A 50,705-nucleotide genomic window follows, 5' to 3' on the forward strand; every position below is an offset into this window, starting at 1 on the left:
CAGCTCGCTGCCCGGCTCGCCGGCCGCGCCGCGCTGGCCGGGCGCACCGGGGCCGCCAGCGCCGGCGGCCCCGTCGCCCATCAGGCCGGCGGCGGCCAGCGTGCTGGCGAAGCCATGGCCGGCGGCAGCGGCGCCCGGCGCATGGCCCGGCGCGGCGGCGCCGTCCGCGGCGCCGTGCCCACGCGACGCGCCCGCCTTGTCGGCCCGGGCGGCACCCGGGCGGCCCGTGCGTGCGCTGCGCGCCGGCGTGTCGTCGTCGCTCGGGGCCCCGTCCGGCGAGGCCTCCGCCCGGCGCTCGGCCCGCGGCTCGGGCGGGGGGGCCGCCGGCGGCGGGACGGCCGCCTCGGACGCCGCGGTGCCGGCCGGCGCGCGCTCGTCCTCGGGCCGCTCGTCGGGGCGCGCCGGGGCGGCCTCCGGCTCGCGCTCCACGGCGCCGCGCAGCAGGTCGGCGAAGCCGCCGCTGGCGCCTGTCCCGGGCGGCTGGCCCGCCAGGCCGGGCTGGCCGGCCTGGGCCGACGAGGCCGGGCGCGCGGGGCGCACGGACGACACGGGCGCGGTGGCGTGGGGGGCGGAGATGGCGGTGCTGCTCATGGTGGTGGGCAGAAGGCGAAAGGACGAAGAACGAGGGGACGGGGCGAAGACAGCTCGGCGGGGCGTCAGGCCGCCGCGGCCATGGCCGACGCGCGCGCCCAGCCCAGGCGCTGCGCGGCCTCGTCGGTGGTCTTCTGGTCGCGACGGTGCTCGCGCAGCTGCGCGGCCTGCAGGCGGCGCTCGATCAGGCGCTGCACGGTGGCCACCTTGGTCTCGCGGTGGCGCAGGCGGTCGCGCGCGGCGTCGGCGCGGCCCGCGGCCTGGGCCACCACGCCCTGCTGCATCTGGATCGCCTGCTCCAGGCGCTCCACGAAGCCCTGGTAGCAGCGCAGCACCTCGATGGTGGCGCTGCGCGAGAACTGTGCCCGCCAGCGGGCCTGGTACTCGGCACGGTAGGCCACCAGGCCGTCGGCCTGCTGGCGGGCCGCCTCGGCCTGGGCACACGCCGCCCGCCACTCGGCCAGCGCGGCGTCGCGCTTGTCCTTCTCGCGCTGGAGGAGCGTCTGCAGCAGGTCGATGCGTTCCATGGGGTGGTCGGGGTCCGTTCAGGCCGTGACGGGGTCAGGCCGGGTTCAGCGCGAGCAGCTGGCGGCGGCTGCCGTCGAGCGTGGCGCTCTCGTGCATGCCCTGCTGGAGCAGGGCGATGAGCTTGGGGTGCACCTTCACCGCGGCGTCGAGCTCGGGGTCGGCGCCGGGTGTGTAGGCGCCCAGCTGGATGAGGTCGCGCGCCTTGTTGTAGCGCGCCAGCCACTGGCGGGCGCGGCGGGCGCCGTCCAGGTGGTCGCGCGGGGCCACGCTGGTCATCACGCGGGAGATCGACTTCTCCACGTCGATGGCCGGGAAGTGGCCGCTCTCGGCCAGCTCGCGCGACAGCACGATGTGGCCGTCGAGGATGCCTCGGGCGGCGTCGGCGATGGGGTCCTGCGGGTCGTCGCCCTCGGTGAGCACGGTGTAGAAGGCGGTGATGGAGCCCACGCCGTTCAGGCCGTTGCCGCTGCGCTCCACCAGCTGCGGCAGCTTGGCGAAGCAGCTCGGCGGGTAGCCCTTGGTGGCCGGCGGCTCGCCGATGGCCAGCGCGATCTCGCGCTGCGCCATGGCGTAGCGGGTGAGCGAGTCCATGAGCAGCAGCACGTGCTGGCCCTTGTCGCGGAAGTGCTCGGCGATGGCCGTGGCGTAGCTGGCGCCCTGCATGCGCACCAGCGGCGGCGCATCGGCCGGCGCGGCCACCACCACGGCGCGGGCCAGGCCCTCGTCGCCCAGGATGTCCTCGATGAACTCCTTGACCTCGCGGCCCCGCTCACCGATGAGTCCCACCACGATCACGTCGGCCTTGGTGTAGCGGGCCATCATGCCCAGCAGCACCGACTTGCCCACGCCGGTGCCGGCGAACAGGCCGATGCGCTGGCCGCGGCCCACGGTGAGCATGGCGTTGATCGCGCGCACCCCCGTGTCCAGCGGCTGGCGCACGGGGTCGCGGTCCATCGCGTTGATGGGGCGGCGCACCATGGGCTCGTTGTGCACGGCGCCGATGGGGCCGCCGCGGTCCATGGGATGGCCGTGCGCGTCCACCACGCGGCCGAGCAGGCCCTCGCCCATGGGCAGGTGCAGGCCGCGGTCCTCGCTGCGGCGGAAGGGGTGGTTCTCCACGCCGAAGCGCGGCGGGATCTGCGGCACGGGCAGCGGCACCACGCGGGCGCCGCTGGCCAGGCCGTGCAGCTCGCCGGTGGGCATGAGGTAGGCGCGGTCGCCGTTGAAGCCCACGACCTCGGCGGTCACCGGCTGCTCGCCCGGCGAGCCCACGGCGCACACGGCGCCCACCGGGGCGCGCACGCCGGCCGCCTCCAGCACCAGGCCGGTCACCCGCACCAGCGAGCCCTGCATCTCCAGCGGCTGCGGCAGCGAGGCGTAGTTGCGCATGTCCGAGAGAAAGCGCTCCCACCGCTGTTCACGCTGGGCCGTGTTCATGCGGGCTGCTCCTCGGCCGGCGCGGCGTCGTCGGCCCGCTCGGGGCTGTCGAGCGGCGTGTCCTGGCCCAGCACGGCGGCGGCCTGGGCCCAGCGCGCCTCGATGCGGGCGTCCACCTGGCCGAGGTCGGATTCGACGACGCAGCCGCCGGGCTGCAGGGTGGCGTCGGCCTGCAGCACGACGCCGCGGGCCTTCAGCAGGTCGGCGCAGCCCTGCTCGACCAGGGGCAGGTCGGCCGGGTGCAGGCGCAGCCGCAGGTGCCGGGCCGACAGGATGACCGCGCCGACGGCGTCCTGGGCCACCTGCACGATGAGTTCCGGGCGCTGCGCGATCTCGCTGCGCACCACCTGGCGCGCCAGCATCACCGCCGTCTGCACCAGCGTGTCGGCCAGGCGGGCGTCGAGCGCGGCGGTCTGCGCGTCGAAGGCGGCCACCACCTGCGCCATCTGGGCGCTCACCTGCTGGGCGAACTGGCGCTTGGCGGCGTCCAGCGCCTCCAGGCCGTCGCGGTAGCCTTGGCTGTAGCCCTGGGCGCGGGCCTCCTCGATGCGGGCGGCCCACTGTTCGGCCGTGGGCTCGGGCGGTGCGGCGGGCGCCGGCGCCGGCTCGGGCTCGGGCCGCAGCGAGGGGCGGGGCTGGGTCTGGTGCACGCCGGGCGCTGCGCCCAGGTCGCCGAAGGCGCCGGGCGTCCAGGCCTGGAACTCGTCGAGCTCCTCGCGCGGGATGAAGCGGGCGTACGCGTTGGCCGGCTTGTCCTTGGCACCGGCGGGCGGCGGCACCTGGCGGAAGTTGAACGAGGACTTAGAGGAAGTCATCCGCGCCTCCGGAGGCCAGCACGATCTGGCCCTCGTCCACCAGGCGGCGGACGATCTTCAGCATTTCCTTCTGCTCGGCCTCGACCTCGGACACGCGCACCGGGCCGCGGCTTTCCAGGTCCTCGCGCAGCGTCTCGGCGGCGCGGGTGGACATGTTGCGGAACACCTTCTCGCGCAGCTCGGGCGTGGCGCCCTTGAGGGCGATCACCAGCGACTCGCTCTGCACTTCCTTCAGCACCGACTGGAAGCCCTTGTCGTCGAGCTTGCTCATGTCCTCGAAGGTGAACATGTTGTCCATGATCCGCTGGGCCAGGTCGCCGTCGGCCTCGCGGATGTAGTCGAGCGCCGAGGTCTCCACCGAGGTGCCCATCATGTTGATGATCTCGGCCGCGGCCTTCACGCCGCCCAGCGAGGCCTTCTTCAGGCGGTCGCCGCCGGCCAGCACCTTGCTGAGCACCTCGTTGAGGTCCTTCAGCGCGGCGGGCTGGATGCCGTCGAGCGTGGCGATGCGGATCAGCACCTCGTTGCGCTGGCGCTCGGTGAAGCACTTGAGCACCGAGCTGGACTGGTCCTGGTCCAGGTGGACCAGGATGGCGGCCACGATCTGCGGGTGCTCGTTGCGCAGCAGCTCGGCCACCGAGCCCGGGTCCATCCACTTCAGGCTCTCGATGCCGGAGATGTCCGAGCCCTGCAGGATGCGGTCGATCAGCAGGTTGGCCTTGTCGTCGCCCAGTGCCTTGCGCAGCACGGCCTTCACGTACTCGTCCGTGTCGGGCACGAGGATGTGCTGCTTCTCGGCGGTGGTGGTGAAGCTGTCCAGCACGGCCTCCACGCGCTCGCGCGGGATGACCTTGAGCTTGGCGATGGTCTCGCCGAGCTTCTGCACTTCCTTCGGCCCGAGGTGGCGGAACACCTGGGCGGCCTCCTCCTCGCCGAGCGACATCAGCAGGATGGCGGCGTCTTCGATCTTCTGGTCGTCGGATCCGGGCATGGTGCTGCCTGCAGCCGTTCGCTATGGGGGGCGGCGGTCAGGCGGCGGCTTCGCCGCTCACCCACTCGCGCATGATGTTGGCCACCGCCGCCGGGTTGTCCCGGGCGAGCTGGCGGGCTTGTTCGAGCTTGTGGTTCTCGCGCGGGGCCTCCAGCGCCGGCAGGCGGGCGCCGTCCGGGCCGGGCAGGGCCGCGTCGTCGTCCACCACCGCGTCGAGCTGGTTGCCGCGCTTGTCGGCCGGCTCCAGCACCACGGCGGGCTTGAGCGCGGGCTTGATGACGCCGAAGATGAGGCCCAGCGCCACCAGGGCCAGCGCACCCGGCACCGCGCCGGCACGCACCAGGTCCAGCAGCCAGGGCTGCTGCCACAGCGGCAGGTCCTCGGGCTTGTCCTCCACGGGGGCCTTGAACGGGGCGTTGATGACGCGCACCGAGTCGCCCCGCTCCTTGCTGAAGCCCACCGCCTCCTGCACCAGCGCGGTGAGCTTGTCGAGCTCCTCGGCCGACAGCGGGGTGGTGGTGGTCTTGCCCTTGTCGTTGGTCTGGCTGCGGTGGTTCACCACCACCGCGGCGTTCAGCCGGCGCACCACGCCCACGGCGTTGCGCTTCATCTGCACGGTGCGGTCCACCTCGTAGTTCGTCGTGGCCTCGCGGCGGCCGCCGCCGCCCACCTGGCCGGCCTGGGCGGCCTGCAGCGGGGCGGAGGCACCGTTCACCGGCGCGGTGGCCGGCACCGGCGGCTGGTTGGTCGCCGCGCCCGGCACGCCCGACGGCTGGGCCGTGCCCGGGGCATTGGCCTCGCTGGTCATCTGGCTGCGCACGGCCGCCGGCTGGTCGCCCTGGTTGGGGCGGAACTGCTCGCTGGTCGATTCGACCTGGGTGAAGTCGACGTCGGCGGTCACGGTGGCGCGCAGGTTGTCGCGGCCCACCACCGGCTCCAGCAGCGCGGTCACGCGGTCGAGGTAGCCCTTTTCCACCTGGGCCACGTACTGCAGCTGCTGCTCGTTGAGCAGCTTGTTCGGGTCCTCGTCGTGCTGCGACAGCAGCGCGCCACGCTGGTCCAGCACGCTCACCGACTTGGGCGACATCTCCGCCACGCTGGACGACACCAGGTGCACGATGCCGGCCACCTGGGCGCGGTCCAGCGTGCGGCCGGGGTGCAGCGTGAGCATGACGCTGGCGCTGGGCTTCTGCTGCTCGCGGAAGAAGCCGTTCTGGTTGGGCAGGGCCAGGTGCACGCGGGCCTCCTGCACGCCGTCCACCTTGACGATGGTGCGCACCAGCTCGCCTTCGAGCGCGCGCTGCATGTTCACCCGCTCCTGGCGGTCGGTCTGGCCGAAGCGGCTGACGTCCAGCAGCTCGTTGCCGATCACGCTGGCCTTGGGCATGCCCTTGGCGGCCAGCTTCATCTTCGCGTCGTACAGGCGTTCGGCCGGCACCTGGATGGCGCCGCCGCCTTCGCTGTAGCGGTAGGGCACGCCGAGCGTGCCCAGCTCGGCCACGATGGCGCCGGCCTCCTTGTCGGGCAGGCCGCTGTAGAGCACGCGCCAGTCGCCCTGGCTGGCCCACATGGCGGTGGCCACGACGGCGGCGACGAGCAGCGCGCTGGCGACGCCCAGCTTCATCTTCGCGGCGGCGGGCAGGGCGGCCAGGCGGCCGAGCAGGCCGTTGGGGGCCGTTTCGGGGACCAGGGCGACGGGGGCGGCGGCGGTGGCTTCCATGGATGGCAAGGTTCTCGGGTGCCAGGCCATTGTTCGGCAAGCTTGAGCGGGAAAAGCGGGGAAGAAGCCCGACAAACCCCCGGCAGTTCCCACCATCGCGGTGCGGGGCCGCTCCGTACAGTTCGCTCCAACGCCCCGTGATGGGAGGTGACCCCATGGACATGAAGCTCAAGCCCTTCGATTTCGCCGATGCCGTCGCCCGCGCCGGCCTGGCGCGCGACGGCATGCCCGTGGCGCGCGCCGCCAGGCCGGCCGCGGCCAGCGGCGGCGCGGACGCCGTCAGCTTCTCCGACGCGATGAAGACCGCGCTCAAGGCGGTGAGCAGCCAGCAGTTCGAGACCGAGCGGCTGCAGAAGGAATTCCAGCTGGGCAACCCGGCCGTGAGCCTGGAGGACACCATGATCGCGATGCAGAAGTCGCAGATCGGCTTCCAGGCCGCCATCTCGGTGCGCAACCGCTTCGTGCAGGCGTACACCGAAGTGATGAACATGCAGGTGTGACTGTTCGCCCCCACGGCCCCTGCCGGGGCCTGCCCCCCGAGGGGGCTCGCGCAGCGGGCCGGCGGAGCCGGTCCCGCGCACGCCACTTGGAGGCAGCGGCGCCTGCGGCGCGCTGCGGGGTGGTTGTTTGCGCCACTGGCGGGCCGGCGGAGCCGGACCCGCGCACGCCACTTGATGGGCAGCGACGCGGCGATATATGCCCCCACGGCCCCTGGCGGGGCCTGCCCCCCGAGGGGGCTCGCGCAGCGGGCCGGCGGAGCCGGTCCCGCGCACGCCACTTGAAGGCAGCGGCGCCTGCGGCGCGCTGCGGTGGCGGTGCCCGGCTCCCGGCTCAGTCGAGCTGCAGCATGCGGCGGCGCTTCTGGGTCTGGTCGATGTAGCGCTGCAGGGCCCGGGTGTCCTCGGGCGGCAGGTGCATGAGCTCGCAGCCCAGTCGCACGCCGCGCGATTCGGGCTGGATGGCGGTGACGTGGTGCACGACGAGCGTGCCGCGCAGCAGGGTGCCCGCGTCGAGCTCGATCACCGCATCGTTGATCTGCACGCCCGGCTCCACCATGGGCAGGTCGCACGGCATGAACAGCGCACAGCCGCCTACGCTGACGTCGAGCAGGCGCAGCTCCAGCGTCATCTCGGGAATGGCGGGGTGGCGGAAGCGCGCCGTGGGCGCACTGCGCTCGAGCGTGCGCACCCGGTAGGTGCCGCGGCGCTGGAAGCGGAACAGCTCGCGCGGCAGCGCCGCCTGCAGCACGCAGCTGGAGCGGCCATGCACCACCATGCGGTCGACCACGTCGAACTGCAGCTTGACCTGGTCGAGGTAGCCCACCGCCACGGCCTCGTCGGCCTCCACGAGACGGTATACCTCGGGGGCCATCAGGTCGGCGGTGAAGGCCAGTCGACCGTGCTCGGTGTCGATCGCCCACAGCGAGGTGGCGTAGGACGAGCCGTCGGAGCCGTTCAGGTTGATGGTGATGCCGCGGTCCATCAGCGACTTCAGCAGCGCACGCACCTCCACGGTGTCTCGCACGCGGAATGCGTCGATTGCGCCGGGGGAACCCAGGGCGTCGAGGTCGGCAGGACGGGTGTCGGAGTACATCGCGTGGGCCGGCGTCGGCTCGGGCGTCAGTGCAGGGTCGTGGCTCAGTGCAGGGTCTTCGACTTGCCGGCGAGCATCTTGTCGAGATCGTCCAGCCACGGCTCGGCCAGGTGGCGGATCTCGGCGTCGTTCAGCAGGATGCGCTGCATGATGCGCGACTTGAGCTTGGCCTCCTCCTCGCGCAGCGTGCGCTCCTTGGCGGCATGCTTGAGCTGGGAGATGAGCACGGCACACGCGCCCTCCAGCTTCACCACTTCGTCCCAGTTGCCGTTGCGCGCGGCGTCGAGCATGTCGGCGCTCGCCCGTTCGATGGCTTCGTAGTAGTTCAGCAGCGTGTGGCTCATGGTAGTGGCCTGGGCGGGCAGGCTCCGGGTGCGGTGTGCGGTGTCGGTGTCGCGGGCCATCAGCTCGCCAGGGCGGGTGCACGCTGGCCGATCTCGCGCCAGGCGTCGCGCAACGGCTCCATGAGGCGCTGGCACTCGTCCAGCAGCTTCTCGTCGTTGCGCAGGTTCGCCTGGGTCAGGCGCATGGTGAGGTACTCGTACAACGCCCGGAGGTCCTGGGCGAGCTGGCCACCGTCGGTGAGGTTCAGCGAGGACTTCAGGCCCTCGTCCACGATCCGCGCCGCGCGCGAGATGGCCCGGCCCTTGGCCTCGATCTGTCCGCTGCGCATGGCGCCGCGGGCACTGGCGACCGCCTCCATGTAGCCGTCGAACAGCATCGCGATCAGGCGATGCGGCGAGGCGGCTTCCACGCCGGTTTCCACGCCCACCTGGCGGTAGGCGTTGGCCATCGCATTGGGACGGCCGAAGGGGGACGACATCGCGGGGCTGTACATGGCTCGTTGCGGGTGCAGGAACGTGATGTGACTGATATCGGCCCGGCCCGCGAAAACCTTGAGGGCCACGTCGCCCCCGAACCGCCCCGCGTTTCCCCGCTTGATCCCGCTAAAGCATCTGTGTGACGCAGGCTCCCAGAAATGCAGAAGGCGGGCCCGAAGGCCCGCCTGGCGGATGCGTGCGAGGTGGCGGGGCCGGTGGCTCAGCCCAGGCCGCTGATCATCTGGCTCACGTAGCTGCTGGTGCCATTGAGCTTGGCCATCATCTGGTCCAGGGCCTCGTACTGCGCACGCAGGCGCTTTTCCGTCTGCTCCAGGCGGGTTTCCATGGCGTCCTGGCGGTCCTCGTTGCGGTCGAGCGTGGCCTGCAGGCCGCCCTTGCGCGATTCCACCGTGCCTTCGGTGCCCAGCACCCGGCCGGCCCAGTCGTCGAAGCGCTGCATGAAGCCCTGGCTGCCGGTGCTGCCCGTGCCGTCCGCCCCGAAGAGCTTCTCCAGGTCGTCCAGGTGCGTCAGCGCATCCTCGATGTCCGTGGTGCTCTTCTTCAGCGTGCCGTCCTTGTTCATCTCGATGCCGATGTCGGACAGCCGGGCATACAGGCCGCCCCCGGTGAAGTCCTCGTTCAGCAGGTTGCGCATCTGCGACACCAGGCCCACCGCCGCGGAGTCACCCTGCAGCGTGGCCGCCTTCTTGGTGGCCTCGTCGTACTTGGTCTGCGTCTTCAGGTAGCCCATCAGCGTGTTGAACGACGAGATGAAGGTGTCGATCGCCTTGGACACCTCCTCGGTGTCGGTCTCCACCAGCACCTCGGCCGCGGTGGTCGTGGCCTCGTGGAGCTCCAGCGTCACGCCCTGCAGCGCGCCGGTGACCGTGTTGCTGGCCGAGCTGATGTCGATGCCGTCGATCTTCAGCGTGGCGTTCTGCGCGGCCTGGGCCAGGTCCATGGGCGAGCTGCCGTCCGTGGCGGTGAAACCCAGCATGGACAGCCCCGTGTCCGGGTCTCCGTCGTCCACGTCCTCGCTGGCGCCGAGCCGGAAGCCACTGGCCTCGCCCGTGCCGTTGGAGCGCAGCACCAGGCGGTCGCCGGTGGCGTCGGTGACCACCGAGGCGGTCACGCCAGCGCCGGCGGCATTGATCTTGTCGCGGATGTTCGCCAGCGTGTCGTCGGAGTCGACCGTGACGTTCTTCGTGGTGCCGCTGCCCGTGAAGGTGTTGCCCGACCAGCTGCCCAGCTCCAGCGTGAGCGTGCCGGCGCCGATGGGCGTGGTGGCCGGCTTGACCGACGGGCTGGCGAGCGTCTGGCCGGTGGCCAGCTGGGAGATGCTCACCGAGTGTCGTCCGGCCACCGCACTGGTGTCGGACGAGACGGTGACGGCGGTGGCGTTGGAGGACGAGGCCTTGAGCTTGTTCCAGATGCTCACGGAGGACAGGTCCTGCGCGGCGTCCTGCAGGGCCGAGACGTGGCTGGAGATGGTGCCCCACACCGAGATCTTGGACGACAGCGTGCTCGCCTCGGTCTGCATGAGCTGCAGCGGGCGGCGCTCGGTGGACATGAGCGCGGAGATGATGCCTTCGGCGTCGAGGCCGCTGCCGACGCCGAGCGAGGAGACACTGGCCATGGGATTCCTTCCGGGGGTCTAGCGGTTGTCGGCCGTCGGGCGGCGGACTTGAGGCCAACGACAACGCGCCGCGGGCGTGGCGTGGAGCGGTCGACGCTGTTCCACGGTGCCGGCGGCGCGTGTCGGGGGAACGCCGCCGGGCGGCGCCTGTCGGGGGCGCCGCCAGGCGGCGCGGGCGTCAGCCGCCCAGCAGTCGCAGCACCTGCTGCGGCAGCTGGTTGGCCTGGGCCACCATCGCGGTGCCGGCCTGCTGCAGGATCTGCGCCCGGCTCATGTTGGCCGTCTCGGCCGCGAAGTCGGCATCCATGATCCGGCTGCGCGCGGCGGCCTGGTTCTCCACCGACTGCTGCAGGTTGGAGATGATGGCGTCGAAGCGGCTCTGCGTGGCGCCGAAGGTGGCCCGCGTGTTGTTCACCAGGTCGATCGCCTCGTCGATGTCATCGATGACCGTGGCGATCGCACTGGCGTCGGCCAGCGAATCGATGCTCGCGGAGCCCGACGTGATGGCGCTGATCTCGCTGGCCGAGGTCATGTTCTCGGTGGCGATGCTGATCACGTCGTTCAGGGTGGTGTTGGCCCCGATCTGGAAGTCCATCGTCGTCGCGTCCGCGCCGAGGATGTGCTTGCCGTTGAACGTGGTGCCGCCCAGCACGCGCGAGATCTCCGCCTGCAGTTCGCCGAACTCCTTGTCCAGGGAGTCCTTGTCGGAGCTGGAGTTGGTCCAGTTGCGCGCCTGGATCGCCAGTTCGCGCATGCGCTGCAGCGCGTCGCCCACCTTGGACAGCGCACCTTCGGCCGTCTGGGCCAGCGAGATGCCGTCGTTGGCGTTGCGGATCGCCACGTTCATGCCGCGCACCTGGGCATTCATGCGCTCGGCGATCGCCAGGCCGGCCGCATCGTCCTTGGCGGAGTTCACCCGCAGGCCGGAGGACAGCCGCTGCATGGAGACCGACAGCGACGATTGCGAGCTGTTCAGGTTGCGCTGCGCGTTGAGCGAGGCGATGTTGGTGTTGATCGTCTGTGGCATGTGAGCACCTCTTCAAAAGTCGACTGCGCCCGGCGAAGGTGCCGGCACTTCCCGGACACCGGGGTTCCCGTGAGGGACCGCGGCATCCACAAAGCCCGGCACGGAGTCACCGACGCTCGGTCGCCAGTGCCTGTCGGACCACGCTCGCCGGTCTGGTGAGCGTTGGACGGATTCTGAAGAGCCATGCCGCACGCCAAAGACCCGAAATGCGGCATGCAGACCTGCCTTTTCCGGCCCCTGAACGACGCAGCCCCCAGGGCCAGTGACGGCGCCCGGGGGCTGGTGGGGGGCGGCTGCCGCGGGGTTGTCCCCGCGGCGGTGTCGCGATCAGCGCAGCAGGGACAGCACGCCCTGGGGCAGCTGGTTGGCCTGGGCGACCATCGCCGTGCCGGCCTGCTGCAGGATCTGCGCCCGGCTCATGTTGGCCGTTTCCGAGGCGAAGTCCGCGTCCATGATCCGGCTGCGCGCCGCGCTCTGGGCTTCCACCGCCGACTGCAGGTTGGCGATGATGGCGTCGAAGCGGCCCTGGGTGGCACCGAAGGTGGCGCGCTGGTCATTGATCGTGTCGATCGCCGCGTCGATGTCGTCGATCACCCCGGCGATGGTGCTGGCATCGGCCGTCGAGTCGATGGTGGCGCTGGCCCCGGTGACGTTCGTGATGTCGCTGTTGGCCGTCATGTTCTCCGTGGTCAGGCTCACCTCGTCGTTCGTCGTGGTGTTGGCGCCGATCTGGAAGGTCATCGCCGTGGCGTCGGCGCCCAGGATCTTCTTGCCGTTGAAGCTGGTGCCGCCGAGCACGCGGGTGATTTCCGACTGCAGCTCGCCGAACTCCTTGTCCAGCGAGTCCTTGTCGGAGCTGGAGTTGGTGGCGTTGCGGGCCTGCACCGCCAGCTCACGCATGCGCTGCAGCGCGTCGCCCACCTTGGACAGCGCACCTTCGGCCGTCTGGGCCAGCGAGATGCCGTCGTTGGCGTTGCGGATCGCCACGTTCATGCCACGCACCTGGGCGTTCATGCGCTCGGCGATGGCCAGGCCGGCCGCGTCGTCCTTGGCCGAGTTGATGCGCAGGCCCGACGACAGGCGCTGCATGGACGTCGTCAGCGACGACTGGGAAGCGGACAGGTTGCGCTGCGCGTTGAGCGAGGCGACGTTGGTGTTGATGGTCTGAGGCATGTGGGTTCTCCTGCAAGGTTGCCAAAACGTCTTCCGGTTAAAGCACCGGCGTCGATACGCAAATGCCGGGCTCCTCCGGTCGGGCGGCCGTCGCGTGTGGCGAAGGTGGCCGCCTGGCCCTTGGGTCTCACCGGACCGCAGGGCCCGCGTTGCGAACCCTGTTGGTGTGCATATCGGAACGTGGTCGGAGAACCTTGAGGGTGTTCTGTGCCTCGAACCGCCAGGCGCCCTTCCCAGGGCGCCTGGCCGGGCGGTCAGGCGGGGGCCGGGGCCACCTCGCCTGCCGTCACCCCTGGCGGGGCGACGGTGCCGTCATCGAAGCAGCGACAGCACTTGCTGCGGCAGCTGGTTGGCCTGGGCGATCATCGCCGTGCCGGCCTGCTGCAGGATCTGCGCCCGGCTCATGTTGGCCGTCTCCGTCGCGAAGTCGGCGTCCATGATGCGGCTGCGCGCCGCGCTCTGGGCTTCCACCGAGGACTGCAGGTTGCTGATGATGGCGTCGAAGCGGCCCTGGCTGGCACCGAAGGTGGCGCGCTGGTCGTTGATGGTGTCGATCGCCGCGTCGATGTCGTCGATCACCCCGGCGATGGTGCTGGCATCGGCCGTCGAGTCGATGGTGGCGCTGCCCCCCGTGACGGTCGTGATGTCGCTGTTGGCCGTCATGTTCTCGGTCGTGATGGACACCTCGTCGTTCGTCGTGGTGTTCGCGCCGATCTGGAAGGTCATCGCCGTGGCGTCGGCGCCCAGGATCTTCTTGCCGTTGAAGCTGGTGCCGCCGAGCACGCGGGTGATTTCCGACTGCAGCTCGCCGAACTCCTTGTCCAGCGAGTCCTTGTCGGAGCTGGAGTTGGTGGCGTTGCGAGCCTGCACGGCCAGCTCACGCATGCGCTGCAGCGCGTCGCCCACCTTGGACAGGGCGCCTTCGGCCGTCTGGGCCAGCGAGATGCCGTCGTTGGCGTTGCGCATCGCCACGTTCATGCCACGCACCTGGGCGTTCATGCGCTCGGCGATGGCCAGGCCGGCCGCGTCGTCCTTGGCCGAGTTGATGCGCAGGCCCGACGACAGGCGCTGCATGGAGGTGGACAGCGAGGACTGCGACGACGAGAAGTTGCGTTGCGCAGTCAGCGAGGCCACGTTGGTGTTGATCACAGCAGGCATTTGGTCACTCCTTCAAGGGGCCTGTGGACGGGATGACCCTTGACCGGGTCCCTGGTTCGGGCCCCCGCTTGGAAAGGGATGGGGCCGTGCACTGGATTTCGGACCCTTGATCGTTGGACTTGAGCTTTTTTTTGCCTGCTTCTTGTGCGATCGGCCCGGGCGGGCTGGCGCAGGCGGCGCCGGATGACGGACGCCAGGGTGGCCGGCGGGACCGGGGCCCGCACGCCGGCATGCGCCGGAACTGGCGGGCGCACGGCCTGTTTATCGGCTGCTGGCGGCCGCCACCCAAGCCTAAAGTGCGCGCGATGAGCCACGCCGCGCCCGCCGACTCCGACACCGCGCCCTGCCGCGTGGCACTCGTGATGATCGTGCGCGACGAGGCCGCGCACATCGCAGCGGCCCTGGCGAGCCTGGCGGGCTGCGTGGACGAGATGGTGGTGCTCGACACCGGCTCGCAGGACGACACCGTGGCCATCGCCCGGGCCGCCGGCGCACGCGTGTCGCACTTCACCTGGGTGGACGATTTCTCCGCCGCCCGCAACGCGGCGCTGGCACTGACCGATGCCCACTGGCGCGTGGTGCTGGACGCCGACGAGCGACTGGAAACCGGCCACGAGGCGCTGCGGGCACTGCGCCACGTCACGCCGGCTTTCGTGGGCAGCGTGCGCGTCGACAGCGTGGACGACGGCGCCGGCGCGCCCGCGCGTGCAGGCGCCTGGATCAGCCGGGTGCTGCCGCGCGGCGTGGCTTACGCCGGGCGCGTGCATGAGCAGCCGGTGCACGCGCTGCCGGTCAGGCGCCTTCCCGTGACGCTGGGCCACGAGGGCTACCGCCAGTCGGCCCTGGCGGCCAAGGCGGGACGCAACCGGGCGCTGCTCGAACGCATGGTGGCCGAACACCCCGACGACGCCTACACCTGGTACCAATGGGCCAAGGACCACGACGTGTACGGCCGCCACGCCGAGGCGCTGCAGGGCTTCGCCCGCGCCCAGGCGCTGCTGGGCGCGGCGCAGCCGGCCTGGGCCCACGACCTGGCCGTACGCCGCCTGCACGCCATGAAATGCGTGGGCCGCCATGCCGACGCGGTGATGCAGGCCGAGGCCGACATGGCGCGCTGGGCCGCTTCGCCCGACTTCTTCTTCGCGCTCGGCGACCTGCTGCTGGACTGGGCGGCCGACGAGCCGGCGCGCGCGGATGAGATCATCCCCATGATCGAAGCCGCCTGGCAGCGCTGCCTGGTCATCGGCGAACGCCCGGACCTGGAAGGCGCCGTGGCGGGCCGCGGCAGCCACCTGGCGGCCACCAACCTGGCCGTGCTGTACGAGGGCATCGGCCGGCTGGAGGACGCCCGAGCCGCCCGGGCACTTGCCGCCGGCGCGGGATAAGCGCGGTCGCAGCGCCGCTTATCCGGCGCTGCCCCGCGCGCGCGGCTGCCTACAGTGGCTGCACCATGAAGGATGTCCGTCAGCGCGCCGAACACCACCGTCAAGCCGGGCTGAAGGCCTTGCAGAGCCGCCAATGGCCCAGCGCCGTCGCCGAGTTCGAGCGGGCAGCCCGACTCGAGCCCGCGAACGCGGCGGTACAGCTTCACCTGGCCAGCGCCTGCGTGCGCGCCGGGCGGGTGGACGATGCCTTTGCCCCGGCACGGCGCGCGCTGGACCTGGTGCCCGGCAACCCCATGGCCTGCCGCGTCCTCGCCGAGCTGCACCACCAGCAGAACCGCCACGCCGACGCCGCGGCGGTGTTCGATGCCTTCCCGGCCGACGCGCCGCGAGACCACGCCTGGCACAACGCCCGCGGCAACACGATGTACCTGGCGGGCCGGCTGTCCGACGCGGTCGACGCCTTCTTCCAGGCGCTGGCGCTGCGCATCGATGCCCCGTTGGTGCACTACCGGCTCGGGCTGGTGTTCAAGGAACTGCACATGACGCGAGAGGCGACGGAGTGCTTCCGCACGGCGGTGTCGCTCGACGACGGCCGCGTGCGCGCCCTGGCGCTGTCGCTGCTCGTGCACGAAAGCCGCCAGACGTGCGACTGGCAGTGCACCGCCCAGGACACGGCTGCGCTGCTGGCGGCGCTGGACGACGCCGACGAGGGCGTGGGGCAGCTGCTGTCGCCGTTCGCCCTCTTGGCGGTGGACGCCACGCCCGCCCAGCAGCGCCGGATCGGCATGCTGCGCACGCGCGGCGTGGCGCTCGGGCTGGTTCCGCTGCCCCCGCCGCCGCAGCCCCGCCGACCCGGGCCCATCCGCGTGGGCTACCTGTCCAACGATTTCTACCAGCACGCCACCTCGGTGCTGATGGCCGAGCTGCTGGAGCGCCGCGACCGCGACCGCTTCCACGTCACGCTGTACTGCCACAGCGTGAACGACGGCAGCGCGGTGGCGGCCCGGGTGCGCTCCGCCTGCGATGCCTTCGTCGATGTGACCCACCTGTCCAACGCCGCCGTGGCGCGCCGCATGCGCGACGACGCCCTCGACATCGCCGTGGACCTGAAGGGCCACACCCGTGGCAGCCGCTTCGAGGTGCTGGCCCACCGCCCCGCCCCGGTGCAGGTGGCCTACCTGGGCTACCCCGCCACCACGGGTGCCGAGTTCATCGACTACCTGATCGGCGACCCGGTGGTGACCCCGCTGGCCCACGCGGCGAACTACAGCGAGCACATCGCCCAGCTGCCCCACAGCTACCAGCCCAACGACCGCCAGCGCGCCCTGCCCGCCGCGCCCAGCCGCGCATCGCTGGGCCTGCCCGACGACGCGGTGGTGCTGTGCTGCTTCAACCAGACCTACAAGATCTCGCCGCACATGCTGGACCTGTGGGCGCGCATCCTGCACGGTGCCCCCCGCACGGTGCTGTGGATGCTGGCCTGGAACCCGCATGCGCGCGCCAACCTCACGCGGGAGCTGGCCGACCGCGGCGTGCCCGAGGCGCGCGTGTGCTGGGGCGACAAGCGCACGCTGTCGCAGCACATCGCCCGGCTGCGCTGCGCCGATCTCTTCCTGGACACCTGGCCCTGCAACGCCCACACCACCGCCAGCGAGGCGCTGTGGGCCGGCGTGCCGGTGCTCACCGTGCCCGGCCCGACCTTCGCCTCGCGCGTGGCGGCCAGCCTGGTGAGCGCCTGCGGCCTGCCCGAACTGGCGGCAGCGGACGACGACGCCTACGTGCAGCTGGCCACGGCCCTGGCCAACGAGCCGGCCACGCTCGCCGGCCTGAAGGCGCACCTGGACAGCCAGCGCCTGCAGCTGCCCCTGTTCGACACCGACCGCTACGCACGCGACTACGAGGCGCTGCTGCAGCGCATGTTCGACCGCGCCCAGGCCGGCCTGCCGCCCGAGGCGCTGCCGGCGGCCTGAGCCCCACCCCCGTTCGGCCTGAGCCCCCCCCGTTCGGCCCGAGCCCCCCCCCGTTCGGCCTGAGCCTGTCGAAGGCCCGCCGCGCGCGGCGTAGCATCGCCGCCCATGAAGATCCTCCTGATCGGCAGGGACGGCCAGCTCGGCTGGGAACTGCAGCGTGCGCTCGCCCCGCTGGGCGAGCTGGTGGCCGCGGGTCGCCGCGGCGACGGCCCGGTGGCCGACCTGGCCCGACCCGACAGCCTGGCGGCGCTGGTGCGCCAAGTGCAGCCCGAGCTCATCGTGAATGCCGCGGCCCACACCGCGGTGGACCGTGCGGAAACCGAGCCGGCCGTCGCCCAGGCGCTGAACGCCGACGCGCCCGGCGTGCTCGCCCGCGAGGCCGCGGCGCTCGGCGCCACGCTCGTGCACTACAGCACCGACTACGTGTTCGACGGCAGTGGCCAGGAGGCGCGGGACGAGGACGCCCCCACCGGCCCCTTGAGCGTGTATGGCCGCACCAAGCTCGCCGGCGAGCAGCAGGTGCAGGCCAGCGGCTGCCGCCACCTCATCCTGCGCACCAGCTGGGTCTATGCCGCGCGGGGCGGCAACTTCGCCCGCACCATGCTGCGCCTGGCCGCCGAGCGCGACGGACTGCGGGTCATCGACGACCAGGTGGGTGCACCGACCGGCGCCGAGCTCATCGCCGACGTCACCGCCCATGCGGTGCGCCGGCTGCAGCGCGAGCCCGCGCTGGCCGGCCTGTACCACCTGGCCGCCGCCGGCCAGACGAGCTGGCATGGCTATGCCTGCCACGTCATCGAATGGGCGCGCGCCCGGGGCCACCCGGTGCGGGTGGCCGCCGACGCGGTGCGCCCCATCCCCACGCGCGACTACCCCACCCCGGCGGCCCGCCCGCTCAACTCCCGCCTGGACACGCGGCGCCTGCGCGACGCCTTCGGCCTGCACCTGCCACCCTGGCAGCAGGGGGTGGACCGCATGCTGGACGAGGTGCTGGGCCCCGGCGCCTGAGCGCCCAGCCAACGCCATCCGGATGACCCGCGCCTGCGCGGCGTCAAGGCGGCCACCGGGCGCGGCCCCGCAACTGACGGCGGTCAAGGCGCCGCCCCCTACCTCTGGCGAGACTGCGCCCCACTTTGGTGCCAAGGGGAATCCGCCATGGGATGCCGCGACCTCGACCTGCCGCGCTACCTGTCCACACTGCCGCTGTTCGAGGGGCTGGGCCAGCCCGCCTGGGCGCGCCTGGCTGACGCCTGCCGCCTGCAGCGGCTCACCCGGCACGACATGGTGTTCCGCGCGGGCGACCCCTGCCCCGCGCTGCCCGTGGTGATGACCGGCCAGGTCAAGCTGTACGCGGCCTCGTCGGCCGGCCAGGAGAAGGTGATCGAGCTGGTGGGGCCGGGCACCTGCGTCGAGCAGGCGCCCCTGTTCACCGGCACCGCGCACCTCGTCCATGCGCGCGCGTTGACCGACACGCTGCTGATCATGGTCGCCAAGGAAGCCGTGGTCGAGGAGATCGGCAGCGACCCGCGCTTCGCGCTGCGCATGCTGGGCAGCGTGTCCCAGCGCCTGGACGGCCTGCTGCAGCACGTGCAGGCCGACACCTTGCACAGCGGCCCGCGCCGGGTGGTGGATTTCCTGTTGCGCCAGCGCCGGCATGCGGACCGCGACGCGGCCGCGGCCACGGTGTCGCTGCAGGCCAGCAAGGCGACCATCGCCTCGTTGCTGTCGGTGACGCCCGAGTACCTCTCGCGCGTGCTGCGCTCGCTGGAGGCCGAGGCGCTGATCCGCATGGACCGGCGCGACATCCGCATCCTGGACGCACCCGGCCTGTCGGCCTGGCCCGCGCCGGCGGGCGCCCGCGGTCCAGGGCGCCGCGCCGCCACATCCGCCGGCGTGCACCTGTGCTGAGCCGGCGCCCCGCGCTCGCCGGGCCGGCGGCTGGCCGGCTTTCGCCTCTTTTTCCCCGCTTTGCGGCGAGGCCAGCTGCCTAGAGTGGCAGGCACCGGCGCCTTGCCGGCGCCAGCCTTGCCCGGTCCGCGGGCCACTCGCCATGAACCTTCCTGCCGTCCACCTCGCGGTCATGCAGCCCATGGGCTACGTGCACTCCCTGGGCTTCCTGGACCAGGCCCGGTACTTCCGCCACCAGTTCCGCCGCATGGGCGCCGAGGTGACGATCTCGAAGAACCGCCTGCGCGAGGACGCGGTCAACTTCGTCTTCGGTGCCCACCTGGGCTTTCCGGCGGAGTGGACGCGCCGGCACGCCTGCGTGTTCGTCCAGCTGGAGCAGCTGGGCCACGGCGGGGCGAAGGTGAGCGCCGAGTACCTCGCACTGCTGCGCCGCAGCGCGGTGGTTGACTACGACGCGGCCAACCTGGCCAGCTACGCGGCCGACCCGGCCGATGTGCCGCTGGTGCCCTTCCTGCACGCGCCCTACCTGCGCGGCGAGCAGTCGCCGCCGCTGGAGGACAGGCCCATCGACCTGCTGTTCTTCGGCAGCATGAACCCGCGCCGGCGCGCCTTCATCGAGCGGGTGGAGGCCAGCGGCGCGCGCATCTCCACCTTCGACCACGCCATCTACGGTGCAGAGCGCGACCACTACATCCGCCAGGCCAAGGCGGTGCTGAACTGCCACTTCTACGAGACCAGCCGCTTCGAGCAGGCCCGCGCCTTCCACTGCCTGTCGCTGGGCACACCGGTGATCTCCGAGCGCACCACGCAGACGCAGCCGCCTGCGGCCTTCGACCAGGCGGTGTTCTGGCTCGACGCCACCGACCCCGCCCCCTTCTTCCGCGAGCGCTTCGCCACGCCGGCCTTCTTCGACGAAGCCCGCGCCCGACTGGCCGCCTTCGCCCAGGTGGACCCGATCGAGGCCTACGCCGACCTGCTGGCCTTCGCCGCCGGTTTTGCCCAGGCGCATGCCAACACCCGGCCGGCCGAGGCCTGGCGCCCGCCGCGCGTGAACCTCGGTTCCGGCAAGGACTACAAGCCCGGCTGGCTGAACATCGACATCCTGGAGCGGGCCGAGCCCGACCTGGTGCTGGACCTCGGCCAGCCGGTGCAGCTGCCGCTGGAATCTCCCACCTGCCGCGGTGGCGCGGTGCGGCTGGAGCCGGGGCAGCTCGAGCTGGTGTACGCCAACAACGTGCTGGAACATGTGCCCGACCTGCCCACGCTGATGACGCAGGTGCTGGCCCTGCTGAAGGAAGGCGGCCGCTTCCAGATCGAGGTGCCCTACGAGCACGCGCCGACGGCATGGCAGGACCCGACCCACCTGCGTGCACTGAACGAGAACTCCTGGCTCTACTACACCGACTGGTTCTGGTACCTCGGCTGGTTCGAGCACCGCTTCGAGATCGAGACCTTCCAGTGGCTGGATCTGAAGCTGCAGCCCTGCGCCAAGGAACAGGCCGCGTTCATGAAGGTGGACCTGCGCAAGGTCGCGACCACGATGAAGGAGCGCACGGTGGCACGCGCGATGCGGTCCGACTTCGGCGGCATCGAGGCCGATGACGACACGGACCCGGCCGAGGCCGCCGCCCAGGCGCCCGCCGCCGCTGCCACCGACTGCCGCACCACCGCGACCTCTCCCCTGGAGCCCTGAGATGAACGACGCCCCCGTGTTCCTGCTGCTGAGCTTCGAGCATCCGAACAACGCCGTGGACACCGTGGCCGAGGCCATGGCGCTCGGCCTGCGCGCGCAGGGCGTGGAGGCGGCCGTGTGCACGCTGCCGCGCGACCTGCCCAAGCTGGCCCAGCTGCCGCCCGAGCGGGTGTCGGGCCTGATGTCCATGGGATCGCTGCCGCTGACGGCCCGCCTCGGCGGGCGCCTGCTGTGGGAGCACTTCCCCGTGCCGGTGTCGCTGTTCCTGCTCGACGCGCTGCCCTATGACCTGGCCCGTGTGCCCGGCATGGCCACCTTCCTGGAGGCCGCGTTGCAGAACCCGCGGCTGTCGCTCGTGTCGCCGGAGGACGGCTACCGGCGCTGGCTGGGCGAGGCCCTGCCCGTGCGCTGGAGCCACCTGCCCTTCGCGGCCTTCCCGGCGGTCCAGCCCTTCCAGGCGGCCGAGCCGCCGCAGGCGCGCGTATGCGTCATCGGCACGGTGGGCAGCGAGCTTGGCGGCAGCCCGGTGGGCGAGACGCTGGATGCGCTTGTGCAGCGCGTGCTTGGCGGGGCATCGCCGGCCCGCCGTGCGCGCCTGGCCGAGGCACTGACCGCGCCCGACGCGGCCGCCATGCCGGCCCTCACGGTGTGCCGTGAGCTGGGCTGGAGCCCGGCCGATGCGCTGCACAGCCAGCGCCTGCCCGTGCTCATCGCCATCGATTCCTGGGTCAAGCGCGAGCGCCGCCTGGCCGCCGTGCGCAGCCTCGCGGGCATCCCCTGCGACTTCTTCGGCCGCGGCTGGGCCGAGCTGCTGGGCGAGGTGCCCGGGTTCCGCCACGTGGGCCAGGTGCACCACGGCGACATCGCCCGGCTGGTGCCGCACTACATGGCGGTGCTCAACTTCGACCCCAACTGGTCGCACGGCGTGCACGACCGCGTCTACACCGCCACCGCCATGGGCGTGCGCGTGCTGACCAACACCAACGAAGCGCTGGCCGGCGCCGGCCTGCCCACCGACCTGGTGACCACCTACGACGCCAACCGCCCCGCGCTGGCCCCGGCCCTGCTGGAAGCGGGCTGGCTGGACGCCCTGCCGCCGCCCGCGCGACCGCGCGCTGCCGTGCTGGGGCCCCATGGCTGGGCGGCGCGCATGGCCGACTGGCTGTGCGACAGGCCGCCCGCCGCCAGCCCGGCCGGGGCCACGGCACCGGCCCCCACCGCGACCGCTGCCCCCACTGCCACGGCGGCGACGCGGGCCACGCCCAGCGCCGCCGCGCCGCGCTCGGCAGCGCCCGCGCCCGCCCATCCGCTCATCGCCTCGCTGGCGCTGTGACCATGGCCGCGCCAGTGCTCCAGATCATCCAGCTCGGGTCCATGGCCCGCTCGGGCGAGACGCTGTTCCAGCGCACGCTGGCAGTGCATCCGCAGGTGCACGTGGTGCACGACCTGTGGCCCACCAACACGGCTGCCGAGATGCGGCTGTTCAACCTGCTGCGCCTGTGGCCGGCCAACGAGATCGACCGCGCGTCGGTGGCGCCGCTGCTGGACCGCCCGCTGGACGACCGGGTGACGCACCTGCTGCTCAAGCAGGGCGTGTTCCAGCCGCTGCACGACTGGCGCGGCGTGGTGCTGCTGCGCAACCCCTACGCCATGTTCTGCTCGCTCTGGCGCTACGACGCCCAGCAGGCGGGCGAGCCGGACGAACCGGCTCGTCACCTGGCCTACTGGCAGGCCCGGCGGCTGCCGCGGCTGCTGGCCTGGGCCGACGCCATGCACGCCGACCTGAGCGCGCAGCTGCAGGCGCTGGACACACCCATCGAGCAGTTCCTCCACTTCTATGCCGCACGGACGCGGCAGCTCGCCGCCTCCGGCCAGCCCATCCTGCCCTACGAGGACTTCGTCAACCGCCACGCCGAAGTCCTGCCCTGGTTGTGCGAGACGCTCGGCCTGCCGTGGGACGACCGTCTGCCGCAGGCGCACCGGGCCTTCCGCGCCGGCGAGCGCGGCCACGGCGGCATCGACCTTGGCGCCCCCGTGCATGCCTCGCCCGACTGGACACGCCAGGCCGACGTGCCGCTCGAGCCCTTCCTGGCCACCGCGGCGGGCCTGGGCCTGGAGCGCTACGTGGACACCTACAACGGGGTGGTGGCGCAGCCGCAGGCCGTCGCCTGACGGCCGTCGGGAACGCGGCCTCCGGCAGCGGCCGCTGCGGCCTCCGGGGCCGCAGCGGCCCTGCGCGCGCTCACCAGTTCAGCGAGCGGAAGTTGCCGTCGAACGGGTCGTCCAGCGCATTGCTGGCGAAGGGCAGGTTGGGCGGCAGGAAGGCCTTCAGGCGCCGGATGTCGCCACAGTCATAGGCCAGCTCGGGCACCGTGATGCTGCGCTTTTCCAGCAGCACCGACACGTTGTAGCCGTACTGGTGAACCCGCGCCTGGCGGCAGTCGAAGCCGGCGAGCACCAGCCGGTACAGCAGCAGGCCGGGGTTCCACAGGCTCACGTGGCCACCGACGATCTGGTGCTTGGCCGGCGGCACGGTGAGCGCCAGCACGCCGCCCTCTGCCAGGGCGCGGTGCAGGCGCAGCAGGAACCCGTGCGGGTCGAGCTGGTGCTCCAGCACGTGGCTGCACCACACGCAGTCGTAGCGGCGCGGCAGCTCCAGCGTGTTGAAGTCGCCCACGATGCACTGCAGCAGCGGGCTGCGGCGCTCGAAGTACACGGACTTGCCGTAGTCGACCGTGGTGACGTCCTTGCCGAAGGCCAGGAACACCTCGCTGTGCTCGCCGGCCCCGCCGCCCACGTCGAGCAGCGAGTCGAAGTCGTGCTCGGCCAGCAGCTTCCACAGCGCCTCGTCGGCGAACTGCGGGCGCTTCAGGCCCAGGATGTCGAAGCCGTCGGGGGCCGGGCGGGCCGGCGCCTGGCGCTCAGCCATGGTCGGCCTCCTCGGCCACGCGCGCCGCGGATGCGGTGGCGATGGGGGCCAGCGCGCGGGTGGCTGTCTGGCGCAGCACCACGCGCAGGGCGTCCTTCAGGCCGTCCATCTCCTGGCGCAGGTTCTCGATGCGGGCATGGGCCTGGGCCAGCTCGTTGCGCAGCGCCTGCTGCTCGCGTGCACCGCCCGCACCGCCGGCACTGCCGGCGTACAGGGCCGCGGCATGGCGGTACAGGTCGTTGTGGCGAACGGCATGGCTCGCATACCCCCACCAGACGTTGTGCAACTCGCGCAGGTGGTTGGCGCGCGGCGGGTGCACCAGCGGCTTCTCGCGGCGGCCCTCCGGGTTCAGGATGGAGGCCCACAGCGGCTCGCTGAGGAAGTCGTGGGAGGCGATCTGCAGGTAGGCACCGGGCGCCCAGGCCGCGTCGAAGGCCGGCTGGCAGATCGGCGGGCTCAGGCTCAGTGCGGACTTGCCGAACCACTGCGCCTCCTGCAGCACCCCGGAAGTCAGGCCGATCAGGCCCACCGGACGTTCGCCGGCCAGCAGCTCGTAGGTGTCCACGCTGCACACCGGCACGGGCCGGCCCATCAGCTGCGCCAGCGCCTCGCGCTCGATGGCAGCGAAGCGGCGCGCGCCCGGATGCGGCTTGTAGAACAGCGGCAGGTCACCCACCGCCTGCCGCACCGTGTCGGCATGGTCGGCCACCCGCACGAAGCGGCCCCGGCTGTCGATGAGCGACGCGTCGGCCTCCGTTTGCCCCATGTACACCCAGGCCCCGTCGACCGGGCTCGCGGTGGCCTGGCTGCGCTGCTGGCAGCGCACCTGCGCGGCCATCAGCGCGGCTTCGGAGAACACCTCGTCCATGCGCTGCGCGTGCGGGTGGATGCGCGCATGCAGTTCGGGGTTGTTGGTGGCGAAGGCCATGTACAGGTCGCTGGCGAAGCGCAGCGGCGACATCCGCATGTCCAGCCAGTCGACCTGGCAGCTGTCCAGCAGCGTGCGCAGCCACACGGGCATCTCGTAGCCGACGATGAGCGCACCTTCGGGGACATGGGCCGCCAAGTAGCGGGCCGCCGCCTCGGGAATCTGCAGGTACAGCGACGCCCAGTCACCCTGCTCGCCCGCGGGCCCGCACAGGCGCAGGAACTGCTGCGCGTCGAAGCCGGGCTTGAGGTTGTTGCGCTGGCCGCGGCGGGGCGACTTGCCCAGGTCCATGCCGCAGGCATGGAACACCGGCACCCGGACCAGGTCGTACATCAGCTCCTTGGCCGGCCAGTGCGGCTCGCGGATCAGGTCGTCGAGGCAGGCGATGGTGGTGTAGCGCATGGCGGCGGTTCCTCAGGCGGGATGGATCGAAGGCGAAGGGGGCGTCAGGCAGCGTCGGCGCAGGCCTCGGGTGCCGCGCCGGCCAGGGGGTAGTCGTGCACCAGGCGCTGCGACAGCGCCAGCGCCGAGGCCACCACCTGGTCCATGTTGTAGTAGCGGTACTGGGCCAGCCGGCCCAGGAAGTGCACGTGCGGCTCGGCCTCGGCCAGGGCCTCGTAGCGCTTGAACAGCGCCTCGTTGGCCGGCCGGGGAATGGGGTAGTAGGGCTCGCCCTCGGCGCAGGGGTACTCGCGCACGAGGGAGGTGCCCGGATGCACCTGGCCGGTCAGGTGCTTGAACTCGGTGACGCGGGTGTAGTCGTGGTCGTTGGGGTAGTTCACGGTGCCCACGGCCTGGTGGCGCGGCGTATGCGCCAGGTGCTCGTGCTCGAAGCGCAGCGAGCGGTAGGGCAAGGCGCCGTGGCAGTGGCCGAAGTAGGCGTCGATGGGCCCCGTGTACACCGTGAAGCGGCGCGGCAGGCTGTGCCGCACCTGCTCGAAGTCGGTGCCCAGGCGCAGCGAGATGCGCGGGTGGTCGAGCATGCGCTCGAACATGCGCGTGTAGCCCTCGGCCGGCATGGCCTGGTAGGTGTCGGTGAAGTAGCGGTCGTCGTCGTTGGTGCGGGTGGGGATGCGCGCCGCCACGCCCGCCGACAGCTCGGACAGCTCCAGGCCCCACTGCTTGCGCGTGTAGCCGCGGAAGAAGGCGTCGCACAGGTCGCGCCCCACCGAATTGAGCACCACGTCCTCCGACGTGCGCAGCGGCTCGCGCGGCTCGCGGCGTGATTCGAGGAACGCGGCCACGCCGGCCTCGTCCAGGTCCAGCCCGTACAGCGCATTGATGGTGCGCCGGTTGATGGGGATGGGCAGCTCTTGCTCGCCCACCCGCGCCAGCACCCGGTGCTCGTAGGGCCGCCACTCGGTGAAGCGAGACAGCCAGGTGAACACCTTCTCGCTGTGGGTGTGGAAGATGTGCGGCCCGTAGGCGTGGACCAAAACGCCGGCCGCGTCATGGTGGTCGAAGGCATTGCCCGCCAGATGCGGCCGCCGGTCGATCAGCAGCACGTCGTGCCCGGCTTCTGCCAAGCAGCGGGCGGTGGTGGCGCCGGCGAATCCAGCGCCGACGATCAACACGGACATGGGCCCTCCTGTTCCTGTGGCTGCGCACGGCTGCCCCGGAGTGGGGAGCGTGGGGGCAGTCTAGGAAGCGGGCCCGGGGTCAGATCGGCGGAAAAGGGCCCGAAAACCGGCGGGCGACGCCGTGACGACGCGCCGGCGGCCCACCCCCATGGATGCGGGTGTCGGCCCAGGCGAGGCCTGCGTAGCATGCGCCGCATCAAGGGAGACCCGCATGCCACTGACCCGCTCGACGCGCCGCCACCGCCTTCTTCGCCACCTCTGCGCTTGCCTGCTGGGCCTGGGCGCGGTGAGCCTGTTTTCCCTGGCGGCCCAGGCCGCCGATGGGCTGGCCGGCGCCGCGGGTGCATCGGCCCCGGCCGACGGCCGGGTGGCGGATCACTACCGGCTGCGCGAATTGCCGCGCGACGCTGGCATCGTGTCTCGCCGGATGAATGCGCATGGCACGGTGGTGGGCCACTTCGCCGACACCCAGCTGCCGATGCGCGCCACGGCCCACGGGCCCATCGAAACGCTCGCGTTGACCGGGCCGGACTTCCATTCCGGCACCGCGCGTGGCGTCAGCCCGGCCGGCGATGCGGTCGGCTACCAACTCCGCGGAGGTCTGTATTGGGGCGACTCGACCTCACGGGCGCTGAAGTGGCCGGCGAGCGGCGGCGTCGTGGACCTGGCCAGCACCTTGCCGTCCTACCCGAACATGCGCAGCTACGCCCTGGACATCAACGAAGCGGGCCAGGCGGTCGGCTACTACGATGTCGATGAGGACGGAAACGGCTGGGCCGACTTCGGCCAGACGGTGGTCTGGTCGGCCGACGGTACCCCGGAGTTCCTGCCCAACCCGCCGCGGGGCCAGGCCATGCTGGGATCCGTCATCAACAACCTGGGCCATGTGGGCGGCAGCGTGCAGCACCGGCGCACCTACCGGGACGTGGGGTTCTTCTGGTCCCCGGAGACGGGCTACAGGCAGTTCGGCCTCGTGTGGGCGGTGCGAGACATGAACGACCGCGACGAAGTGGTGGGCGATGGCTCCTACGAGGGATATGGACACCCCTTCTACTGGAACCCCTCGATGGGCAAGCATGTACAGAAGCTGCCCCTGTTCAAGGGCTACCGCCGCTGCACCGCCACGGCGATCAGCCGCGACAGCCTGATCGTCGGACATTGCGACGCTGCCGGTGTGCCGGGCCGGCTCGGCCAGACAATCGCCGTCGCCTGGGAGCACCAGCCGGACGGTGCGTGGCAAGTCACGGAACTGGCAAGCCGGTTCAAGCGCCGGGTGTTCGACGCGCGCACGTGGGTCTCTGACATTGACAGCCAGGGCCGCATGCTGTTTTCAATGGAGTGGCATGAGAAGTGGTGGTCTCACGACGCCAGCGGCGTCGCCGTGCCCGCCCCGCCAGAAGAGGCGCGTTGACCCCGGGGCGCTCGATGCGGGCATGGCGCCTGCCGGGGAGTAGGACGCCGCCCGGCGGCTTTGTAGGAATTTGCCTGACACGGCGCGCGGAAAAAGGCGGACTTCAGGGGCAGAAGTGAACCGATGTTTCCGGCTTGTTTCGGTGCTTACAGTTCAACCCATGCCAGGAAGCACCTGCTTCCTACCGACCCCGACCCGCCGCCGACACTGAAGGAACGAATCATGGACACCCAACAGATCCTGGCCGAGATCCGCGAAGCCAACCTGTCGTACCTGATGCTGGCGCAAAGCCTCATCCGCGCCGACCGCGAGCAGGCCCTGTTCCGCCTGGGCGTGTCGGAGGAGACGGCCAACCTGATCGCCACGCTGACGCCGGCGCAGATGATGAAGATCGCCACCGGCAACACGCTGCTGTGCCGCTTCCGCATGGACGATGATCTGGTCTGGAGTCTGCTCACCAACCACGGCAAGTCGGCTGCCAATGACAGCGTCAGCCGCCTGCACGCGTCCATCCTGATGGCCGGCCGCCACCAGGAAGCCGCCTGAATGTCTGCCCCGGTCCTGCGGCTACGCAGGACCACCCCCGGGGGGTTGCCGAGCCGCCTTGGGAGCGGCCCGGCGCCGGCTCGGTAGGATTGTCAGCCCCGGTCCTGCGGCTACGCAGGACCACCCCCGAGGGGTTGCCGAGCCGCCTTGGGAGCGGCCCGGCGCCGGCTCGGTAGGCGTTGTTCACCAGAAGAATCGAGGACACCATGGCCACCCGCACCAAGAGCATCCTGACCGAAGCCCGTCAGATCGAGCGTGCCGTCACGCTCATCCAGCTCGGCGCCCGCCTGCAGGTGCTGGAGTCGGAGACCGACCTGTCCTACGAGCGCCTGCTGCGCCTGTACAAGGAAGTGGCGGGCAAGTCGCCCAGCAAGGGCCAGCTGCCCTTCTCCACCGACTGGTTCATGACCTGGCAGCCGAACATCCACGCCAGCCTGTTCCTGAACATCCACGAGTACCTGAACAAGACCTCCGAGATGGAGGAGATCGACACCATCATCAAGGCCTACCAGCTGTACCTGGAGCAGACCGCCGCCCAGGGCCTGGAGCCGATGCTGTCGGTCACCCGCGCCTGGCGCTTGGTGAAGTTCGTGGACAACGGCATGCTCACCATGACCAAGTGCAACAAGTGCGCCGGCCACTACGTGACCCACCCGCACGAGATCGCCAAGCACTTCGTCTGCGGCCTGTGCAACCCGCCGGCACGCGCCGGCAAGGGCCGCCAGGCGGGCGCCCTGCAGATGCCCAGCGCCAGCAGCCGCCAGGTCGAGACGCACGACATGGACTGACGCCCGCGGCGCGCTGGCGGCGCCGGTTGCGAACTCTTACCGGATCAGGGGGCCCATCGGGCCCCTTGCCGCTTCAGCGCCGCGGCCGGCGGCCGATGTCCACGGCGAGCTGAATCTGTTGTGTTCATGCTTGTCTCCTCCTGGCACGACCCGTCGTGCCTTGCGGCGGGCCCACCCCCAGTGGCGGCCCGCCTTTTTCTTGGTGCGGGGGAAAAGCGGGGCATCCGCGGTGCTTCGCGGCCCTTCGGGAACGGCCGGCGGCCTCAAGCTTCGGTCCATTGCCGCCGATATCGGGACAGCGACCGCATGCACGAACCTGCGGGCGCACAACCACAACACCGCCTCACCCCTCCCCCGTCACACCATGTTCGTCATCGTCGGCTGGCTGGTCGCCATCGGTTGCATCTTCGGGGTGTACATCGTCCACGGCGGCAACATCGGTGTGATCCTGAAGGCGCTGCCCTTCGAGATGATCACCATCTTCGGCGGCGCCATCGGCGCCTTCGTGGCCAACAACCAGCCCAAGGTGCTCAAGGCCACGCTCAAGGGCCTGGGCGGCTGCTTCAAGGGCAGCAAGTACAGCAAGGCGCGCGCGATGGAACTGCTCGCGCTGCTCTACGAGATCCTGCAGAAGGCCCGCAAGGAAGGCCTGATGTCCATCGAGAAGGACGTCGAGGACCCGCACAACTCGCCCATCTTCCAGAAGTTCCCCACCGTGGGGCACGACCACCACGTGGTGGAGTTCATCACCGACTACCTGCGCATGATGGTGTCGGGCAACCTGAACGCCCACGAGATCGAGTCGCTGATGGACAGCGAGGTGGACACCCACCACGCCGAGGCGCACGCCGCGGCGGCCGCAGTGGCCCGCCTGGCCGGCGCCCTGCCCGCCTTCGGCATCGTGGCCGCGGTGCTGGGCGTGGTGAACACCATGGGCTCGGTGGGCCAGCCGCCCGCCGTGCTGGGCGGCATGATCGGCTCGGCGCTGGTCGGCACCTTCCTGGGCATCCTGCTGGCCTACGGCTTCGCCGAGCCGCTGGCCGGCCTGATGGAGCAGAAGATCGACGAGGACGGCAAGGAGCTGCAGTGCATCAAGACCACGCTGCTGGCCTCCATGCAGGGCTATGCGCCGCAGGTGGCCATCGAGTTCGGCCGCAAGGTGCTGTACTCCACCGAGCGCCCCACCTTCGGCGAGCTGGAAAGCCACGTCAAGGGAAAGAAGTGAGCGGGAGGGTCGACCACCATGGCCGGTGACGCCAAGAAGCTCCAGCCCATCATCGTCAAGCGCGTCAAGAAGGGCGGCCATGCCGCCCACGGCGGCGCCTGGAAGATCGCCTACGCCGACTTCGTGACGGCCATGATGGCGTTCTTCCTGCTCATGTGGCTGCTGGGCAGCACCACCGAGGGCGACAAGAAGGGCATCGCCGACTACTTCGCCTCGCCCATGAAGGTGGCGCTGGCCGGTGGCGCGGGCTCGGGCGACGCCTCGCACGTGGTCAAGGGCGGCGGCGAGGACCTCACCCGCAGCCAGGGCCAGATCAAGCGCGGCGACGTGGACGCGCCCAAGCGCACCATCAACCTGGCCGCCCTGAAGGCCGAGCAGCGCCGCGCCGAGATGGCGCGCCTGAACGAGATCAAGAACACCATCGAAGAGAAGATCGGCGCCAGCGAGAAGCTGCGCGCAATGTCCTCCCAGATCCGGCTCGACATGACCCGCGACGGGCTGCGCATCCAGATCGTGGACGAGCAGAACCGGCCCATGTTCGCCAGCGGCAGCGCCGTGGTGCAGCCCTACATGCGCGAGCTGCTGCAGGCCATCGGCGCCATCCTGACCGAGGTGCCCAACCTGCTCACGCTGGAGGGCCACACCGACGCCCAGGCGTTTGCCGGCGGCGAACGGGGCTACAGCAACTGGGAGCTCTCGGCCGACCGCGCCAACGCCTCGCGCCGCGAGCTGCTGGCCGGCGGACTGGCCGAGAACCGGGTGCTGCGGGTACAGGGCCTGGCCTACAGCCAGCCCTTCGACCGCCAGGACCCCTACAGCCCGGCCAACCGCCGCATCAGCATCATCGTGATGAACCGCGAGGCGGAAGAGCGTGTGTTCCGCACCGAGCTCGAGCCCGCCACCGACCCCACCGAGGCAGAGGCCGCGGCCTCAAGTCCCGCCGCGCCCTGACCGATAACGCCTCAAACCCTGCCGAGGACCGCCATGAACCAGAGTGACCTGAAATTCCTTGTCGTCGACGACTTCTCGACCATGCGTCGCATCGTGCGGGGCCTGCTCAAGGAGATGGGCTGCAACAACTGCGAGGAGGCCGAGGACGGCCAGGTCGCCCTGAACATGCTCAAGCAGAGCAAGTTCGACTTCGTGGTCAGCGACATCAACATGCCCAACATGAACGGCTTCGAGCTGCTCAAGGCCATCAAGGCCGACGACTCGCTCAAGCACCTGCCGGTGCTGATGGTGACGGCCGAGGCCCGCAAGGAAGACATCGTGCTGGCCGCCCAGAGCGGCGCGGCCGGCTACATCGTCAAGCCTTTCACCAAGGCGACGCTGGAAGAGAAGGTCCAGAAGATCATGCAGAAGCTCGCGGCGACGGCCTGAAGCCAAGGGAGACCACCATGAAGATGGAAGACCTGACCTCGCTGACGCCCGCCGAGCCCCTGATGGTCTCGCCCGAGGTGTTCCAGCAACTCGGCAACATCACCCGCGTGCTGCACGACACCATGCAGCAGCTGGGTGTGATGCCCAAGCTGCAGGTGGCCACCGACGGCCTGCCCGACGCGCGCAGCCGGCTGACCTACATCGCCAACAAGACGGCCGATGCCGCCAACAAGGTGCTGAACTCGGTGGACCTGGCCAAGGCCGAGCACGCCGAGATCAACGAGGCCACGCGGGCGCTGGCCAAGGCCATCGTGGCCGACCCGGTGCGCACGGTCGCCAGCGGCGCCGTGATGAACTTCGTGCAGGACGTCGAGCAGCGCACCTCGCGCATCGACGGCCACCTGACCGACATCATGATGGCCCAGGACTTCCACGACCTGACCGGCCAGGTGGTGGCCAAGGTCGTGTCCCTGGCGAACGACCTGGAGGACAGCCTGGTGAAGCTGCTGGTGCAGGTGGTGCCGCCGGAGCAGCGCGAGAAGGTGGACCCGAACGTGCTGCACGGCCCGGTGGTCAACCCGGAGGGCCGCACCGACGTGGTGAGCAACCAGAGCGAGGTCGACGACCTGCTGGCCAGCCTGGGGTTCTGAAGGCCGGGCCTCACCCTCACGACGCGCCCTGCGGGGCGCGTTGTCGTTGGTGGGCCGACGTCCTTGTGGCGCATGCGCCACGAACAACCGCCGGATCGCATGGCCTACCCGGAAGTGACACGGCCCCCCCGGACAATGGGCGGGCTGCCCAGGGAGGCAGTGACTTTCGACACTCCATTCACCATGAAGAAGACTGCATCCATCCTGGCGCTGGTCGCCACCCTGTTCACCACCGGCGCCATGGCGCAGGGTTATGTCAGCGCCGACGCCGGCGTGTCCAGCGTCGACCTCGAGTGCGACGGCGCCGCCACCTGCGACGACTCGGGCACCACCTTCCGCCTGACCGGTGGCTACGGCTTCTACGACAACCTGTCGGCCGAGCTCGCCTACGTGGACTACGGCAAGGCCAAGGCCGCCGACCCGGGCGTCAGCCTGTCGATGCGCGTCTCCGGCTTCCAGCTGGGCCTGGCCTACCGCCTGCCGCTTGCCGACGCCTGGGGCCTGAACTTCCGCGCCGGCATCGCCAGCCTGAAGACCAAGGCCGACGCCACGTTCGAGGGCCTGTCCGGCTCCACCTCCGAAACCAACACCCAGCCCTACTTCGGCATCGGCGCCGACTTCGCCCTGTCCAAGACCCTCAAGCTGCAGGCCGGCTACGAGATGACCAAGGCCGAGCTGGAAGGCGAGAAGACCGACCTCAGCGCCCTGACCGTGGGCCTGCGCTTCGACTTCTGACCGACGCCGTCGTGGCCCTGCTACGACCAAGGGGGCGGCCCTCGGGCCGCCCCCTTTTTCTTTGGCCTGAGGGCCGTGGCCGGCCCGTGCGGGCCATCAACCGGCCGGTGCCAGGGCCGTCAGCAGTTCGTCCAGCAGCGCGCTGGCGCCCAGGCGGCAGCGCGCGGGGGTCACCGCCTCCGTGCCCAGCACCTGCGCCACCTGCTGCAGGTAGCCCGCCGCCTCGGCGAGCGTGCGCACGCCGCCCGAGGCCTTGAAGCCCACGCGATGGCGTGCCGCGGGATCGGCGGCGATCTCGGCCAGCATCACTGCCGCGGCCTGCGGGGTGGCGCCCACGGGCACGCGGCCGGTGCTGGTCTTGAGGAAATCGGCCCCTTCGGCCAGCGCCAGCCGGCTCGCCGCCGCGATGTGCGCCGCGGTGGCGAGCTCGCCGGTCTCCAGGATGACCTTCAGGCCCAGCGGGCCGGCCGCGCGGCGAGCGGCCGCCACCAGGCGCGCGCAGGCCGCCAGGTCGCCCGCCCGCAGCGCGCGCCAGGGCAGCACCAGGTCCACCTCGTCACCGCCGGCATCGGCGATGCGGCCCACCTCTGCCTGGACCGCCGCCACGTCCGTGCCGCCCGCCGGGAAGTTGGCCACCGCCGCCACGCGAACGGCCGCCGGCACCCGGGCGCGGGCCCGCGCCACGAACCGCGGCCACACGCACACCGCCGCCACCGGGCCGAACGGCGTGCAGGCCCGCTGGCACAGGGCGTCCACGTCGGCCTCGGTGCAGGCGTCGTCCAGCCGGGTGAGGTCCAGGCAGGCCAGGGCCTGCCGCGCGAGGGGGGTCATGCGGTGTCTTGCCTGCGGTGCAGTGCGGTCAGGACGGCCACGAGCAGGTCCACCGCCCGCTCGCTCGCGTCGGCGGCCGTCCGCAGGGTCTGCGCATGGCTCAAGTGCCCGCTGTCCAGCCCGCAGCCCAGGTTGGTGATGAGCGACAGCGCCAGCACACGCAGCCCCGCATGGCGCGCCAGGATGGTCTCCGGCACGGTACTCATGCCCACCGCGTCGGCGCCCAGGCGCTGCAGCATGCGGATCTCCGCCGGCGTCTCGAACTGCGGACCCATCATCCAGGCGTACACGCCCTCGTGCAGCGGGCCGCCGCCGCCCGCCTGCACCGCGGCCTGGGCCTGCGCGCGCAGCCCGGCGTCGTAGGCGTCGGCCAGGTCCACGAAACGGTGATCGCCCCGCTCGCCCCACAGCGGCGTGCGCTGCACCAGGTTCAGGTGGTCGGCCACCAGCATCACCTGCCCGGGCCCCATGGCCGGATGCAGGCTGCCCGCGGCGTTCGTCTGCACCAGGGTGCGCAGGCCCGCGGCCGCCAGCGCGCGGATCGCACCCTTCATGGCCGCGGCGTCGCCGTGCTCGTAGGCATGGCTGCGGCCGCACAGCACCACCACCGGCGGCTGCGTGGCCGGCGCCCCGGGCAGCTGGCCCACCACCACGCGGCCCGCATGCCCGGCCACGGTAGGCGGCACGAAGCCCGGCAGGTCCGCGTAGTCCACGGCCTGCGGCGCCTGCAGGCGGCCCACCAGGCCCGCCCAGCCGGAGCCGAGCAGCACGGCCGTGTGCGGCGCCCGCGCGCCCCAGGCCTGGCGCAGCCGGGCGGCGGCCCGGTGCGCGTCGTCGTCCGGGAAGCCAGGCGGGGGGGGCAGGGTCACGGTGCGCGGAACGGTGGGGGAAAGGACGCCATTTTCCGACGCTCGTCAACACCGGCCCCCGTATAGTCGCAGGAGGCCGGAGGGGCCGGCAAACGACAAGGGGGCAGCCAGCGCCGGCATGTCACCCAGGAGACACACCACGTGACGACCATTGGCGCCGATCTGTTGCTCGCCGCCAGCCTGCTGGTGGCCCTGCTGGCCGCCACGGTGCAGCTGTCCAGCGCCTTCGTGCGGCGCCTGGCCGAACGCGCCGCGCCGCGGCGGCGCCTGACGGCGCTGCATGACGGCGCCGCGGCCCACTGGCGTGTGCGGGTGGCCATGTACACCGTGCTGGTGGCCTCCGGCGTGCACGCCGCCACCCAGGCCTGGCACGCCGACCACCGCGAGCGCCAGCGCCTGGCCGATGCGCAGCTGGCCGACATGGCCGGCGCCCAGCGCATGCTCAGCCAGCGTCTCGCGCGCCTGTCCACCCTGGCCGCCCATGCATCCCCGGACGAGCCGGACTACCGCGACACCCTGCGCGCCGGCCTGCACGACGCCCGCGAGCGCGCCGAGGACCTGTCCCGTCGGGTGGACGAGCTCGCCGCCGACCTCGGCCCGGATGGCGCGCCCCTGCAGGTGGCGGCCGAGCAATGGCATGCCACCCGCACCCGGCTCTGGCGGCGCATCGCCGAGCTGCTGGAGGCGGGGCCCGACCTGGCGCCTGCGGTGGAGAAGGCGCTGCACGCCGACGCCGAGCTGGCGCTGGACGCGGCGCAGGCGCTGGTGGACGCGGTGCGGGCCGCGGCCGACAGCCGCCACCAGGAGCAGGTGGACCGCGCCAAGGTGTGGGCGGCCTTCACCGTGCTGCTGATGGTGACGGTGGCCATCGTCATGGCCGAGCCCGCGGCGCGTGCGGTGCGCCGCCAGTACCGCCGCCTGGCCACGCAGTCGCTCGCGCTGGAACGCCTGGCCCTGGTGTCCGAGCTCACCTCCAACCTGGTGATCGTCACCGACGAGACGCGCCGCATCACCTGGGTGAACGACGCCTTCGCGCGCCTGACCGGCCACGCGCCCGACGAGGCCCGCGGCCAGGAGCCGGTGGCCCTGCTGCGCGGCCAGCGGGCCGCGTCGGCCGACACCGGCGCGGCCGAGACCGCCGCCGCGCGACTGCTGCGCGCGCTGGAGGCCGGCCACGGCGTGCGCGTCACCCTGGCGGCGCAGCGCCGCGACGGCGGCGAGCTCTGGCTGGACCTGGACGTGCAGCCGCTGCACGGCCAGACGGGCGAGCGCGCCGGCTTCGTGATGGTGGGCACCGACATCACCGAGCGCCGCCGCGCCCTGGCCGACCAGCGCATCGCGGCCATCGCCTTCGATGCGGGCGACGCGGTGGTGATCACCGACGCCCGCCAGGTGATCCTCAAGGTGAACCCGGCGTTCACCCGCATCACCGGCTACAGCGAGGCCGAGGCCGTGGGGCAGGTCACCGGCCGGCTGCTGCGCTCGGGGCGGCACGACGAGGCGTTCTACCGCGGGCTGTGGGCGGTGCTGCAGCGCGATCGCCATTGGCAGGGCGAGATCTGGAACCGGCGCAAGAACGGCGAGCTGTATCCCGAATGGCTCAGCATCACCGCGGTGCTCGACGAGGACGGCCAGGTGGCCAACTACGTGGCGGTGTTCGCCGACATCACGCAGAAGAAGCAGGCCGACGAGACCATCCACCAGCTGGCCTTCTACGACCCCCTGACCGAGCTGCCCAACCGGCGCCTGATGCGCGACCGGCTCGGGCAGGCGCTGGCCCACGCGGCGCGCGAACGCCGGCCGCTGGCGGTGCTGTTCATCGATCTGGACCACTTCAAGGCGCTGAACGACACGCGCGGGCACGACGTGGGCGACCGCCTGCTGCAGGAGGTGGCCCACCGGCTGCGCGCCTGCGTGCGCGCGGCCGACACCGTGGCGCGCCTCGGGGGGGACGAGTTCGTGGTGATCCTGCCCGACCTGAGCGCCAGCCCCGAGCGCGCGGCCGCCGAGGCGGAGATGGTCGCGGAGAAGATCCGCGCGGCGCTGGCGCAGCCCTACCCGGTGGACGAGCAGGGCTGGCACTGCACGCCCAGCATCGGCATCGCCCTGCTGGCCGGCGAGGCCGCCGACGCCGAGGCGGACGAGCTGCTCAAGCGCGCCGACACGGCCATGTACGAGGCCAAGCGCTGCGGCCGCAACACGATCCGCTTCTTCGACCCGGCCACGCATGCGGCCATGGCCGAGCGGGTGGCCCTGGAGGCCGACCTGCGCGCGGCGCTGGAACGCGAGGAGTTCCGCCTGGTCTACCAGGTGCAGGTGGACGTCAACGGCAGCGCGATGGGCGCCGAGGCCCTGCTGCGCTGGCACCACCCGCGCCGCGGCGTGGTGCCGCCGGCGGACTTCATCCCGCTGGCGGAGGACACCGACCTCATCGTGCCGATCGGGCAATGGGTGCTGGTGTCGGCATGCCGGCAGCTGCGGCGCTGGGCCTGGAGCGACGCGGCACGCGAACTCACGCTGGCCGTCAACGTGAGCGCGCGGCAGTTCCGCCAGCCCGACTTCGTGGACCGGGTGCGCGACGCGCTCGCCAGCACGGGCGCCGACCCCAGCCGCCTGTGCCTGGAGCTGACGGAATCCGTGGTGCTCGACGACCTCGTGGACACGGCCGCCAAGATGGGGGCGCTGCGCGACCTGGGCGTCTCGCTGTCCATCGACGACTTCGGCACCGGCCAGTCCTCGCTGGCCTACCTGGGCCGTCTGCCGCTGGACCAGCTGAAGATCGACCGCAGCTTCGTGGCCAACATGCTCGGCCGGCGCACCGAGGCGGTGATCGTGCAGGCCATCATCGGCATGGCGCGCAGCCTCGGGCTGGAGGTGCTGGCCGAGGGCGTCGAGACGCTCGAGCAGCGCGATGCCCTGCGCGCCTGGGGCTGCGGCGCCGCGCAGGGCTGGCTGTTCGGCCGCCCGCTGCCCATCGAGGAGTTCGAGCGCCGCCACGCCGCTGGCGCGGGGCATGCGGTGGCACCACCCGAACCCGCCGCCACGCCCCCCACGCCGGCCTGAGGCCGCGCGCGTAGCATCGCCCCATGGTCGACCGCCTGCCCCCCGCGGGCGCCCCGCGCGCCGAGCCGCCCGCCGCCGCCCTGGCCGCGTGCCACGCCCTGCCCAAGGTGCTGCTGCACGAGCACCTGGACGGCGGGCTCGCCCCCGCCACCCTCGCGGCATGGCTGCAGCGCCGCGGCATCGCCGGGCCGGCCGAGGGCCCCGAGGCGCTGGCCGCGTGGTTCGCCGCCCACGCCCAGGCCGGCAACCTGGTGGACTACCTGCGGGGCTTCGACTGGACGCTGGCCGCCATGGCCGAGCCGCCCGCCATGGCGCAGGTGGCCTTCGAGGCCGCCGAGGCCGCGCGCGCCCAGGGCTGCGTGCTGGCCGAGTTCCGCATGGCGCCGCTGCTGCTGGCCACGCCCACCGTGCCGGCCGAGGCGGTGGTGGAGGCGCTGCTGCAGGGGCTGCAGCGCAGCGCGCTGCCCAGCGGCCTGATCCTGTGCGCCATGCGCCAGGCCAGCCCGGCGGACAGCCTGCGCGTGGCCCGCCTCGCCCTGCGCTACCGCGACGCCGGCGTGGTGGGCCTGGACCTGGCCGGCCCCGAGGCCGGCCACCCGCCCGGCCACCATGCCGCCGCGCTTGCCCTGGCGCGCGACGCCGGCCTGCCGCTCAGCCTGCATGCCGGCGAGGCCGACGGACCGGAACGCGTGGAGCAGGCGGTGGCCCTGGGCGCCCGGCGCATCGGCCACGGCGTGCGCCTGGGCGACTGGCTGGCGGATGCGGCCGGCCGTGACCGCCTGGCCGCGCTGCGCGAGGCCGGCATCCACCTGGAACAGTGCCCCAGCAGCAACGTGCACACCGGCGCCGCCGCCTCGCTGCGCGCCCACCCGATCGCCGCGCTGTGGCGCTTCGGCCTCAGCCTGTCGTACCACACCGACAACCCGCTCATGTCCGCCACCACGCTCAGCCGCGAGGCCGCCCTGCTGCTGTGCCACCAGCCGCTCACGCCGGCCGACCTCATCGACATGGCGCGCCAGGCCGCGCGCCACAGCTTCCTGCCCGCCCCGGTGCGGCAGGCCGCGCTGGCGCAGATCGACGCCGCCGGGGTGCCGGCATGACGCTGCCCTGGCCGCTGCCGGCTCTGCTGGCCTGGGGCGCTGCCTGGGGCGCCTTCCTGGGGCTGCCGCGCGTGGGGGCCAGCGCCGCCGGCGCCTTCGTGGTGGGCGTGGGGCTGGTCGTGGCGGTGGCCTGGCGCCTGCCCGCCACGCGCTGGCGCCGCGTGTTCCTGGTCGCCGGCTTCCCGCTGTCCGTGGTGGCCGCGGGGGGCGCCGCGGGGGCGCTGCCGGCCTGGGCCTGGCTGCTGCCGCTGGCGCTGCTGCTGGCGGTGTACCCGCTGCAGGCCTGGCGCGATGCGCCGGTGTTCCCCACCCCGGCGGACGCGCTGGGCGGCCTGGCCACCGCCGCCCCGCTGCCGCCACAGGCGCGCGTGCTGGATGCCGGCTGCGGCCTGGGCCACGGGCTGCGCGCCCTGCGGGCCGAGTACCCGGGCGCCCGCCTGGAGGGGCTGGAATGGAGCTGGCCGCTCGCGCTGGCGTGCCGGCTGCGCTGCCGTTTCGCCCGCGTGCGGCGGGGCGACATCTGGGCGGAGGACTGGTCCGGCTACGACCTGGTCTACCTGTTCCAGCGGCCCGAGAGCCTGCCGCGCGCGCTGGACAAGGCGCGGCGCGAGCTGCGGCCGGGCGCCTGGCTGGTGAGCCTGGAGTTTGCCGCCGCCGGCCTGCGGCCCACCGCCCGCCTCGACGCCCTGCCGGGCAAGCCGGTGTGGCTGTACCGCGCCCCCCTGCCAGCCACCGAGCCGCCCCGCTGACCGCCATGCCCGAACGCGCCCACCTCGACCCGGAACTGTCCTTCCACGCCTGGCTGGCGGTCAACCGCATCCCGTCCATGCTGGCCTACTGGGACCGGAACGGCGTCTGCCGCTTCGCCAACGCCGCCTACCTCAAGTGGTTCGGCGTGCCGCCGGAGGCCGTCGTCGGGCGGCCGATCCAGGACCTGCTGGGCCCCACCCTGTACGCCAAGAACGAACCGCACGTGCTGGCGGTGCTGCAAGGCGTGGAACAGACCTTCGAGCGCGTCGTCCCCGGCGCCGACGGCGTGCAGCGCCATGCCCTGGCGTGTTACGTGCCGCACGTCGCGGACGGCGAAGTGCGCGGGTTCGTCGCCCACGTCACCGAGATCACCAAGCTGAAGGAAACCGAGGCGGCGCTGCGCCACGAGCAGGCCCTGCGCCAGCGCATCGAGCAGCACGCCGCCGAGCTCAAGGCGCTGCTGGACGAGCGCAGCGAGATGCTGCAGGTGCTGGCGCACGAGGTGCGCCAGCCGCTGAACAACGCCTCGGCCGCCCTGCAGAGCGCCGCCACCACGCTGGCGGCCGGCGGCGAGCAGGTGGCCTCGCACAGCCTGGCACGCGCGCGCGCGGTGCTGGGGCAGGTGCTCGCCCGCATCGACAACACGCTGGCCGAGGCCTCGCTGCTGTCGGGGCACGAGCCGATCACCCAGCACGACACCGACATCGATACCCTGCTGGCCATGGTGGTGGCCGACATGCCGGCGGGCGAGCGGGCCCGCATCGCCGTGGACCGCCAGTCGGCGGCGCGCACCGCGTCCATGGACACCGGCCTCATGCGCCTGGCCCTGCGCAACCTGCTGGCGAACGCCCTGCGCCACGGGCCCGCGGACACGCCCGTGGTGCTGCGCGTGCAGGACAGCGACGAGCCCCTGGGCCTGCTGTTCGAGGTGGAGGACCACGGGCCGGGCATCCCGGCCGACGTGCGGCCGCGCGTCTTCGAGCGCGGCGTGCGCGGGGGCAGCGCACCGGGCCACGGCCTGGGGCTGTACATCACGCGGCGGGTGATGGAGTTGCACGGTGGCACGGCCGGCGTGGCCCGCAGCGACGCCACGGGCACCTGCATGCGCCTGACGCTGCCGCAGTCCGGCGGCTGAGCGCCGCGGCGGCGCGGCTCAGCCCGTGCTCACACCACGCTCAGTGGTGCACGGAACAGGTAGCCCACGCGGGAGCGCGACTGCAGGGGCACCACCGCCGGGGTGGCCCGCTCGATGCGGCGGCGCAGGCGGAAGATGGCGGCGTTCAGGCCGTCGGCGCCATGCTCCGGGGGCTCGTCGCGGCCCAGGCACTGGCGCAGCGTCTCGCGCGGGACCACCTCGCCGTCGGCCTCCAGGAAGCACTCCATCATCGCCAGGTCCGCCGGGCTGAGCTGGATCCGGGCGTCGTCGGGCGCCACCAGCTGGCTGGCGCGGCGGTCCAGGCGCCAGCCGGCCCGGGCCATGGCGGGCAGGCTGCCCTCCACGCGCCGCTGAATGGCCGTGATGGCCAGCACCACCTGCTCGAAGGCCACGGGCTTGGCCAGGTACATGTCGGCGGTGGCGTCGACCACCTGCTTGAACACACCCGGGTCCAGCCGCCCGGAGACGACGAGGATGCCGGCATGGGTGCGGCGGCGCAGCGTCTCGATGAGCTGGATGCCGTCCACACCGGGCAGCATCAGGTCCACCACATAGAAGCCGTAGCCATAGGGGTGGTCCGCGGTGAGCAGGTCGCGGCCGTCGTGGAACACGTCCACGGTGATGCCGTGCCCGCGCAGGTGCTCCGCGAGAAAGTCGGCGAATTCGCGGTCGTCGTCGACCAGGGCGAGGGTGCGGGGCGGCATGGGGCGCCAGATTGCACCAGATCCGGCGGCCCAGGGCCAGCAGGATTGGGATGGACTTGCCCCTTTGTTCATACGAAGCGAATAAATCGCACTGCAGAGAATTTCCTTCGCACCGATAACCCTGCACCCATCCCGGAATGCGGGGTCCCCCACGTGCCCCCGCAACCGCTTCGAAGGCCACCCATGAAGTTTGAACACCTCTCCGTCCGTGCCCGCCTCACCCTGGCCTTCGGTGGCCTGGCGGCTGTGGTCCTGATGGTCGCCGGCCTGTCGATCCAGTCGCTCAGCGACGCCAACGACCGCTTCGTGGACTACATCGATGGCATCAATGCGCGCACGCTGCTCGCCAATGACATCCAGACGGCCGTTGACCGGCGCGCCATCGCGGCGCGCAACCTCGTCCTGGTCACCCAGCCGGATGCCGCCGCCGCGGAAAAAGCCGCGGTGAGCCGCGCCCACGAGCAGGTCGGCGCCAAGCTCGCCGAGCTGAAGAAGATGGCCGCCAGCCCGGATGTGTCCGAGGAGGCGCGCCGCCTCATCCAGGGGATCGACGCGGTGGAGCAGCGCTACGGGCCGGTGGCGCTGTCCATCGTGCAGGCAGCGCTGGACGGCCAGCGCGACGCCGCCATCGCTCGCATGAACGACGAGTGCCGGCCCCTGCTGGCCGAGCTCACGAAGGCCTCCACGACCTACCGGGAGTACACCGCCGGCCGGTCGCGCCAGCTCATCGAGGCGGCGGGCGACGAGTACGCCTCCCAGCGCGCCTGGCTGATCGCCGCCTGTGCCGTGGCCTTCCTGGCCGCCACCGTGGCCGGGGTGATGATCACCCGCAGCCTCACCCGCGCGCTCGGCGCCGAGCCAGCCGAGCTCAGCGAGGCCACCCGCCGCGTCGCCGCCGGCGAGCTCAGCCCCGTGCCGGGCGCCGACCACGCCCCCGCCGGCAGCGTGCTGGCCTCGCTGGGCACCATGCAGGCCAGCCTGGCGCGCATCGTCGCCCAGGTGCGCGGCGCCTCGGACTCCATCGCCACCGGCTCGTCGCAGATCGCCACCGGCAACGCCGACCTGTCGCAGCGCACCGAGGAGCAGGCCAGCGCCCTGCAGCAGACCGCCGCCACCATGGACCAGCTGGGCACCACCGTGCGCCACAACGCCGACAACGCCGTGCAGGCCAACCAGCTGGCCGCCGGCGCCAGCACCGTGGCCACCCAGGGCGGCGAGGTCGTCGCCCAGGTGGTCGACACCATGAAGGGCATCAACGAGAGCTCGCGCCGCATCGCCGACATCATCGGCGTGATCGACGGCATCGCCTTCCAGACCAACATCCTGGCGCTGAACGCCGCCGTGGAGGCCGCCCGTGCCGGCGAGCAGGGCCGCGGCTTCGCCGTCGTGGCCGGCGAGGTGCGCTCGCTCGCCCAGCGCAGCGCCGAGGCCGCCCGCGAGATCAAGGGCCTGATCACCGCCAGCGTGGAGCAGGTGGAAAAGGGCACCGAGCTCGTGGACCGGGCCGGCGCCACCATGCAGGAGATCGTCGGCTCCATCCGCCGCGTCAGCGACATCGTGGCCGAGATCAGCGCCGCCAGCGCCGAGCAGAGCACCGGCGTGGGCCAGGTCGGCCAGGCCGTCAGCCAGATGGACCAGGTGACCCAGCAGAACGCCGCGCTGGTGGAGCAATCCGCCGCCGCCGCCGAGAGCCTGCGTCAGCAGGCCGGCCACCTCGTCTCGCTCATGTCCACCTTCAAGGTGGCCCAGCCGGCCTGAGGCCCCCGGCGGCCGCGGCCGGCGCGTCGCCGGCCGGCAGGGCCAGGGCCACCTCGTGGCGCACCGCCTGGGGCGACACCGGCTTGACCAGGTGGGCGTCGAAACCCGCGGCGGCCGAGCGGGCCCGGTCGGTCTCCTGCCCCCAGCCGGTCACGGCCACCAGCCGGCATCGGGCGCCGCCCGGCTGGCCGCGCAGCGCCGCGGCCAGCTGCCAGCCGCTGGCGTCGGGCAGGCCGATGTCCAGCAGCACCAGCGGCGGCAGGCCGGCCTCGACCGCGCGCAGCGCACCGGCGGCGTCGTAGGCCACCGCCACGGCGAGGCCCTCGGCGCGCAGCAGCGTGGCCAGCGTGTCCGCGGCGTCGCGGTTGTCGTCCACCACCAGCACCTCGCCGCTGCGCCGCGGCCAGGGCAGCACGTTCGACGGCGGGGCCTCGGCCGCGCCCAGCGGCGCGGCGCTGGCATCCAGCGGCAGGGTCACGGTGAAGCAGCTGCCCGCGCCCAGGCCGGGGCTGTCCGCCCTCACCCGGCCGCCGTGCAGCTCCACCAGCTGCCGCACCACGGCCAGGCCGATGCCCAGCCCGGACACCCGCTGCGGGCGCAGCCGGTGCACCTGGGTGAAGAGCTCGAACACCTGGGTGCGCATCTCCGGTGTCAGGCCGATGCCGTTGTCCGTGACCCGCACCACGGCCTGGTCGCCCTCGCGCGCCAGGGCCAGCCGCACTTCACCGCCGCTGTCGGTGTACTTGGCGGCGTTGTCCAGCAGGTTGCCCAGCACCTGCAGCAGGCGCGTGGCGTCGCCGCGCACGGGCAGCGGCTCGGTCGGCAGCAACAGCGCCAGGCGGTGCCCGTGCTGCGCCATCAGCCCGTTGGCCGCCTCCACCGCCTGCTCGGCGAGCAGCCGCAGGTCCAGCCCCTCCTGCCGCAGCTCGATGGCATTGCGCGTGACGCGGCTCATGTCCAGCAGGTCGTCCAGCAGCCGCGCCATGTGGGCGGCCTGGCGCTCGATCACCTGCCGGGCCTGCTGTCGGGACGCGTCGCTGGCGTCCGGCGCGAGAAGCGCCACGGCATAGCGGATGGGTGCCATGGGGTTGCGCAGCTCGTGCGCCAGCGTGGCCAGGAACTCGTCCTTGCGCCGCAGCTCGCGCTGCAGCTGCTGCTGCACCTGGCGCAGGGCCGTGACGTCGGTGGAGGCGCCGATCAGTCCGGTCACATGGCCGGCCGCGTCGGTCACCGCCTCGATGGAGGTGAGGTAGTGGCGCGTGTCGTCCGCCACGGGCACGCTGACGTCCACCCGCGCCCTCGGCCCGCCGCCCAGCACCTGGGCGACGGCCGCGTCGAACGTGGCGCGCGCCGCTTCCGGCACCAGCAGACCCACCCGCTGCCCGACGAAACGTGCGCTGTCCACCGTGGGGTCGGGGTTGTGCAGCCAGGTGTAGTGGCCCCTCGCATCGGCTTCCCAGACGATGGTGCTGCTGGCCCGCAGCGCCACCTCGAAACGCTGGCGCACGGCGCGCCCGGCCTCGTGCGCCTCATGGCTGGCTTCGTGGGCGCGGCGGCTGGCGGCCAGCGCGTCGTCCAGCCGGCAGCGCGTCTGCTGCGCAGCCCGCAGCAGGTGGCGCGCGGTGGAGGCCAGCGCGACCACCAGGCCGCCCGCCAGCAGGAACAGCACCATGACCGCCACGTCCGCGGGTTCGCCCAGGTTCCAGGCGGGCACGGAGGGCGCCGGGCCCTGCCACATCAGCAAGCCGGTGCTGAAGCCCAGGGCCAGTGCACCGGGCGCCCCACCCGCCAGCGCGCCCACCATCACCAGGGCCGGGAAGAAGGCCAGGTACGAGCCCCGGCCGCCCGTGAGCGGCATCAGCGCCATGTTGAGCCACAGCGTGGCCAGCGGAATGGCCGCGGCCAACAACCAACGCAGCCCCGGATGCTCGACGACGACCATGCATGCCCTGACCGGCCCGGTCGGGCCATCGGGGGGCGCAAGGGGCAATCGGCGTGCCTTTGGGGGCAGGCCCGGTGCCGGTGCGGGGCGCTCAGCCGCCGACCAGGCCGTTGCGGATGGCGTAGACGGTCAGCTCGGAGTTGTTCGTGAGCCCGAGCTTCTCCAGCACCCGGGCGCGGTACACGCTCACCGTCTTGGGCGAGAGCGTCAGCTCGTTGGCGATGTCCGCCAGCCGCTTGCCCGAGGCGATCATGACCAGCGTCTGCAGCTCCCGGTCGGACAGCTTCTCGTGCGCGTTCACCGCCTCGGGCGTGGTGAGGCTCTCCACCAGCATCTGGGCGATCTCGGGCGTGACGTACTTGCGGCCCTGGGCCACGGTGCGCACCGCCTGCACCAGCAGCTGCGGGTCGCCGCCCTTGTTCACGTAGCCGAAGGCGCCGGCGCGCAGGGCGCGGATGGCGTACTGGTCCTCGGGGTACATGCTGACGACCAGCACCTTGACCGTCGAGCCCTCGTCCTTCAGCACGTGCAGCACGTCCAGGCCGCTGCGGCCCGGCATGTTGATGTCGAGCACCAGCACGTCGCAGGCGTGGCCGCGCATCAGCGTGCGCAGCTCGCCGTACTCGCCGGCCTCGCCCACCACCTCGATGTCCGGCGCGTCGGACAGGGTGTCGCGGATGCCGCGGCGGATCAGCGCATGGTCGTCGCAGACGATGACTCGGGTCTTCATAGCTCACCCCACGCGGACGGGTCGTGCTCGAGGCCTTCGGTGCCGCCGGTGGAGCCGCCCTGCCCCGGCGCGGACGCACCGGCGCCGCCGTCCAGCGGAATGGAGAGGATCAAGGTGGTGCCCGCCGGGCCGCTGGACAGATCCACCCAGCCGCCCACCGTGGAGGCGCGCTCATGCAGGCCGCGGATGCCGAAGCTGCGCGCCTTGGCCAGATCCGCCTCGGACAGGCCGCGGCCGTTGTCGCTGACCTCCAGCGACAGCACGCCCTGCGCCAGGGACAGGTCGATGCTGACCCGCGTGGCGTGGGCGTGCTTGCTCACGTTAGTGAGCGCTTCCTGGGCGGTGCGGTAGGCCACCAGCGGCACGCCGGGCGGCAGCTGCAGGTGGTCGTGGCTGGAGCGGAAGGTGCACACCACGCCCAGCCGTCGCTCGAAGCGGTTGGCCAGCCACTGCAGCGCGGCCACCAGGCCCTGCTCCAGGATGGCGGGCCGCAGGTTGTGCATGATGCGCTGGCTGGCCTCCAGGGCGTGGTTGACCATCTCGGTCGCGCTGTCCACCCGGGCCTTGAACTCCGCCGACGGCGCGTGGCGGCCCAGCCAGGCGAGGTCGAACTTGAGCGCCGAGAGCGAGCCGCCCACGTCGTCGTGGATCTCGCGGGCGATCGCCGCGCGCTCCATCTCGACGCTGGTCTGCAGGTGCTGGGCCAGCTCGGACAGGCGCTGGCGCGAGGCCGCCAGCTCGCGGTCGGCCCGCTCGCGCGCGCGCACGGTGCGGTAGGCGTCGATGGCGTGCTCGGCCGCCGGCTGCAGCCGCGCCAGGTTGGCCTTGAGCAGGTAATCGGCCGCGCCGTTGCGCATGGCGGCCACCGCCACGTCCTCGCCGATCTCACCCGACACCAGGATGAACGGCAGCTTCAGGCCGCTGTCGCGCAGCATCTCCAGGGCCTTGAGCCCCGAGAAGCCGGGCACGTTGTAGTCGGACACGATGAGGTCCCAGGGCTCGCCCAGCGCCTGGCGGAACTGCGCCTCGGTGTCCACGCGCACGGCCTCGACCTCGGCGCCTCCGCGGCGCAGGTGCGCCATGGCCAACTCGTGATCGAGTTCCGAATCTTCTATATGCAGCACGCGCAGCCTACGGACTGGCGTGTCGGCGCCGATATCGCCTTTCATGGGTCGAGTATCGCGCAGGCCTCGTGCCGCACGCCCCGACCTTGAAGAGGAAATGCACCCGCTTTCGGGCCGTGATCCGCTCAACGTCGGGCGGATGGGTGCCGAAGAATCCGTCACAACTTCCTGCCGGGCCGGCTTGACGGCCGTCAACCCATGCCCATGGAGACACGATGCTGAACCCAGAGAGCTCCGCACCGGACGGCCCACCCGGGTTGCCGCTGCTCGCGGCCGCCGACCTGCAGGACCACCTGATGGTGGCCAGCCACGACCTGGAACGCCTGCAGCGGCTGCTCGACGACGCCAGCGAGACGCTGTCGGCGCACTTCTACGGCGCATCGAGCCAGATCCAGGACTACCTGCGCGAGGCCGCCCGCCAGGAAGACAAGGACCACGGCGTGGTCCACGGTGCCATGCAGGAGCTGGCCGGCGCGATCACCGCGCTGCAGTTCCACGACATGGCCATCCAGCTGATTCACCACACGCAGAAGCGCCTGCGCTCCTGCGCTGACCGCATCGCCCGGGACGCCATGGGCGACGACGACGAGGACGGCAGCGCCATCGTCGAAGAAGGGCCGCTGCGCCCCAACCCCGTCACCCAGGACGAGATGGACGCCGGGTCCATCGAGCTGTTCTGACCGCCCCCATCTCGCTTCCCACTAGAACCTTCGGAGTTACAGCCATGCATTCGATTCTCGCCGTGGACGATTCGCCCTCGATGCGCCAGATGGTGTCCTTCACGCTGAAGAACGCCGGCTTCAACGTCGTGGAGGCGGTGGACGGCCAGGACGCCTGGGAGAAGGCCGGCTCGCGCGACTTCAACCTCGTGCTCACCGACCAGAACATGCCGCGCATGGACGGCATCAGCCTGACCAGGAAGCTGCGCGAGAACCCCAAGTTCAAGACCACGCCGATCCTGATCCTGACCACCGAATCCAGCGACCAGATGAAGCAGGCCGGCCGCGCCGCGGGCGCCACCGGCTGGCTGGTCAAGCCCTTCGACCCCGCCAAGCTGATCGAAGTGATCGGCAAGGTCATCCGCTGAGCCGGGCGGCGCGCCCCTTCGACGGAACACGGCAACCACAAGACTGAAGCGAGGAGCCAGACATGGCCGAGACGAGCAGCGACAACAGCAGCCTGGGCGACAGCATCGACCTGAGCCAGTTCTACCAGGTGTTCTTCGAGGAGGCCGGCGAGAACCTCGAGCAGATGGAGCAGAAGCTCCTGGAGCTCGACGTGACCGCCGCCGACGACGAGGAGCTCAATGCCATCTTCCGCTGCGCCCACTCCGTCAAGGGCGGCGCCGCCACGTTCGGCTTCACCGACGTGGCGGAGCTCACCCACGTGATGGAGACGCTGCTGGACAAGCTGCGCCGCCATGAGCTGCAGCCCAACACCCAGATGGTGGACGTGCTGCTGGCCTCGGGCGACGCGCTCAAGGCCCTGCTGGCCCGCCACCAGGGCAGCGGCGGCGACGCGCTGGACACGCGCGAGCTGGTCGCCCACATCCGCGCCCTCGCCGAAGGCGGCAGCGCGCCGGCCGCCGTGGCCGCGCCTGCGCCGGCGGCCGCCGCGGCGCCGGCCCCCGCCGCCGCACCGGTGGGCCACGCCCCGCCCAGCGGCGTGGTGGCCCGTGCCCTGGTGCTCACGGTGGGCCCGGTGGACAACCCCGGCTGCGCCGAGGGCCTGTTCGACCTGTTCAAGGAAATCAACAACCTGGGGACGATCGAGTCGCTGGGCGGCCCGGTGGACGGCATCCGCCGCTTCAAGATCGTGACCACCACGCCCGACTCGGAGCTGCTGGACCTGTTCACCTTCCACGTGGCGCGCGAGCACATGCAGCTGGCGCCCTACGACAAGGGCTACGGCTTCTACCCCGAGAACCCCGGCGCGCCGCAGGAACCGTCCCCGCCGGACCCCGGCTTCGGCTTCTTCGACGACGCCCCTGGCGCGCCGAACACCGCGGCCGCCGCCAGCCAGGCCGCCGCCCCGGCGCCCGCGCCCGCCACGGCGCCCACCCCGGCCGCCAAGCCGGCCGGCCGCGCCGAAGCCCGTGCCGCGGCCGCCGGCCCCGACTCCACCACGCTGCGCGTGTCGGTGGAGAAGGTCGACCAGCTGATCAACCTGGTGGGCGAGCTCGTCATCACCCAGGCCATGCTCGCGCAGAACAGCAAGAACGTGGACGCCGGCCTGAACCAGCAGCTGCTGTCCGGCCTGGCCGACCTGGAGCGCAACACCCGCGACCTGCAGGAAGCGGTGATGTCGATCCGGATGATTCCGATGTCCATGGTGTTCAACCGCTTCCCCCGCATGCTGCGCGACCTGGCCAGCAAGCTGGGCAAGAAGGTCGAGCTGGTCACGCAAGGGGAGGCCACCGAGCTGGACAAGGGCCTGGTGGAGAAGATCACCGACCCGCTGACCCACCTGGTGCGCAACAGCTGCGACCACGGCATCGAGCTGCCGGCCGACCGCCTGGCCAAGGGCAAGCCCGAGCACGGCACGGTCACCCTGGTGGCCAGCCACCAGGGCGGCTCCATCGTCATCGAGGTGCGCGACGACGGCCGTGGCCTGAACCGCGAGAAGCTGCTGAAGAAGGCCCGCGAGCGCGGCCTGGACGCGCCCGACACCCTGACCGACCAGGAGGTCTACGGCCTGATCTTCGCGCCCGGCTTCTCCACCGCCGACGTGGTGACGGATGTCTCCGGCCGCGGCGTGGGCATGGACGTGGTGAAGAAGAACATCACCTCGCTGGGCGGCACGGTGGAGATCGACTCCGCCGAGGGCTACGGCATGAGCGTGAAGGTACGCCTGCCGCTCACGCTGGCCATCATGGACGGCATGAGCATCGGCGTGGGCGACGAGTGCTACATCCTGCCGCTGTCGTCGGTGGTCGAGTCCTTCCAGGTGGAGTCCACCATGATCAAGACCATCGGCAACTCCGGCCGCGTGGTGGAGGTGCGCGACGAGTTCATGCCCGTCATCGACCTGGAGAAGGTCTTCGACGTGCCGCGCTTCGACTTCGAGAACGTCTCCAACATCATGGTGGTGGTGGAAGCCGAAGGCGGCCGCGTGGCCCTGCTCGTGGACGAGCTGCTGGGCCAGCAGCAGGTGGTGGTGAAGAACCTCGAGGCGAACTACCGCAAGGTGCCCGACGTGTCCGGCGCCACCATCATGGGCGACGGCCGGGTGGCGCTCATCCTGGACGTGGGTGCCCTGGTGCGGCGCACCCGCCACTGATCCCTGCGGCGCGCCCGGCCGTCGCGCCGGGCCGCGACTCGTCAGCCATCGCCACACGAAGAACCACACGGGGTCCCGCATGCTGTCCTTCCTCTCCTCCAAGCAACGCGCGCTGCTGGTGCTGGCGCTCATCGCCGCCGGCCAGGGCTGCGTCATCGCCGGCCTGTCGCTGGGCTGGTCCGCCGGCGCCATCATCGGCGCCAGCGTCACCTTCGGCGTGCTCGCCGGCCTGACCTTCCTGGACGGGCTGAGCGTGCTGCGCCGCTTCCTCACCGAATTCGGCCACCACGCCCAGCGTCTCGCCGACGGCGACCTCTCGGTGGACATCGACTGCTCGGGCGGCTCCGACGCCAGCGCCGTGCTGCTCTCGCTGCAGAAGCTGCAGGCGGAGCTGCGCCGCTCGCTGAGCGCCATCCGCACCGGCGCCGACAGCGTGAGCACCGCCGCCACCGAGATCGCCTCGGGCAACCAGGACCTGTCGCAGCGCACCGAGCAGACCGCGGGCAGCCTGCAGCAGGCCGCCAGCTCGATGACCCAGCTGAACAGCACCGTGCGCCAGAGCGCGGACGCGGCTTCGCAGGCCAACCAGCTGGCCAGCTCCGCCACCCAGGTGGCGCGCCGCGGCGGCGAGGTGGTCTCCCAGGTGGTCTCCACCATGGACGAGATCAACACCAGCTCGAAGAAGATCGCCGACATCATCGGCGTGATCGACGGCATCGCCTTCCAGACCAACATCCTGGCGCTGAACGCCGCGGTGGAAGCCGCCCGCGCCGGCGAGCAG

At 72.0% G+C, this 50,705-nt stretch carries 46 protein-coding genes and 1 pseudogene; 25 read left to right on the forward strand and 22 right to left on the reverse strand.

Annotated features, from left to right (window positions below; all coding sequences use genetic code 11):
• The 6 genes and pseudogenes from ACE3UN_RS17490 to fliF all read right to left on the reverse strand — a co-directional run.
• Positions 1-591, reverse strand: a pseudogene (locus tag ACE3UN_RS17490) (hypothetical protein); the annotation flags it as partial.
• 65 nt (positions 592-656) lie between these two features.
• Complete coding sequence (gene fliJ / locus ACE3UN_RS17495) at positions 657-1,118, reverse strand: flagellar export protein FliJ (protein WP_374676269.1); 462 nt, start codon at positions 1,116-1,118, stop codon at positions 657-659.
• Between the two features lie 34 nt (positions 1,119-1,152).
• Positions 1,153-2,556 (reverse strand): flagellar protein export ATPase FliI, encoded by a 1,404-nt coding sequence (gene fliI / locus ACE3UN_RS17500; protein ID WP_374676270.1) that lies wholly within the window; start codon positions 2,554-2,556, stop codon positions 1,153-1,155.
• The gene (locus tag ACE3UN_RS17505) at positions 2,553-3,371 is read right to left on the reverse strand and encodes a FliH/SctL family protein (RefSeq protein ID WP_374676271.1); all 819 of its coding nucleotides are present in this window, start codon (positions 3,369-3,371) and stop codon (positions 2,553-2,555) included. Before ACE3UN_RS17505 ends, fliI begins: the two co-directional genes overlap by 4 nt.
• A complete protein-coding gene (fliG, locus tag ACE3UN_RS17510; protein ID WP_374676272.1) occupies positions 3,358-4,362 on the reverse strand; it encodes a flagellar motor switch protein FliG in 1,005 nt (334 codons plus the stop codon). Before fliG ends, ACE3UN_RS17505 begins: the two co-directional genes overlap by 14 nt.
• Positions 4,363-4,399: 37 nt before the next feature.
• A complete protein-coding gene (gene fliF / locus ACE3UN_RS17515) occupies positions 4,400-6,082 on the reverse strand; it encodes a flagellar basal-body MS-ring/collar protein FliF (protein ID WP_374676273.1) in 1,683 nt (560 codons plus the stop codon).
• A gap of 155 nt (positions 6,083-6,237) precedes the next feature.
• Here fliF and fliE point away from each other — a divergent pair, with 155 nt between their 5' ends.
• Positions 6,238-6,582, forward strand: a complete 345-nt coding sequence (fliE, locus tag ACE3UN_RS17520) for a flagellar hook-basal body complex protein FliE (RefSeq protein ID WP_374676274.1) — start codon at positions 6,238-6,240, stop codon at positions 6,580-6,582.
• 331 nt (positions 6,583-6,913) lie between these two features.
• Here fliE and ACE3UN_RS17525 read toward each other — a convergent pair whose 3' ends face one another.
• The 7 genes from ACE3UN_RS17525 to ACE3UN_RS17555 form a co-directional block, all read right to left on the reverse strand.
• Positions 6,914-7,675, reverse strand: coding sequence for a flagellar brake protein (locus tag ACE3UN_RS17525; RefSeq protein WP_374676275.1), 762 nt, complete (start codon positions 7,673-7,675; stop codon positions 6,914-6,916).
• A 44-nt stretch (positions 7,676-7,719) separates the two neighbouring features.
• Positions 7,720-8,019 (reverse strand): flagellar protein FliT, encoded by a 300-nt coding sequence (locus ACE3UN_RS17530; protein WP_374676276.1) that lies wholly within the window; start codon positions 8,017-8,019, stop codon positions 7,720-7,722.
• Between the two features lie 59 nt (positions 8,020-8,078).
• Positions 8,079-8,498, reverse strand: coding sequence for a flagellar export chaperone FliS (gene fliS, locus ACE3UN_RS17535; RefSeq protein WP_374676277.1), 420 nt, complete (start codon positions 8,496-8,498; stop codon positions 8,079-8,081).
• A 218-nt stretch (positions 8,499-8,716) separates the two neighbouring features.
• Complete coding sequence (gene fliD / locus ACE3UN_RS17540) at positions 8,717-10,132, reverse strand: flagellar filament capping protein FliD (RefSeq protein WP_374676278.1); 1,416 nt, start codon at positions 10,130-10,132, stop codon at positions 8,717-8,719.
• Between the two features lie 178 nt (positions 10,133-10,310).
• On the reverse strand, positions 10,311-11,159 hold the full coding sequence (locus ACE3UN_RS17545; protein ID WP_374676279.1) for a flagellin domain-containing protein: 849 nt from the start codon (positions 11,157-11,159) through the stop codon (positions 10,311-10,313).
• A gap of 327 nt (positions 11,160-11,486) precedes the next feature.
• Positions 11,487-12,332 carry a flagellin domain-containing protein gene (locus ACE3UN_RS17550; protein WP_374676280.1) on the reverse strand — a complete coding sequence of 282 codons (846 nt, stop codon included), beginning with the start codon at positions 12,330-12,332 and terminating at the stop codon, positions 11,487-11,489.
• A 312-nt stretch (positions 12,333-12,644) separates the two neighbouring features.
• A complete protein-coding gene (locus tag ACE3UN_RS17555) occupies positions 12,645-13,490 on the reverse strand; it encodes a flagellin domain-containing protein (protein ID WP_374676281.1) in 846 nt (281 codons plus the stop codon).
• Between the two features lie 305 nt (positions 13,491-13,795).
• Here ACE3UN_RS17555 and ACE3UN_RS17560 point away from each other — a divergent pair, with 305 nt between their 5' ends.
• The 7 genes from ACE3UN_RS17560 to ACE3UN_RS17590 all read left to right on the forward strand — a co-directional run bounded on the left by ACE3UN_RS17560 (position 13,796) and on the right by ACE3UN_RS17590 (position 22,618).
• Positions 13,796-14,875 carry a glycosyltransferase gene (locus tag ACE3UN_RS17560; RefSeq protein WP_374676282.1) on the forward strand — a complete coding sequence of 360 codons (1,080 nt, stop codon included), beginning with the start codon at positions 13,796-13,798 and terminating at the stop codon, positions 14,873-14,875.
• Between the two features lie 65 nt (positions 14,876-14,940).
• Entirely contained in the window at positions 14,941-16,845 is a 1,905-nt protein-coding gene (locus ACE3UN_RS17565) for a tetratricopeptide repeat protein (protein ID WP_374676283.1), read from the forward strand.
• Between the two features lie 105 nt (positions 16,846-16,950).
• On the forward strand, positions 16,951-17,853 hold the full coding sequence (gene rfbD, locus ACE3UN_RS17570; RefSeq protein WP_374676284.1) for a dTDP-4-dehydrorhamnose reductase: 903 nt from the start codon (positions 16,951-16,953) through the stop codon (positions 17,851-17,853).
• A 147-nt stretch (positions 17,854-18,000) separates the two neighbouring features.
• Complete coding sequence (locus ACE3UN_RS17575) at positions 18,001-18,753, forward strand: Crp/Fnr family transcriptional regulator (RefSeq protein ID WP_374676285.1); 753 nt, start codon at positions 18,001-18,003, stop codon at positions 18,751-18,753.
• A 142-nt stretch (positions 18,754-18,895) separates the two neighbouring features.
• Entirely contained in the window at positions 18,896-20,446 is a 1,551-nt protein-coding gene (locus ACE3UN_RS17580; protein WP_374676286.1) for a methyltransferase domain-containing protein, read from the forward strand.
• A 1-nt stretch (position 20,447) separates the two neighbouring features.
• Complete coding sequence (locus ACE3UN_RS17585; RefSeq protein WP_374676287.1) at positions 20,448-21,779, forward strand: hypothetical protein; 1,332 nt, start codon at positions 20,448-20,450, stop codon at positions 21,777-21,779.
• 2 nt (positions 21,780-21,781) lie between these two features.
• Positions 21,782-22,618, forward strand: a complete 837-nt coding sequence (locus ACE3UN_RS17590; RefSeq protein WP_374676288.1) for a hypothetical protein — start codon at positions 21,782-21,784, stop codon at positions 22,616-22,618.
• Positions 22,619-22,688: 70 nt separating this feature from the next.
• Here the strand turns inward: ACE3UN_RS17590 and ACE3UN_RS17595 are convergent, their stop codons facing one another.
• Genes ACE3UN_RS17595 through glf form a run of 3 tightly spaced genes read right to left on the reverse strand, consistent with a single transcriptional unit; the run spans position 22,689 to position 25,883 of the window.
• Positions 22,689-23,375, reverse strand: coding sequence for a class I SAM-dependent methyltransferase (locus ACE3UN_RS17595; RefSeq protein WP_374676289.1), 687 nt, complete (start codon positions 23,373-23,375; stop codon positions 22,689-22,691).
• Entirely contained in the window at positions 23,368-24,705 is a 1,338-nt protein-coding gene (locus tag ACE3UN_RS17600; protein ID WP_374676290.1) for a hypothetical protein, read from the reverse strand. Before ACE3UN_RS17600 ends, ACE3UN_RS17595 begins: the two co-directional genes overlap by 8 nt.
• A gap of 44 nt (positions 24,706-24,749) precedes the next feature.
• The gene (gene glf / locus ACE3UN_RS17605; protein ID WP_374676291.1) at positions 24,750-25,883 is read right to left on the reverse strand and encodes a UDP-galactopyranose mutase; all 1,134 of its coding nucleotides are present in this window, start codon (positions 25,881-25,883) and stop codon (positions 24,750-24,752) included.
• A gap of 211 nt (positions 25,884-26,094) precedes the next feature.
• Between glf and ACE3UN_RS17610 the strand changes: the two genes are divergently transcribed.
• The 8 genes from ACE3UN_RS17610 to ACE3UN_RS17645 all read left to right on the forward strand — a co-directional run bounded on the left by ACE3UN_RS17610 (position 26,095) and on the right by ACE3UN_RS17645 (position 32,618).
• The gene (locus tag ACE3UN_RS17610; protein ID WP_374676292.1) at positions 26,095-27,294 is read left to right on the forward strand and encodes a hypothetical protein; all 1,200 of its coding nucleotides are present in this window, start codon (positions 26,095-26,097) and stop codon (positions 27,292-27,294) included.
• Positions 27,295-27,516: 222 nt separating this feature from the next.
• Positions 27,517-27,840, forward strand: coding sequence for a flagellar transcriptional regulator FlhD (gene flhD / locus ACE3UN_RS17615; RefSeq protein WP_374676293.1), 324 nt, complete (start codon positions 27,517-27,519; stop codon positions 27,838-27,840).
• Positions 27,841-28,046: 206 nt separating this feature from the next.
• Positions 28,047-28,628, forward strand: a complete 582-nt coding sequence (gene flhC, locus ACE3UN_RS17620; RefSeq protein WP_374676294.1) for a flagellar transcriptional regulator FlhC — start codon at positions 28,047-28,049, stop codon at positions 28,626-28,628.
• 364 nt (positions 28,629-28,992) lie between these two features.
• The gene (motA, locus tag ACE3UN_RS17625) at positions 28,993-29,853 is read left to right on the forward strand and encodes a flagellar motor stator protein MotA (protein WP_374676295.1); all 861 of its coding nucleotides are present in this window, start codon (positions 28,993-28,995) and stop codon (positions 29,851-29,853) included.
• An 18-nt stretch (positions 29,854-29,871) separates the two neighbouring features.
• Positions 29,872-30,804 (forward strand): flagellar motor protein MotB, encoded by a 933-nt coding sequence (gene motB / locus ACE3UN_RS17630; RefSeq protein WP_374676296.1) that lies wholly within the window; start codon positions 29,872-29,874, stop codon positions 30,802-30,804.
• A 33-nt stretch (positions 30,805-30,837) separates the two neighbouring features.
• Positions 30,838-31,233 carry a chemotaxis response regulator CheY gene (cheY, locus tag ACE3UN_RS17635; RefSeq protein ID WP_374676297.1) on the forward strand — a complete coding sequence of 132 codons (396 nt, stop codon included), beginning with the start codon at positions 30,838-30,840 and terminating at the stop codon, positions 31,231-31,233.
• A gap of 17 nt (positions 31,234-31,250) precedes the next feature.
• Complete coding sequence (locus ACE3UN_RS17640) at positions 31,251-31,883, forward strand: protein phosphatase CheZ (RefSeq protein ID WP_374676298.1); 633 nt, start codon at positions 31,251-31,253, stop codon at positions 31,881-31,883.
• A 183-nt stretch (positions 31,884-32,066) separates the two neighbouring features.
• Complete coding sequence (locus tag ACE3UN_RS17645) at positions 32,067-32,618, forward strand: porin family protein (RefSeq protein WP_374676299.1); 552 nt, start codon at positions 32,067-32,069, stop codon at positions 32,616-32,618.
• 96 nt (positions 32,619-32,714) lie between these two features.
• Here the strand turns inward: ACE3UN_RS17645 and deoC are convergent, their stop codons facing one another.
• Together deoC and ACE3UN_RS17655 are read right to left on the reverse strand one after the other, a co-directional pair.
• A complete protein-coding gene (deoC, locus tag ACE3UN_RS17650) occupies positions 32,715-33,449 on the reverse strand; it encodes a deoxyribose-phosphate aldolase (RefSeq protein ID WP_374676300.1) in 735 nt (244 codons plus the stop codon).
• Entirely contained in the window at positions 33,446-34,318 is an 873-nt protein-coding gene (locus ACE3UN_RS17655; protein WP_374676301.1) for a purine-nucleoside phosphorylase, read from the reverse strand. The genes deoC and ACE3UN_RS17655 overlap by 4 nt, the downstream gene beginning before the upstream one ends.
• A 141-nt stretch (positions 34,319-34,459) precedes the next feature.
• Between ACE3UN_RS17655 and ACE3UN_RS17660 the strand changes: the two genes are divergently transcribed.
• From ACE3UN_RS17660 to ACE3UN_RS17675, 4 genes are read left to right on the forward strand one after another with little or no spacing between them, the layout of a single operon-like run.
• Entirely contained in the window at positions 34,460-37,381 is a 2,922-nt protein-coding gene (locus ACE3UN_RS17660) for an EAL domain-containing protein (RefSeq protein WP_374676302.1), read from the forward strand.
• Between the two features lie 23 nt (positions 37,382-37,404).
• Positions 37,405-38,481 (forward strand): adenosine deaminase, encoded by a 1,077-nt coding sequence (gene add / locus ACE3UN_RS17665; protein ID WP_374676303.1) that lies wholly within the window; start codon positions 37,405-37,407, stop codon positions 38,479-38,481.
• Positions 38,478-39,230 (forward strand): trans-aconitate 2-methyltransferase, encoded by a 753-nt coding sequence (locus ACE3UN_RS17670; protein ID WP_374676304.1) that lies wholly within the window; start codon positions 38,478-38,480, stop codon positions 39,228-39,230. Before add ends, ACE3UN_RS17670 begins: the two co-directional genes overlap by 4 nt.
• A 5-nt stretch (positions 39,231-39,235) precedes the next feature.
• Positions 39,236-40,366, forward strand: a complete 1,131-nt coding sequence (locus ACE3UN_RS17675) for an ATP-binding protein (RefSeq protein ID WP_374676305.1) — start codon at positions 39,236-39,238, stop codon at positions 40,364-40,366.
• 29 nt (positions 40,367-40,395) lie between these two features.
• On the opposite strand, the gene ACE3UN_RS17680 is transcribed toward ACE3UN_RS17675, so the two are convergent.
• Positions 40,396-41,091, reverse strand: a complete 696-nt coding sequence (locus ACE3UN_RS17680) for a response regulator transcription factor (protein ID WP_374676306.1) — start codon at positions 41,089-41,091, stop codon at positions 40,396-40,398.
• A gap of 183 nt (positions 41,092-41,274) precedes the next feature.
• Here ACE3UN_RS17680 and ACE3UN_RS17685 point away from each other — a divergent pair, with 183 nt between their 5' ends.
• Positions 41,275-42,849, forward strand: coding sequence for a methyl-accepting chemotaxis protein (locus ACE3UN_RS17685; protein WP_374676307.1), 1,575 nt, complete (start codon positions 41,275-41,277; stop codon positions 42,847-42,849).
• Here ACE3UN_RS17685 and ACE3UN_RS17690 read toward each other — a convergent pair.
• From ACE3UN_RS17690 to ACE3UN_RS17700, 3 genes are all read right to left on the reverse strand, one after another.
• Positions 42,827-44,791, reverse strand: coding sequence for an ATP-binding protein (locus ACE3UN_RS17690; RefSeq protein ID WP_374676308.1), 1,965 nt, complete (start codon positions 44,789-44,791; stop codon positions 42,827-42,829). The genes ACE3UN_RS17685 and ACE3UN_RS17690 overlap by 23 nt on opposite strands.
• Positions 44,792-44,882: 91 nt before the next feature.
• Positions 44,883-45,521, reverse strand: coding sequence for a response regulator (locus ACE3UN_RS17695; protein ID WP_374676309.1), 639 nt, complete (start codon positions 45,519-45,521; stop codon positions 44,883-44,885).
• Positions 45,518-46,690 carry a histidine kinase gene (locus tag ACE3UN_RS17700; RefSeq protein ID WP_374676310.1) on the reverse strand — a complete coding sequence of 391 codons (1,173 nt, stop codon included), beginning with the start codon at positions 46,688-46,690 and terminating at the stop codon, positions 45,518-45,520. The genes ACE3UN_RS17695 and ACE3UN_RS17700 overlap by 4 nt, the downstream gene beginning before the upstream one ends.
• A gap of 170 nt (positions 46,691-46,860) precedes the next feature.
• Here ACE3UN_RS17700 and ACE3UN_RS17705 point away from each other — a divergent pair, with 170 nt between their 5' ends.
• From ACE3UN_RS17705 to ACE3UN_RS17720, 4 genes are all read left to right on the forward strand, one after another.
• The gene (locus tag ACE3UN_RS17705; protein WP_374676311.1) at positions 46,861-47,325 is read left to right on the forward strand and encodes a hypothetical protein; all 465 of its coding nucleotides are present in this window, start codon (positions 46,861-46,863) and stop codon (positions 47,323-47,325) included.
• 44 nt (positions 47,326-47,369) lie between these two features.
• Positions 47,370-47,732 carry a response regulator gene (locus tag ACE3UN_RS17710; RefSeq protein WP_374676312.1) on the forward strand — a complete coding sequence of 121 codons (363 nt, stop codon included), beginning with the start codon at positions 47,370-47,372 and terminating at the stop codon, positions 47,730-47,732.
• Positions 47,733-47,794: 62 nt separating this feature from the next.
• Positions 47,795-49,924, forward strand: coding sequence for a chemotaxis protein CheA (locus tag ACE3UN_RS17715; RefSeq protein WP_374676313.1), 2,130 nt, complete (start codon positions 47,795-47,797; stop codon positions 49,922-49,924).
• A gap of 79 nt (positions 49,925-50,003) precedes the next feature.
• Positions 50,004-50,705 (forward strand): methyl-accepting chemotaxis protein (locus ACE3UN_RS17720; RefSeq protein WP_374676314.1); only part of this gene is annotated, 702 nt, incomplete at its 3' end.

The sequence above is a fragment of the Ideonella sp. genome (assembly GCF_041918995.1).
Classification (GTDB): Bacteria; Pseudomonadota; Gammaproteobacteria; order Burkholderiales; family Burkholderiaceae_C; genus Ideonella.

Excerpts from the sequence above, each read along its gene's own strand:
- fliJ (WP_374676269.1), bottom strand. The coding sequence starts at position 1,118 with ATGGAACGCATCGACCTGCTGCAGACGCTCCTCCAGCGCGAGAAGGAC.
- fliI (WP_374676270.1), bottom strand. The coding sequence starts at position 2,556 with ATGAACACGGCCCAGCGTGAACAGCGGTGGGAGCGCTTTCTCTCGGAC.
- ACE3UN_RS17505 (WP_374676271.1), bottom strand. The coding sequence starts at position 3,371 with ATGACTTCCTCTAAGTCCTCGTTCAACTTCCGCCAGGTGCCGCCGCCC.
- fliG (WP_374676272.1), bottom strand. The coding sequence starts at position 4,362 with ATGCCCGGATCCGACGACCAGAAGATCGAAGACGCCGCCATCCTGCTG.
- fliF (WP_374676273.1), bottom strand. The coding sequence starts at position 6,082 with ATGGAAGCCACCGCCGCCGCCCCCGTCGCCCTGGTCCCCGAAACGGCC.
- fliE (WP_374676274.1), top strand. The coding sequence starts at position 6,238 with ATGGACATGAAGCTCAAGCCCTTCGATTTCGCCGATGCCGTCGCCCGC.
- ACE3UN_RS17525 (WP_374676275.1), bottom strand. The coding sequence starts at position 7,675 with ATGTACTCCGACACCCGTCCTGCCGACCTCGACGCCCTGGGTTCCCCC.
- ACE3UN_RS17530 (WP_374676276.1), bottom strand. The coding sequence starts at position 8,019 with ATGAGCCACACGCTGCTGAACTACTACGAAGCCATCGAACGGGCGAGC.
- fliS (WP_374676277.1), bottom strand. The coding sequence starts at position 8,498 with ATGTCGTCCCCCTTCGGCCGTCCCAATGCGATGGCCAACGCCTACCGC.
- fliD (WP_374676278.1), bottom strand. The coding sequence starts at position 10,132 with ATGGCCAGTGTCTCCTCGCTCGGCGTCGGCAGCGGCCTCGACGCCGAA.
- ACE3UN_RS17545 (WP_374676279.1), bottom strand. The coding sequence starts at position 11,159 with ATGCCACAGACGATCAACACCAACATCGCCTCGCTCAACGCGCAGCGC.
- ACE3UN_RS17550 (WP_374676280.1), bottom strand. The coding sequence starts at position 12,332 with ATGCCTCAGACCATCAACACCAACGTCGCCTCGCTCAACGCGCAGCGC.
- ACE3UN_RS17555 (WP_374676281.1), bottom strand. The coding sequence starts at position 13,490 with ATGCCTGCTGTGATCAACACCAACGTGGCCTCGCTGACTGCGCAACGC.
- ACE3UN_RS17560 (WP_374676282.1), top strand. The coding sequence starts at position 13,796 with ATGAGCCACGCCGCGCCCGCCGACTCCGACACCGCGCCCTGCCGCGTG.
- ACE3UN_RS17565 (WP_374676283.1), top strand. The coding sequence starts at position 14,941 with ATGAAGGATGTCCGTCAGCGCGCCGAACACCACCGTCAAGCCGGGCTG.
- rfbD (WP_374676284.1), top strand. The coding sequence starts at position 16,951 with ATGAAGATCCTCCTGATCGGCAGGGACGGCCAGCTCGGCTGGGAACTG.
- ACE3UN_RS17575 (WP_374676285.1), top strand. The coding sequence starts at position 18,001 with ATGGGATGCCGCGACCTCGACCTGCCGCGCTACCTGTCCACACTGCCG.
- ACE3UN_RS17580 (WP_374676286.1), top strand. The coding sequence starts at position 18,896 with ATGAACCTTCCTGCCGTCCACCTCGCGGTCATGCAGCCCATGGGCTAC.
- ACE3UN_RS17585 (WP_374676287.1), top strand. The coding sequence starts at position 20,448 with ATGAACGACGCCCCCGTGTTCCTGCTGCTGAGCTTCGAGCATCCGAAC.
- ACE3UN_RS17590 (WP_374676288.1), top strand. The coding sequence starts at position 21,782 with ATGGCCGCGCCAGTGCTCCAGATCATCCAGCTCGGGTCCATGGCCCGC.
- ACE3UN_RS17595 (WP_374676289.1), bottom strand. The coding sequence starts at position 23,375 with ATGGCTGAGCGCCAGGCGCCGGCCCGCCCGGCCCCCGACGGCTTCGAC.
- ACE3UN_RS17600 (WP_374676290.1), bottom strand. The coding sequence starts at position 24,705 with ATGCGCTACACCACCATCGCCTGCCTCGACGACCTGATCCGCGAGCCG.
- glf (WP_374676291.1), bottom strand. The coding sequence starts at position 25,883 with ATGTCCGTGTTGATCGTCGGCGCTGGATTCGCCGGCGCCACCACCGCC.
- ACE3UN_RS17610 (WP_374676292.1), top strand. The coding sequence starts at position 26,095 with ATGCCACTGACCCGCTCGACGCGCCGCCACCGCCTTCTTCGCCACCTC.
- flhD (WP_374676293.1), top strand. The coding sequence starts at position 27,517 with ATGGACACCCAACAGATCCTGGCCGAGATCCGCGAAGCCAACCTGTCG.
- flhC (WP_374676294.1), top strand. The coding sequence starts at position 28,047 with ATGGCCACCCGCACCAAGAGCATCCTGACCGAAGCCCGTCAGATCGAG.
- motA (WP_374676295.1), top strand. The coding sequence starts at position 28,993 with ATGTTCGTCATCGTCGGCTGGCTGGTCGCCATCGGTTGCATCTTCGGG.
- motB (WP_374676296.1), top strand. The coding sequence starts at position 29,872 with ATGGCCGGTGACGCCAAGAAGCTCCAGCCCATCATCGTCAAGCGCGTC.
- cheY (WP_374676297.1), top strand. The coding sequence starts at position 30,838 with ATGAACCAGAGTGACCTGAAATTCCTTGTCGTCGACGACTTCTCGACC.
- ACE3UN_RS17640 (WP_374676298.1), top strand. The coding sequence starts at position 31,251 with ATGAAGATGGAAGACCTGACCTCGCTGACGCCCGCCGAGCCCCTGATG.
- ACE3UN_RS17645 (WP_374676299.1), top strand. The coding sequence starts at position 32,067 with ATGAAGAAGACTGCATCCATCCTGGCGCTGGTCGCCACCCTGTTCACC.
- deoC (WP_374676300.1), bottom strand. The coding sequence starts at position 33,449 with ATGACCCCCCTCGCGCGGCAGGCCCTGGCCTGCCTGGACCTCACCCGG.
- add (WP_374676303.1), top strand. The coding sequence starts at position 37,405 with ATGGTCGACCGCCTGCCCCCCGCGGGCGCCCCGCGCGCCGAGCCGCCC.
- ACE3UN_RS17670 (WP_374676304.1), top strand. The coding sequence starts at position 38,478 with ATGACGCTGCCCTGGCCGCTGCCGGCTCTGCTGGCCTGGGGCGCTGCC.
- ACE3UN_RS17675 (WP_374676305.1), top strand. The coding sequence starts at position 39,236 with ATGCCCGAACGCGCCCACCTCGACCCGGAACTGTCCTTCCACGCCTGG.
- ACE3UN_RS17680 (WP_374676306.1), bottom strand. The coding sequence starts at position 41,091 with ATGCCGCCCCGCACCCTCGCCCTGGTCGACGACGACCGCGAATTCGCC.
- ACE3UN_RS17685 (WP_374676307.1), top strand. The coding sequence starts at position 41,275 with ATGAAGTTTGAACACCTCTCCGTCCGTGCCCGCCTCACCCTGGCCTTC.
- ACE3UN_RS17690 (WP_374676308.1), bottom strand. The coding sequence starts at position 44,791 with ATGGTCGTCGTCGAGCATCCGGGGCTGCGTTGGTTGTTGGCCGCGGCC.
- ACE3UN_RS17695 (WP_374676309.1), bottom strand. The coding sequence starts at position 45,521 with ATGAAGACCCGAGTCATCGTCTGCGACGACCATGCGCTGATCCGCCGC.
- ACE3UN_RS17700 (WP_374676310.1), bottom strand. The coding sequence starts at position 46,690 with ATGAAAGGCGATATCGGCGCCGACACGCCAGTCCGTAGGCTGCGCGTG.
- ACE3UN_RS17705 (WP_374676311.1), top strand. The coding sequence starts at position 46,861 with ATGCTGAACCCAGAGAGCTCCGCACCGGACGGCCCACCCGGGTTGCCG.
- ACE3UN_RS17710 (WP_374676312.1), top strand. The coding sequence starts at position 47,370 with ATGCATTCGATTCTCGCCGTGGACGATTCGCCCTCGATGCGCCAGATG.
- ACE3UN_RS17715 (WP_374676313.1), top strand. The coding sequence starts at position 47,795 with ATGGCCGAGACGAGCAGCGACAACAGCAGCCTGGGCGACAGCATCGAC.